33 protein-coding genes and 1 pseudogene (2 of these 34 running past the window's edge) are annotated in these 57,671 nt (G+C 45.8%); 13 read left to right on the top strand and 21 right to left on the bottom strand.

The annotated features are described in order from the left end of the window. From GXP69_RS10260 to GXP69_RS10180, 17 genes are all read right to left on the bottom strand, one after another. A protein-coding gene (locus GXP69_RS10260) for a sensor histidine kinase (RefSeq protein WP_235925660.1) crosses the window boundary here: on the bottom strand, positions 1–3,662 show its 5' portion. The gene continues 43 nt to the left of window position 1, outside the view; only the first 3,662 of its 3,705 coding nucleotides appear in the window; it begins with the start codon at positions 3,660–3,662; the stop codon falls past the left edge of the window. 254 nt (positions 3,663–3,916) lie between these two features. After that, positions 3,917–4,192 (bottom strand): hypothetical protein, encoded by a 276-nt coding sequence (locus GXP69_RS10255; protein ID WP_235925659.1) that lies wholly within the window; start codon positions 4,190–4,192, stop codon positions 3,917–3,919. Positions 4,193–4,224: 32 nt separating this feature from the next. After that, positions 4,225–4,782 carry a DUF420 domain-containing protein gene (locus tag GXP69_RS10250; protein ID WP_163914977.1) on the bottom strand — a complete coding sequence of 186 codons (558 nt, stop codon included), beginning with the start codon at positions 4,780–4,782 and terminating at the stop codon, positions 4,225–4,227. Further along, a complete protein-coding gene (locus tag GXP69_RS10245) occupies positions 4,760–5,428 on the bottom strand; it encodes an SCO family protein (protein WP_163914976.1) in 669 nt (222 codons plus the stop codon). The genes GXP69_RS10250 and GXP69_RS10245 overlap by 23 nt, the downstream gene beginning before the upstream one ends. 11 nt (positions 5,429–5,439) lie before the next feature. Next, positions 5,440–5,781: a cytochrome C oxidase subunit IV family protein gene (locus GXP69_RS10240; protein ID WP_163914975.1), complete on the bottom strand. Its 342-nt coding sequence runs from the start codon at positions 5,779–5,781 to the stop codon at positions 5,440–5,442. Positions 5,782–5,838: 57 nt separating this feature from the next. Then, the gene (locus tag GXP69_RS10235) at positions 5,839–6,585 is read right to left on the bottom strand and encodes a cytochrome c oxidase subunit 3 (RefSeq protein WP_163914974.1); all 747 of its coding nucleotides are present in this window, start codon (positions 6,583–6,585) and stop codon (positions 5,839–5,841) included. A 20-nt stretch (positions 6,586–6,605) separates the two neighbouring features. Next, a complete protein-coding gene (locus tag GXP69_RS10230; protein ID WP_163914973.1) occupies positions 6,606–7,184 on the bottom strand; it encodes a cytochrome c oxidase subunit 3 in 579 nt (192 codons plus the stop codon). Positions 7,185–7,191: 7 nt separating this feature from the next. Then, positions 7,192–8,094, bottom strand: coding sequence for a heme o synthase (gene cyoE / locus GXP69_RS10225; protein WP_163914972.1), 903 nt, complete (start codon positions 8,092–8,094; stop codon positions 7,192–7,194). A gap of 2 nt (positions 8,095–8,096) precedes the next feature. Next, positions 8,097–9,170 (bottom strand): COX15/CtaA family protein, encoded by a 1,074-nt coding sequence (locus GXP69_RS10220; protein WP_163914971.1) that lies wholly within the window; start codon positions 9,168–9,170, stop codon positions 8,097–8,099. A 7-nt stretch (positions 9,171–9,177) separates the two neighbouring features. After that, complete coding sequence (locus tag GXP69_RS10215; protein ID WP_163914970.1) at positions 9,178–11,007, bottom strand: cytochrome c oxidase subunit I; 1,830 nt, start codon at positions 11,005–11,007, stop codon at positions 9,178–9,180. Between the two features lie 35 nt (positions 11,008–11,042). Next, complete coding sequence (locus GXP69_RS10210; RefSeq protein WP_163914969.1) at positions 11,043–12,092, bottom strand: cytochrome c oxidase subunit II; 1,050 nt, start codon at positions 12,090–12,092, stop codon at positions 11,043–11,045. A gap of 24 nt (positions 12,093–12,116) precedes the next feature. Then, entirely contained in the window at positions 12,117–13,376 is a 1,260-nt protein-coding gene (locus GXP69_RS10205) for a quinol:cytochrome C oxidoreductase (protein WP_163914968.1), read from the bottom strand. A gap of 25 nt (positions 13,377–13,401) precedes the next feature. After that, positions 13,402–14,043 (bottom strand): c-type cytochrome, encoded by a 642-nt coding sequence (locus GXP69_RS10200; protein ID WP_163914967.1) that lies wholly within the window; start codon positions 14,041–14,043, stop codon positions 13,402–13,404. Beyond that, complete coding sequence (locus GXP69_RS10195) at positions 14,043–14,567, bottom strand: DUF3341 domain-containing protein (protein WP_163914966.1); 525 nt, start codon at positions 14,565–14,567, stop codon at positions 14,043–14,045. The genes GXP69_RS10200 and GXP69_RS10195 overlap by 1 nt, the downstream gene beginning before the upstream one ends. Continuing rightward, positions 14,560–15,996 carry an NrfD/PsrC family molybdoenzyme membrane anchor subunit gene (nrfD, locus tag GXP69_RS10190; protein WP_163914965.1) on the bottom strand — a complete coding sequence of 479 codons (1,437 nt, stop codon included), beginning with the start codon at positions 15,994–15,996 and terminating at the stop codon, positions 14,560–14,562. The genes GXP69_RS10195 and nrfD overlap by 8 nt, the downstream gene beginning before the upstream one ends. 19 nt (positions 15,997–16,015) lie before the next feature. Beyond that, complete coding sequence (locus GXP69_RS10185) at positions 16,016–19,021, bottom strand: TAT-variant-translocated molybdopterin oxidoreductase (RefSeq protein ID WP_163914964.1); 3,006 nt, start codon at positions 19,019–19,021, stop codon at positions 16,016–16,018. Positions 19,022–19,064: 43 nt separating this feature from the next. After that, a complete protein-coding gene (locus GXP69_RS10180; protein WP_163914963.1) occupies positions 19,065–20,369 on the bottom strand; it encodes a c-type cytochrome in 1,305 nt (434 codons plus the stop codon). A 543-nt stretch (positions 20,370–20,912) separates the two neighbouring features. Between GXP69_RS10180 and rpsF the strand changes: the two genes are divergently transcribed. The 5 genes from rpsF to GXP69_RS10155 all read left to right on the top strand — a co-directional run bounded on the left by rpsF (position 20,913) and on the right by GXP69_RS10155 (position 25,184). After that, positions 20,913–21,278, top strand: coding sequence for a 30S ribosomal protein S6 (rpsF, locus tag GXP69_RS10175; protein ID WP_163915235.1), 366 nt, complete (start codon positions 20,913–20,915; stop codon positions 21,276–21,278). Beyond that, positions 21,278–21,529, top strand: a complete 252-nt coding sequence (rpsR, locus tag GXP69_RS10170; RefSeq protein WP_007652662.1) for a 30S ribosomal protein S18 — start codon at positions 21,278–21,280, stop codon at positions 21,527–21,529. The genes rpsF and rpsR overlap by 1 nt, the downstream gene beginning before the upstream one ends. Before the next feature lie 12 nt (positions 21,530–21,541). After that, positions 21,542–21,985, top strand: coding sequence for a 50S ribosomal protein L9 (gene rplI / locus GXP69_RS10165; RefSeq protein WP_163914962.1), 444 nt, complete (start codon positions 21,542–21,544; stop codon positions 21,983–21,985). Between the two features lie 102 nt (positions 21,986–22,087). After that, positions 22,088–23,071: a GSCFA domain-containing protein gene (locus tag GXP69_RS10160; protein ID WP_163914961.1), complete on the top strand. Its 984-nt coding sequence runs from the start codon at positions 22,088–22,090 to the stop codon at positions 23,069–23,071. Between the two features lie 55 nt (positions 23,072–23,126). Next, positions 23,127–25,184, top strand: coding sequence for a thioredoxin domain-containing protein (locus tag GXP69_RS10155; RefSeq protein ID WP_163914960.1), 2,058 nt, complete (start codon positions 23,127–23,129; stop codon positions 25,182–25,184). A 12-nt stretch (positions 25,185–25,196) separates the two neighbouring features. Here GXP69_RS10155 and GXP69_RS10150 read toward each other — a convergent pair whose 3' ends face one another. Then, the gene (locus tag GXP69_RS10150) at positions 25,197–25,589 is read right to left on the bottom strand and encodes a hypothetical protein (protein WP_163914959.1); all 393 of its coding nucleotides are present in this window, start codon (positions 25,587–25,589) and stop codon (positions 25,197–25,199) included. Between the two features lie 198 nt (positions 25,590–25,787). On the opposite strand from GXP69_RS10150, the gene priA reads away from it, so the two are divergent. Next, positions 25,788–28,319 (top strand): replication restart helicase PriA, encoded by a 2,532-nt coding sequence (gene priA, locus GXP69_RS10145; protein WP_163914958.1) that lies wholly within the window; start codon positions 25,788–25,790, stop codon positions 28,317–28,319. 643 nt (positions 28,320–28,962) lie between these two features. Here the strand turns inward: priA and GXP69_RS10140 are convergent. Next, complete coding sequence (locus tag GXP69_RS10140; protein WP_163914957.1) at positions 28,963–31,518, bottom strand: M14 family metallopeptidase; 2,556 nt, start codon at positions 31,516–31,518, stop codon at positions 28,963–28,965. 139 nt (positions 31,519–31,657) lie between these two features. On the opposite strand from GXP69_RS10140, the gene GXP69_RS10135 reads away from it, so the two are divergent. Further along, positions 31,658–32,347 carry a TIGR02117 family protein gene (locus GXP69_RS10135; RefSeq protein WP_163914956.1) on the top strand — a complete coding sequence of 230 codons (690 nt, stop codon included), beginning with the start codon at positions 31,658–31,660 and terminating at the stop codon, positions 32,345–32,347. A gap of 183 nt (positions 32,348–32,530) precedes the next feature. On the opposite strand, the gene GXP69_RS10130 is transcribed toward GXP69_RS10135, so the two are convergent. Next, on the bottom strand, positions 32,531–39,940 hold the full coding sequence (locus GXP69_RS10130; RefSeq protein WP_163914955.1) for an Ig-like domain-containing protein: 7,410 nt from the start codon (positions 39,938–39,940) through the stop codon (positions 32,531–32,533). Between the two features lie 3 nt (positions 39,941–39,943). Then, positions 39,944–40,744: pseudogene (locus GXP69_RS19360) on the bottom strand (immunoglobulin domain-containing protein); the annotation flags it as partial. Between the two features lie 823 nt (positions 40,745–41,567). On the opposite strand from GXP69_RS19360, the gene GXP69_RS10125 reads away from it, so the two are divergent. The 6 genes from GXP69_RS10125 to GXP69_RS10100 form a co-directional block, all read left to right on the top strand. Next, positions 41,568–44,135: a M14 metallopeptidase family protein gene (locus GXP69_RS10125; protein WP_163914954.1), complete on the top strand. Its 2,568-nt coding sequence runs from the start codon at positions 41,568–41,570 to the stop codon at positions 44,133–44,135. Between the two features lie 435 nt (positions 44,136–44,570). Beyond that, a complete protein-coding gene (locus tag GXP69_RS10120; RefSeq protein WP_163914953.1) occupies positions 44,571–53,942 on the top strand; it encodes a gliding motility-associated C-terminal domain-containing protein in 9,372 nt (3,123 codons plus the stop codon). An 8-nt stretch (positions 53,943–53,950) separates the two neighbouring features. Next, entirely contained in the window at positions 53,951–54,955 is a 1,005-nt protein-coding gene (locus GXP69_RS10115) for a PorP/SprF family type IX secretion system membrane protein (protein ID WP_163914952.1), read from the top strand. An 886-nt stretch (positions 54,956–55,841) separates the two neighbouring features. Then, on the top strand, positions 55,842–56,378 hold the full coding sequence (locus GXP69_RS10110) for a hypothetical protein (RefSeq protein WP_163914951.1): 537 nt from the start codon (positions 55,842–55,844) through the stop codon (positions 56,376–56,378). Positions 56,379–56,398: 20 nt separating this feature from the next. Continuing rightward, positions 56,399–56,803: a DUF2721 domain-containing protein gene (locus GXP69_RS10105; protein ID WP_163914950.1), complete on the top strand. Its 405-nt coding sequence runs from the start codon at positions 56,399–56,401 to the stop codon at positions 56,801–56,803. Positions 56,804–56,892: 89 nt separating this feature from the next. Then, positions 56,893–57,671 carry the 5' portion of an S-adenosylmethionine:tRNA ribosyltransferase-isomerase gene (locus GXP69_RS10100; protein ID WP_163914949.1) on the top strand. Its footprint extends 439 nt past the window's final position, so only the first 779 of its 1,218 coding nucleotides appear in the window; it begins with the start codon at positions 56,893–56,895; its stop codon lies off the right edge, out of view.

Below are 57,671 nucleotides of genomic sequence, written 5' to 3'. Positions count from 1 at the left end.
CCTTTGCCTTCTTCAGTTTCAAACCAGATTCTTCCGCCAGCATTTTCAATTCCGCGCTTCGCCACCGCAAGCCCTATTCCAGAGCCTGTATACTTAGTACTGAAGTTGGGCACAAACACTTTATGGCGGATATCGGCTGGTATACCGCTTCCGTTATCTTTTATCTGAATATATACCTCTTTGGCGTTGTGTGTCAGCTCAACCTTTATCTGTGGTTTTCGGCTAGTAGGAACAGCCTGTATAGCATTCAGCAGCAGGTTATTAAATGTTCTTACTGTCAAACTTTCGTCGGCCATTACCATTACTTCTTCAGCAGGTATGTTTACCGTAATATTAGCCGATACCGGGTCATTATGCAGGTCCGCCGCTTTGCGTAGGGCAGCTGCCACATCCATTAACTCTGCTTTAGGCTCCGGCATGGAAGTAAAACTGGAGAACGAGGTGGCAATGTCGCTCAGGATGTTGATTTGTGTGATCAGTGTCTGCGAGATCTTACTAATAAGCTGCTCAACATTTGGTCGGTTCTCTTCTATCGCTTTCTGCAGATACTGCAAAGAGAGCTTCATCGGGGTAAGCGGGTTCTTGATCTCGTGTGCTACTTGTCGGGCCATTTCGCGCCAGGCCGCTTCCTTTTCCTGAATAGCCAGATCCTGCTTGTTCTGTTCCAGCGTCAGTAGCATGCGGTTGTATTCATTCACCAGCATCCCGATCTCGTCGGCTCCTTCGTAGGCCAGCATTTCGTTCTTTCCGGTCAGGGAGGTGCGCTTCAGTTTGTCGGCCAGCAGGCGCAATGGCACAGTTAGTACCCTCGACGCAAAGAATGTGAGCAGCATGAACAGGATAAACATCACCGTAAAAATGTTCATGGTTGTCGTGATCAGTTCGATCAGTTTCATATCCAGTTCCTTCTCCGAATCGAAGAACGGGATACCGATAAAGCCGGCTATAGAAAACGGATCGTTGTTTGCGCGCAGCGGCAAATACACCGCATTAAAGGTTAGGTTACCTGTTCGCTCCTCCAGCAGCACCCGCAGCGCCTGCCTTTCCGAAATGGCTGCAAAAGCTTCCGGGTTAACCAGCTTGGATAACAGGCCGGCTTCAAAGATCAGTGGCTGACTGGTTGTAAGTAACCTGCCGTCGCGGTTATACAGGTTAATATCTGCCTCAGAAATAGCTGCTATCTCAGTGATACGTTGCTGCAGTTCATTCCGGTCATATGTTGCAGGCGCGGTCAATAGTGCGCCTAGTCTTTCCTGCACTACACGTCCCCGCTGCTCATAGGTTGTCATCAGGTCGCGTTTGTACGACGCTGTTACCAGACTGGCAGTTGTAAGGCTTACAAGCAACAAAGGAAGCAGAATACCGAAATTCAGGAAGATCTGGATCTTGGTACTGAAATTCGGCCTGAACTCGCGTATATAATTTGGCCTGCTGGCAAATATAAGGAGCAGCAATACTATAAACCCTGCCGTATAAATCAGGTACATAAACGAGAAATTCGAAAGAACTTCCCAGGCACTGTACTTCTGTGTAGTAACCACCAGCACGCGGTGCTCGCCGTCCTTCACCCCAAAATGGTGAAAACCTCCCTGGTTATGACCGTCTTTGTAAAACTCTGAATGACCAATATGCGCAACATCCAGGTTGGTAGCATAATCGTACTGCCCCTCGCTGAAACTAAGTTTCTTGTCTTCATAAATGGCATAGCTTAACAGGTCTGTCCGGAATGGCTGTGTTACTTTCTGGTTACTCAGTAACTCAGGCACCAGACTATGGGGAAGCAATTTCTGCAGGCTTAGTTGCAACACAATAGTGCCATGCTGTTGCGCGCCCAGCGGCACATCTATCAGTTTTAAGTATTGCCTTGAGTTATACCTGTTAGGATCCTGTACCAGAAACAGGTTTTTGCGCTCTGTCCGGTTTTCAGGTGTATCAAATCTCTTTAGCAGTTGCTGCAGTGTAGTAGCGGTTGTATCGGCACTTTCCAGTGAGTTTCCCTGGCTATCGAACAGTAATACATTTGTTTCATACTTATCAAAGTCTTCGTGCAGGTATTGCCTTGTGATCTTGCGTTTGATGAAAGAAGCATCCACATAAGGCCCTATCATTTTAGAGCGGATCAGGGCATCGCTTGCTATCTTGGCTGCAACTTCATCCAAAAAGTATTCTCCTACCACATCGTTCCCCTGCAGAATACCAGAGGCGAATGCTTGCTTGTATTGCCGCACCTGGCTCTGATAATGCCTGTACAGGGCAAAAGCTCCTGTCAGTGCGCTCATCATAATTACCAGAAAAACAAAAAGGTAACTGCGGTAGGCTGAGCTTACAATGTTACGGTGTTGCGCCGACAGCAGTACGACAAACCAGAACAAGGTGCCATTCACAATCAGGGCCCAGAACTGAACCGGCCCGAACAGGGCAGCAGCCAGCAGTACTATAAAAATGAGCAGCAACAGTTTGTAAGACCAGCTTAAATTACCCTTTAACAACACAACTACTGTGGTTGAGAGGATATATGCAAAACCGCAGAAGGCCAGCGTGTGCAGAAACATCACGCCATAAAGAATGATCTTGTACCGCGAAAATTCCAGCGACTGGTTAATATCGAGCACCAGCGGTGAGTTATGGTAAATGCCGTAATAAAATCTGAAAAGCACCACCAAGAATGTATACAGCAGCACCATACAGGCAGCTATCAGCAAGCGGCTTTTTTGCTTTGGCAGGTGCCGCAGCTTATCAACTATTTTGTACTTAAAATACAGATACAAAGCCGCCACAGCCATCGTTAGCAGCAACAGCATATTCAAGGCAAGATCTCCAATAGAAGGCGACCAGTATGACGAAGCATAAAGCCTGGAGTCGAAAACAGGCAGATCGATAATGACGAAAGGCAGGTTCAGCAGCAGAAGGCTAACACGCAGGATAACCAGCAGCAGAAGTAATGTTATAGTGCCTTGTGCATAGTTGCCAAGTTTAATTTGCTGCCTGCAATACACGGCAGCTGCCACAATGTAAAAAATGATTGCGAGTACCAGCAACACCAGCAGCACAGTCTGGTTTCCGTTGTCGTTATCGATCGTTTTTAACTCTACAGAAAACAGATACTTACCTGTGGGCGACTTAATCTGGGGCAAAGACATTTTTGGATCCTGCACCACAATAACGCTCGCTTTATGAAAGATCTCCTGCGATAAACTTTTGCTCAGGTACTCATTCTTGATCCGGTAATCTGTTTCCAGCGGAATGTATACATAAATGCGGTAGTTGCCTTTGTTCTGTGGTACTATAATATAAGAGCCATATTCACCACCCGACATGGAAATAGCTTCTGTCTTAGACAACAGATCCAGTTCTGTCATAGCCGTGTGATCAGACCAGAAAACAATCTTGCCTTGCTTGTAAACCAGTGTTGGATATACTGCTTCTTTTAAAAGCTCAGAGAAGGAAAGGCTGTCAGTGGTTAGCTTTTCTGCTATGTGTCTGGCCTGTGCGGTCGCTTTAAGAATAGCCCTATCGGTACGTTCTTGAATCGCTTCGATTTGCCCCTGGTCGTTTGTAAGCGCAGCGGGCAGTTTAACTACATTAAAATGAATGGCCGCTGTAGCCGCAAAACACAGCAACGACACCAGGAAAAGCAAGTAAGGAATTAGCTTCCGATTCAAACCTCAGCAGTTTATTACACGAATTTAACCAAAACGATAGAGAAGCCCTATTGATTCAGAATTGAAATATACTTTAAAAACAGGTGATTCTGCAATTTACGAACGATAGTTGTTCCTATATTCCAAACTATAGTTCTGCCTTTGCTGTACAAAAATTGTGCTAAAATAAAACCCCATTCAGAAGCCTGTATTACCAGCCACTCCTGAACGGGGTATATAAACCTAAAATACTCCTGCTCTATAGTTTAAGGCAGTTATTCTATAGTTGCTTCTTTCTTTTTCTTATTGCTTCTGTACCACAAAAAGCCTACGGTACCAATCAGTACATAAGGTATTACCATCAGGTACAGAATGCCCATATTCAGGCCCGAACCAACACTATTGCTTCCCTCCGATCCGCCTGTTCCTACGTTAGATTCAACAGAAGCACGGCACATAGCGCACTGGCTGAAAGCAGGGTTAGTAAAACCTATAGTTAGCATTAAAAGCAGCACAACAGGTAATATATTTTTTAGCATCAACTTTTTCATGATTCTATAGTAAGCTTATAGTTTTACGAAAATTAAGTGTAATAAGGTGAGATGAGCAGGTAAACCAGCACACCAGATATGGCTACATATAACCAGATCGGGAATGTCCATCGAGAAATGCGACGATGCCGTACCAGTTGGTTGGTAATCCCAAAGTACACTGATAAAAGTACCAGCGGAACTATAACTACAGCCAATACAATATGTGTTAGCAGCACAAAATAGTAAATATACTTCAGTACGCCATCGCCACCATAAATTGTACGCTCACCCAGGAAATGGTAAGTAACATATGATACCAGAAAAACAGCCGATAAGCTGAAAGCGGTAAGCATAGCGGCACGGTGCGCTTTTACATTCCCCTTTTTCACATTGATATACCCAACTATAAGCGCAATGGCTGTAAGCGAGTTTAGAATAGCGTGAAGCGGTGGCTGGAAAGATACATCAACAGCTGTGTTTGCTGTAGCGCTGTCAAAATAAAATAATGCGGCAACAACAACCGGTATAGCGATAGAAAGTATTGCGATCAGAACAAGTGCTTTCCTATCTCCTGCTTCTGTTACCTTATTTTGCCTTACTGTATTCATCTAATAATACTCTGATTTCTAAAATTAACCTGTCCACGTCTTTCACATCTGTTCCATCATAGATTCCACGTACAACATGGTTTCTATCTACCAGCATAAGTTTCTCAGAATGTAATATCCCATCTGCTCCACCGGTTTCTATAGTTCCCAGATCAAAGCCCTGCTGTGCCAGACTATAGATTTTTTCTTTGTTGCCTGTCAGGAAGTGCCACTGCGATGTGTCGGCTTTATAGCTTTGTGCGTAGGCATTTAATACTTCCGGTGTGTCCTCCTCAGGCTTAACCGAAATAGAAAGCAACTCAACCGTCGGATTGTTTTGATAAACTTCGTGCACCCGAACTAACTGTGTGCTCATCTTCCTGCAAAGTCCCGGACAACTGGTAAAGAAGAAGTTTACAACATATAATTTATCCTTGAGCGCGTCCTGTCTGAAAACGGCACCTTGCTGATCTGTGAACTCAAAAGCAGGTACTTTCCTGAACAGCGTATCCCCGTTAGCCTCCGTTACAACTTGTCCACTTTCATCAACTACCGGGAAGTAAGACTTAAGCGTAAAGTGATGCTCGCCAAAAGTATAGATAAATATAAAAACGAAAAGAGGCACTAATATTAGGAAGCCTAGTATTAGTGCCTTTAGCTTACTCATTAACAGAAGTCTTATTTAAAGTAATTCGTAATTGACTCGTAGTAGTAGCTACCTTCCGCTATCAGTGCTACCATCAGCCAGATAACAAGGGCTAACGGCAATACAATAGACCATATAAGCGATTTTGTTTCGTGCTTTAAGTGCATGAACTCCGCTACAATGTAGAAGGCCTTGAAGATTGTAAGTATAATAAAGATCGCGTTACGCAGGGTACCGGCCTCCATAGTAAAGGCAAAAAGGAACTCTATCGCAGTTAATACTACCAGGATAAAGAAGGTTTTCCAGATCGCCTTTGTTTGTGGCTTTGGAATTTCGCCGGTTGTGTTAATATCGTGCTCGTGATGCGTTGCCATATTTTATAACGTTTATACCTGTTTTTGCTTCAGGTAATTAGTTTATACTTTGTTCTTTTAGATCAGGTAGAAGAATGTGAAAACGAATACCCATACAAGGTCTACAAAGTGCCAGTAAAGGCCAATTTTCTCCACCATCTCATAGTGACCGCGTTTGTGGTAAACACCATTTACCGTACTAATAAATGCAATCACCAGTAGCGTCCAGCCTATAAATACGTGGAAGCCGTGGAAACCTGTGATAAAGAAGAACAGGTTAGCAAACAACGGTGGACCATACTGGTTAAAGGTCATGTTTGCCCCATGGTAAGTTGTACCATCAGCAAGCAGCATTCCTTCGTCTGTACCCATAATAAAGTGGGTCCACTCCCAAGCCTGGCAGCCTAAGAAGGTTGCACCAAAGAATATTGTCCAAAGTAACCACTTCTGCACATCATTCTTATCCATTCTGTGTCCGGCTTCAACGGCAAGTACCATTGTTACAGAACTCAAGATAAGAATCATTGTCATTAATGCCACGAATGCCAGAGGCAGGTCCATGCCATGAAGGCCCGGGAAGGCATTAAATACTTTTTCAGGAATCGGCCACCACTCGGTTGAGAAAGTGAAATCTGCAGCTTTACCTGTAAAAGGCATGTGAGCGTGACGTGCAACACCATACGTAATCAGGAAAGCGCCAAATGTAAATGCATCCGACAGTAGGAAAAACCACATCATGAGTTTTCCATAGCTCGCTTTCAATGGTTCGTTGCCACCATCCCATGTACCTGTATTAGGTGCTTCCAGCGTAGTTGAAGTAGACATAGTTTATGTATAAAACGTGTTTAGTGATTTAGCAATAAAAAGAAGTACAAATATAGCCAAAGTCCACCTAAAAAGTGCCAGTACGTTGTACATAACTGAATTCGCACCATATTTTTAGAATGCACTTTATATTTAAAGCTCGCTATCAATACGATAGCTAAATAAATTAATCCGGTGATAAGGTGAAATCCATGCACCCCTGTTAATACATACAGGAATGAACCTGATGGGTTGCTATCCATGCCACCAAAGTATATATTATTCGATACCAGATTTCCCCAGGCATTCACTTGCCCATAAAGAAAAATAACACCAAATATAAAAGTAAAGGAAAGCATCAGTTTGATCATTCCCAGGTTATCTTTCTTGGCAGCGTTATAAGCCAGTTGCATTGTAATACTGCTAAGTACAATCATTACCGTTGTAAGAATAAAAATTGGGGGTAAGTCAAACTCCAGCCAGTTACCTTCTTCGCGTCTTACAATATAAGCACTGGTAAAAGCGCCGAACATCATCACAATACTGATAATGATCAGCCAAAGGGAAAATTTAAGTGGATGTACACCACCCGTAGTATTATTATCTAAATTAGTAACCATGGTTAAACTATAGGTTAACTTTGTCTAAAACAAAAGCGATCTGTACGATCGGCAAATATAAAAATGATCCGAACATGATGTTCATTGCTGCTTTTTTAGAGCATGTGCGCATCAGGTAAAAGGTCTGAGCTAAAAACAGTACACCGCAAACAACTGCAATCAGGGCAGATGTTTTACCAGTCATACCGAATTGAAGCGGCAGTAAACTCAGCGGTATTAGCAGTAATGTATAAATCATGATCTGGATAGCAGTTTTCAGATTCTTTCCACCTTCCATTGGCAGCATCTTAAATCCTGCTTTCTTATAATCATCGTCCAATACCCAGGCAATAGCCCAGAAGTGCGGAAACTGCCAGATAAATTGTATACCGAATAATATCCAGGCTTCTACCCCTAATGTACCAGTAGCGGCAACCCAGCCAATCAGTGGGGGCATTGCACCAGGTATAGCACCGACAAAAACACAGATCGGGCTGATGCGCTTTAAAGGTGTATACACAAACCCATAAAGGATAAGCGATACAATTGATAAAGCTGCCGCTAATACATTAAATGTATAACCGAGTAAAAGTGCCCCTGCAAGGCCAGTAATAACACAGAAAACAATAGCTTCAGATACACTTAAGCTGCCGGTAGGTAATGGGCGCTTCGCGGTACGCTTCATATGCTTGTCATGCTCTTTCTCTAATATCTGGTTGATGATATTAGCAGAACCTGTTACCAGCATGCCACCTAAAAACACCAGCGCAATCTCCCAATAAGATGCAACTGGTCTGCCCAGAATAAAACCTATCGCGCTCGAAAAAGAAACGGTAAAGCTTAACCTGAACTTCAGCAGCTTAAAATAAGCCGAAGCTTTTGTACCAATTCCTTCTTGTGGCAGTAGCGCTTTCTTCTCTTCTATCAACATCACTATACTATTGCTACCGTCTTTTTATACGCCTGTTTAGTGGCGTAATGATAAATAATTAAAATCATAAACTGCGCTCCAAACAACAACGTTGCAAACAACAGGTGCAACGGCTGCATTACCGGAGGCATTGCAAAATAGCTCAGAATTATTCCAAAAGCTATTTCAGCAACCAATATTGCCAGCATTATGTTCGTCCAGCGTCTGATTCTAACATCTTTCAGCTTATATAATAAATAAGCCATGTAAATATGCATCGCTGCAAGTGCTATCGAAAAAGAGCGATGTATATAAAAATCAGTTCCAAGATTCTCAATCCATTTATCTCTTTGCGCATCTCCAAGTGTGAATGCTATAAGATCAATTTCCTCTCTGATCTGTGTACCCAGAATAATCTGACCAAATGTTGCTACCAATACGATCCAGATGATCCATTTCAGTTTGTTGCTTACTGGCAAAGTCGCCGGGCTGTCGCGTTCTGCTACCCTGACTACTGTAAATTGCAACAATGCGACTAATATAAGCGCAAGCGCCATATGAATGGTAATAGTGATTGGCAACAGGTTTGTTGAAACAACAATGGAGCCTAACCAACCCTCTATACCAACAAGTATGAAGCTTATTAATGCTAAGTAAAAAACAGGTGGATCTGATTTAAGAAATGGAACAGCATACAAGACTGTCAAAAAGATCAGGATACCGATTGCAGCACCTACCAACCTGTTCAGATACTCGATCCAGGTCTTTGTGGCATTAAACTCAGTTTCGGTATACTGACTTGGATGCGAGAAAATATACGCAGCAACTTTGTCAAAGCCAGCTTTCTCAAGATACCCTGCCAATCGCTGGTTCTTGACAATACGCTGCTCTTTATAAACCTCCAGATAGTCTTCAGGTAATTGGTTAACGTTAGTTGGAGGAACCCAACTTCCGAAGCACTTAGGCCAGTCAGGACATCCCATTCCTGAACCCGTACTTCTTACGATTCCTCCAACTAAGATTAGAAAGTAAACAGCAAGAACTGTAATTACCCCTATTCTTCTAAATTTTAAAATTTTAGAAGATTTGTTAACCATGATAATACTATTCTAAAACACGCTCCTGTGGCAGGTTAGATGACTGCGTCTGGGAGAATGGAATATGCTGAGGGATAAAGTCTTCTTCAGCACCTGGTTTGCTATAATCGTAAGGCCATCTGTAAACCGCTGGAATCTCACCTGGCCAGTTACCATGACCTGGATTAATTGGTGTAGTCCACTCCAGTGTGTTTGAGTGCCATGGATTTTCTGTTGCTCTGCGACCTTTAAAGATGCTATAGATGAAGTTGAACAGGAATATGAACTGTGCAAGGAAACCAAGTATAGCAGCAATACTGATGAAAGTGTTAAGATCAGTGAAGATGTTGAAAGCTTCGAAACCGGTCCAGTTATAGTATCTTCTTGGGAAACCGGCGATACCAACATAGTGCATTGGCATAAACACCAGGTAAACCGCGATAAATGTTAACCAGAAATGAACGAAACCAAGTTTCTCATCCATCATACGGCCAAACATTTTAGGGAACCAGTGGTAAACACCGCAGAACATACCGAAGAAAGCTGCAGCACCCATTACAAGGTGAAAGTGTGCTACTACAAAGTATGTGTCGTGCAGCTGAATATCCAGTGCAGAGTTACCAAGGATGATACCAGTAAGACCACCAGAGATAAACAACGACACGAAACCAATGGCAAACAGCATAGCTACTGTGAATCGGATGTTACCTCTCCATAGTGTAGCGATCCAGTTAAACACTTTTACCGCTGATGGTACCGCAATAATAAGCGTCAGGAACATAAACACCGAACCTAGGAACGGGTTCATACCTGTTACGAACATGTGGTGAGCCCAAACTACGAAGGATAGTACTGCGATACCTAACATAGAGCCAATCATCGCTCTGTAACCGAATATAGGCTTACGTGCGTTCGTAGCGATAACTTCAGATACAAGACCGAAGGCTGGAAGAATAACGATGTAAACCTCAGGGTGACCCAGGAACCAGAATAAGTGCTGGAACAGGATAGCGCTACCCCCTGTGTTTGAAAGAGCTTCTCCAGCTATATAGATATCTGAAAGGAAGAAGCTTGTACCAAAGCTACGGTCGAATATTAATAGAAGCGCAGCTGATAACAGAACCGGGAAAGCAAGCAGCCCCAGTACAGCAGTTAATGTAAATGACCAGATTGTAAGAGGAAGTTTCGTCATAGACATACCTCTTGTTCTCAGGTTGATTACTGTCGTGATATAGTTAACACCACCAAGTAGCTGTGACACAATAAACAATGCCATACTGATCAGCCAAAGCGTCATACCTGCAGCAGAGCCCTGAATTGCTTGTGGTAAAGCACTCAAAGGGGGATAAACTGTCCAGCCACCAGCCGCAGGGCCTGTCTCAATGAACAGGGAAATAAACATGAGCACGCTGGCAATGAAGAAAATCCAGAATGAAAGCATGTTCATGAAACCAGATGCCATATCCCTGGCACCAATTTGTAAAGGAATTAGGAAGTTACTGAATGTACCAGATAGACCTGCAGTCAGTACGAAGAATACCATGATCGTACCGTGCATTGTAACTAACGCAAGGTAAAATTCCGGATCCAGTTTACCATTTAGCACCCACTTACCAAGAATTGGCTCCAGAAAAGTGAAGGTTGCCTCTGGCCATCCTAACTGTAGTCGGAACAGGATAGATAAGAAGCCGCCAATAAAAGCCCAGATAATACCTGCAAACAGATACTGTTTGGCAATTACTTTGTGATCCTGGCTAAAAATGTACTTCTCAATAAAATTTTGTTCGTGATGATGCTCATGCTCATCATGGCCATGATGCATATCCGTTTGATGAATAGCGATATCTGTACTAGACATTTTCTTAGTATTTAAAATGCTATAATTCTTTTACTCTACTCTGCTGCAACAGCTGCATTCTCAGTTACCGGCTGCTGAGCAGCTGCTTGGAACTTTGCTACATAATCAGGATTCTGAGTTGCAAAAGCCTGTTGCTTCTCCAACCACGCCTCATAATCTTCCGGCTCGTCAACCACTACTACATAACGCATAGCAAAGTGACCACGACCGCAGATTTCGGTACAAGCTAATTCATATTTAAATTCTGGATTGCCAGTCTCACTCTGCATTTCATACGTAGTTTTTGTAGGTACGAACCAGAATTTTGTTGGCATACCAGGCACAGCATCCATCTTCTGACGGAAATGTGGCAGGAACACGCTGTGGATCACATCACGGGAACGGATCTTAAATAAAACAGGGCGACCTTTTGGTACATGTATCTCCAGTGGGTTTACGATATCATCATGAGAGTTTGGATCTGAGAAATCAATACCAAACTCATTTGTCGCATCAATCAGAGAAGTTTTAGTTACTCCTAGTTTCCCATCCGGGCCAGGGTATCTAACCATCCAGTTAAATTGCTTACCCATTACTTCTACTACAACTGCATCAGCAGGAGCAGCACTAGTAATTTTAGTCCATGTCTGCCAGCCAGCAAATACAAGCAAGGCCATTACAACAGCAGGAATCATTGTCCAAACAATTTCAAGCTTGTTGTTGTGTGGGTAATAATAAGCGCGCTTATTATCTTCATGCTGGTATTTGTAAGAGTACCAGAACAATAGTATCTGTGTAATAACAAATACAATACCTATCACAATCATAGTTGTCCAGAACAGGTCATCTGTCCACTCACCGTGAACAGAAGCAAGCGGCTGGTTCATATCATCCCAGGCAGATACAAATGACCAGGCAAATGCGGCACCGCCTATCAGAAGGAACAACAGTAATAAGGTACTGTTTACTTTGTTACTTGTTTTAGTGGTACCTACTGCTTTCTGAGATGAACCTCTGAAGATAGATGCCAGCGTTCCTATCCTGAAAAGTTGGAAAAGAACTACTAAAAGCAGAAGTATGGATATACCAATAGCGATCGTAATCATTATATTTTGTCTTTAGTAATATCTTTAAACGTGATGGTGTATACTTTCTTCCAGGAATGGGTGGTTAACCGGTACAAGAGACGCTTTTGCAAGTCCTTTTGTAAATGTTAACAAGAACACTCCCAAGAATATAAGTGTTGTTCCAATCTCAATAAATCCGATCCCGGCATCTCCACGCATTGTACCTGGCATCATCATTAGATAGAAGTCTAGCCAGTGGCCAAGTAGAATAGCTATAGTTACTATCTTCAGCATGATCATCTGGCGTTTTGCATCTCTTGTCATCAGAACAAGGAATGGGAACACAAAGTTTACCAGTAGGTTTACAAAGAATACCCATTTGTAAGTGCTATCTAGGCGTGCCAGGAAGTATAGTGATTCTTCAGGAATGTTTGCGTACCAGATCAGTACGAACTGTGAGAACCAGATATAAGTCCAGAAAATAGAGAAAGCGAATACAAATTTGCCAAGGTCGTGCAGGTGGTTAGCATTTACCATTTTCAGGTATCCGTTCTGCTTCAGGAAAATAACTGTCAGCGTGATTGCAGCAAGCGCAGCTACGAACCAACTAGCAAATACGTACCAGCCAAACATAGTGGAGTACCAGTGCGTATCAATTGATAGTACCCAGTCCCAGGCAGCCATTGAAGAAGATACACCGAAGAAAACAAGGAACATAGCTGAAATTCTGATGCTCTTGTGATAGTAGCTTGTGCCACCATTTAAATCTTCGTTGATAGAGTTTCTTCTAAGCCAGTTAAAGAACAGTATCCATACCACAAAGAATATGATCATCCTGATCAGGAAGAACCCAAAGTTCAGGTAACTTGCCTTACCAGAGATAATTGGATCGTAACGTTCGTCGTTTATATCATAAAGATAATCGTGCGTCCAGTGGAAGATGTCGTGGCCACCAACAAGGAAAAGCACAAGCATCAGGGCGCCACCTATCGGCAGGAAATAACCCATAGCTTCAGGAATTCTTTTGATCAGTACTGACCAGCCAGCATAGGCTACATACTGCACTGCCACAAAGAATACACCCAGTAATGCAATACCGGTAAAATAAACATTATTCAACCATAGGTTTACTAACAGGCGCTTAAACCAGCTTGCCGGCTCGTGAGCCACTGCTGCCGCATCGCCATGTCCTGCTCCATGATCCGCTCCACCACCTGTAGCCATAAAAATGATGCCTGCAATAACCAGTACAACACCTATAGCTATCATCATGAAAAACTTATTATTAGTCTTTCGTGGTATAATGAGTCTTTCTTCTGTCATTATTCTTAATAATTAATGCTTCGTCTTAGTTATTAGGAGTTGCTGTTTGTGCTGTACCAGTTGTATCTCCCGCAGCTTCATCCTGAACAGTGGTGCTTGTCTCACCTTTCTGTAGCTGCTGCACATACATTACAATTTTCCAGCGCTCTGTAGGATCAACCTGTGAGCCATGTGGCATCATACGTCCACGTCCGTTTGTAATAACATGGTAAATATGACCAGCTGGAAGTTCTGCTACCCTACCAGCATTGTAAGCTGGAATACCTTTAAATTTCTGGCCAACCAATCCTTGTCCATCGCCTTGTTCGCCATGGCATGGTGAGCAATAGCGTGTATAAAGTACTTTACCCTCACCCAGATTGGCGCTTGTTCTTTCAAGTGGGTTTTTCAGTTCAACACCTGCAGCTTCAGCATTGTCTTCAGAAAGGTATAAGTTATACCCTTGCTTACCACGTGCAACCGTACCCGGAGCAGGCTGGCGCATGTTCAAACCACCTGGATTGTACTTATTATCTTTTATTTGAGAATAAGGGTCAAGCGGAACTGAGTGATACATGTCTGGTGCATACTCCAGACCTGGGTCTTGCTCGTTGCTGCAGGCAAAAAGCACCGCAGAAGAGAAAAGTACAGCAGAGGCTTTTAAGCCAATATTCATGAAATTTTTCATTACTTGATTACCTCCTTCTCGTTAACTTCAATGGCGCCATTTGAGCGAAGCAGGTTATTAAGAGCATTTACATCTGTAACACCCTCGTTAACTTCAATTGCCATTACAAACTTATCGTCTGTAGAGCGCTTATCAAATACATTAACTTTTAGTGATGGCTTCAGTCGCTGCACAATGAAGAAGGTAATTACCATACCAAAAGCAGCACATAATACTGTAAGCTCAAAAGTTACCGGAATAAATGATGGAATTGCAATATGTGGTTTACCACCTATGATCATAGGCCAGTCAAAACCCAGCATCCAGATCTGCATCCAAAGCGCAAAGCTTGTTCCGAACAATCCGCAGAAAAATGCAACGATTGGTAATCTGGAACGCTTAATGCCTAACACATCATCCATACCATGCACAGGGAATGGCGTAAATACGTCATATATCTTCGTGCCGGCAGCCCGTACATTTTCGATGGCTTCTAAAAGCACATCTTCATCATCGTAGATACCTAAAACAAACTTCTTATTCATTGCTATGATGTGTATTAGTGTTAGACTCAGATGAAGTACCATGCATTGATTTTGCATGCGAAGAGTGGTGGTGTTTCACTTCTGAAGAAGATTTCAGAATGTGCTTCACCTCTGCCATGTTCACTACCGGGAAGAATTTCGCGAATAACAGAAACAGGGTAAAGAACAAGCCAATTGTACCAACATAAACTCCGATGTCAATGATTGTTGGAGAGAACATGGCCCATGAAGATGGCAGGTAGTCTCTGTGAAGCGACGTAACGATAATTACGAAACGCTCGAACCACATACCAATGTTTACGAAGATAGAGATAATGAAAGTAGCGGTTAAGCTTCTTCTGATCTTTCTGATCCAGAATAACTGTGGAGTAATTACGTTACATGTCATCATTGACCAGTATGCCCACCAGTAAGGTCCGAAGGCACGGTTAATGAATGCATATTGTTCGTATTCTACACCTGAGTACCAGGCAATAAAGAATTCAGTTGTATAAGCTATACCAACTATAGATCCAGTCAGAATAATTACCTTATTCATTGACTCCACGTGCTCAAGTGTGATATAGTCTTCTAGTTTGAACACCTTACGCGTGATGATCATTAGCGTAAGTACCATTGCGAAACCTGAGAAGATCGCACCAGCCACGAAGTATGGAGGGAAGATAGTCGTGTGCCAGCCTGGAATAACTGAAGTTGCAAAGTCGAAAGATACGATCGTGTGTACAGAAAGTACCAGTGGAGTTGCAAGACCAGCAAGGATCAGGGAAACGGTTTCATAACGAGACCAAGCCTTTGCAGAACCTGTCCAGCCCATTGATAACAGTGCATAAGCTCTTTTTGCTATCGGACCAGTTGCTCTGTCACGTATTGTAGCGAAGTCTGGAATCAGACCGATGTACCAGAATACTAATGATACAGAGAAGTACGTTGAAATAGCGAATACGTCCCAAAGAAGCGGCGAGTTAAAGTTAACCCATAGCGAACCAAATGTGTTTGGCAATGGAAGTACCCAGTATGCTAACCACGGACGGCCCATGTGCAGAACCGGGAACATTGCCGCGCAAATTACAGCGAAGATAGTCATCGCTTCTGCTGCACGGTTAATTGAAGTTCTCCACTTCTGACGGAATAATAGTAGGATAGCTGAAATAAGTGTACCGGCGTGACCAATACCTACCCACCACACGAAGTTGGTGATATCCCAAGCCCAACCTACAGTTTTGTTAAGTCCCCACTCGCCTATACCGTACCATAAAGTGCGGTAAACTGAGTAGAAAAATATAGCGAGGCCTACCAGGGATACCGCAAAAGCGGCAGCCCAACGCACGTTAGGCTTCGCTTCTACTTGTCTGCAGACATCTTCAGTGATGTCGTGGTATGTTTTCCCCCCTGTTACAAGAGGCTCTCTTATCGGAGATACATGCTGCATAACTCTCTCGAATTTATTTTTAAGCTAAGTTTCTAATTTTAGTCAGGTAAGTAATGTTCGGCTGTACGTTTAGCTCTTCCAGTACGTGGAAAGCACGTTCACCCTGCTCGCGTGCCAGTGTTTTCGAGATACGGCTTTCCGGATCTTTCATGTCACCGAAGATAATCGCTTCAGTTGGGCAAGACTGCGCACAAGCTGTTACAATTTCACCATCTTTCGGTCTTCTGTTCTCACGCTTCGCTTCTAACTTACCAAGCTGTACTCGCTGTACGCAGAAGGAGCATTTCTCCATTACACCACGGCCACGAACTGTTACATCCGGGTTAAGCACAAACTTACCCAGGTCGTTGTTCATGTTGTAGTCAAACTTATCGTTGTTAGCGTAAGCGAACCAGTTGAAACGACGAACTTTATAAGGGCAGTTGTTAGCGCAGTAACGAGTACCTACGCAACGGTTATAAGCCATCTGGTTGATACCTTCTGAGCTGTGCATAGTAGCTGCAACCGGGCAAACTGTCTCGCATGGTGCGTGGTTACAGTGCTGGCATAGCATTGGTTGGAAAATAACAGAAGGGTTTTCTGCAGGATCTTCCATCGTTGCATAGTCTTTCGGCTCATGCTCCACTGCGCTATAGTATCTGTCGATACGCATCCAGTGCATCTCACGACGCATCAGAACCTCAGCTTTACCTACAACCGGAATATTGTTCTCTGCCTGGCAGCTAATGGTACAAGCACCACAACCAATACAAGAGTTAAGGTCGATAACCATACCCCAGTGGTGGTTCTTGTACTCGTAATCATCCCAAAGAGAGATAGTAGAAGGTTTTACAGGTCCGTCATGCGTAGCAATTCGGATATATTCTGTTACCTCTTTTGGATTTTTGATATAGTTAGCCAGTGTGTTCTCCTGAACAACCAGACGATCCATGATCGTGTGGTGTGTCTGCATCTGAGCAATTTCAGAAGTAGCACCAGTTTTTTCAATTTTTACAGGGCTGCTGTAGCTGATCGCATTATTAACTACTGTAGCAATAGGGTAAGCATTCGCGCCCACTCCTTTCGCAACCGGCATAGAATCCAGCTCGCGTCCGTAACCCATTGCAATACTTACTGTGCCCTGTGCCTGGCCTGGCTGGATCAGTACTGGTAACTCAATAGCTTTACCATTAGCGAAAGTTACTTTCACTACATCACCCTGAGTTATCTTGAATGCATCAGACTCAGCCATGCTTCTTGGCATCGCCACATAGTTACCCCAAGTTGCCTTAGAGATAGGATCTGCCATTTCCTGCAGCCATGGGTTGTTTGCCTCAGCACCGTTACCAATAGCTACTTTTTCATATAGTACCGCCTCAATGGCACCACTTGCAGCAGGTTTTGTAATACCAGCAGAACCTATAGTTGCTGCTGTAAATGTATTTGAAGTAGCAAGCATGCTGCTGCCATTCTGCAGTACACCATCATGTACAGCCTTCTCCCAGCCCTGATTAAAGTCGCCTGTAATAACTTTTCTCCAGTTATTGCGCAGGTACTCATAGTAGCTATTAGAATTGCCACTCCAGGTAAGCAGGCTGTCCTGCATCTGGCGGGTAGTGAAGATTGGAGAAAGAACCGGCTGTGCTAAGCTCAGATAGCCTTTCTTAGGCTCGAAGTCGTTCCATGACTCCAGGAAGTTATGATCCGGAGCAACAATGTCAGCAAGTGCTGCTGTTTCATCGAGACGCTCAGCAAATGTTACTTTCAGGCCTACTTTCTTCAGTCCTTCCGCTACTTTATCAGCAAGTGGATGATCGTAAGCTGGGTTAGCATTGTAGAAGAATACCGCTCCAACAGAACCGTTATTCATCTCGTTGATCAGGCGGATCATCTGAGCATCATTACCCTGCTTAACAAAGTATGGAGATGCTGTGTCTATAGTTGTACCATTTGCACCAAGTGCATTGTTAATAGCAGCAACCATTGCCTGAACAGAAGGATCGTTCGAACCCGATACAACAAGGGCCTTACCAGAGTTTGCTTTTAGATCTCTTACTGCATTAGCCAGTGATTTAGCGTCGATGCCAGCTACGTTTGCAGCAGAACCTCCACCAACTATAGCACTGTGCAGCGCTGAAACAACTGCAAATTCATCAGAAGGCTTGATCGGAACACGAATATCGGCGTTAGCACCAGTAAGCGACATGATAGTCTCGAACTGATAGTGGCGCGACATGTCTTTCTTCTCAGCAGAAAGCTTTCTGTTCTGGATGTATTGTTTTGCGAAGATAACCGGCGCTAACCAGGTACCTAAGAAATCTGCATTAACACTAACAATAATATTAGCCTGGCTGAAATCATATCCAGGAACTACACCATTGTTAGCTGAAAGCAGGGCTGAAGATGAGTTGGCATCGTAAACAACGTGTTCGAAATTACCGAAACGTGAACCAAACTCGTTGATCAGCTGCTTTGTAGAAGGGGAAATTACTGTAGATGAAACTATAGCAACTTTACCACTTACAGAACCTAAACGGGAAGCGATTTCTTTATCAACCTGCTCCCAGGTTGCTTCTTTACCTTTTAATAAAGGAGTACGAAGTCTGTTGTTGTCATACACGCTAAGCACTGACGCCTGTGCTCTTGAGCTTGTACCTAGCGGCGTAAGTGCCGAAGTAGGGTTTGGCTCAATTTTAATAGGACGTGCTTCACGGGTTTTAACAAGTATGCTGTTGTAGTCACCGTTCAGGTAATAAGTAGTGGCATACCAGTTAGCTACACCTGGTTCCACATCAACAGGCTTGTTAAGATAAGGGATAGCTTTACGTACCGGTGCCTCGCACGAAGCAAGCGATACAGCAGCAACACTAAAGCCAAGGAGCTTCAGAAAATCTCTGCGGCGTGTCTTACCACCTTCAGAAGGCTCCTCTCCACTGGCTTCACCAACCGGCAGGAATTCTGGAAACTCATTATGAGCATGCTTTGCGAACTCCGGAGTATTCTCTAACTCCTCAATTCCTTTCCAGTATTTTATTCTGTCTTGCATAATATATTTAGAAAACTCGAATATTCAGATAATAATTAACTGCTTAGTAGTGGCACTTAGAGCACTCTGTACCACCGTTAGAAGCAACTGTGAATGCACCTTTAGATGACTGCTCGTGCAGTTTCACCAGGTTGTCATAATATGCGTTGCCTTCTGTGTTAAGCGGAGTTTCGCGGTGACAGTCGATACACCAGCCCATTGTAAGCGGTGAGTACTGATACACTACATCCATCTCCTGGATTGGACCGTGGCAGGTCTGGCACTCTACGCCACCAACCTGGGTGTGCTGCGAGTGGTTGAAGTAAGACAGATCCGGCAGGTTGTGGATACGTACCCACTCAATTGGCTTATTGCGCTCAATAGCTCTGTAAATCTTCTGAATCTCAGGAGACTCTTTTTTGATCTGGCTATGGCAGTTCATACAGATGTTAGCGGAAGGAATGCTGGCACTCTTGCTTTCGTAAACAGTAGTGTGGCAATAGCTACAGTCAATCTGATGCTCACCGGCGTGCAGTTTGTGCGAGAAAGCAATTGGCTGCTTCGGCGCATAACCCTGCTGGATACCAATACCCATCATCTTATCAAGACCAAGGTCAACAAGTACCACTACAAAGATCAGCAGCACAAGAGTACGTACGGCTTTAGACTTATAGATCTTGGAGAAGTCGAAACGCTGGTTAACGATCTCGTTATCAGCTTCGTCAAGTTGACGGTTCTTGTTCAGGTAGTTCTTTAACAGTGACGTGATCAGCAACAGTGTTACCACCAGTACGATCAGCACAATGATCAGCACTACAAGCACAATATCAAGGTAACCACCAATTGCGCCTATTGCATCAGTTCCTACATTAGCTCCAGGAGCCGCACCTTCAGGGCCTGCTACTGTTGTTGGAGCTGCTGCTGCAACATTAGCCTGTGCATCAACATAAGCAAGAATAGCTTTCACATCATCATCAGAAAGAGATGCAAATGATGGCATGGCCTGCTTGTTATACTCATTATAAATAGCAATCGCATCTGCATCGCCAGACTGAATCAGGGCCTGAGAGTTTTTGATCCACTTGATCAACCAGCCTTCGCTTCTCTTGCCTGTTATACCTTTCAGACCTGGTCCAACAATAACGTCGCTGCCTGCAGAGTGGCAAACCGCACAGTTATTTTTAAATAGGGCAGCTCCTGCATCAATAACGGCAGGATCCGCAGAACCTGTTTCAGCACCTTCAGTAGAACCTGGCTCTACTCCTTTTGCAGCTACTTCCGCCTGCTCGCTCTCCTGAGCCTGCACCCCGAAGGTTACAGTCAGTACTAGCAAGAAGGCTAAGAAAATCTTGTGTGTAGTTTTAAGCATACAGCTAATCATAGCCATCATCACTTGTGAGTTTAGTATAATGGTGAATTTACTTTTCGGCCACAAATCTACTACTCGAATTCCATTATTCAAACACATACTTTTTATTTTTGGAACCATCGCTGCAGACCAATCGTTCTTAGCCGCTTATCGTGCAAAATCTTACTTAAAATTAATTTTTAAGGCTTTTTATTTAGAATCATTACAAATAACACCGTATATCCAGTACAATTTACCCTCTTAATTTTTACCAGAAATTCATAAATAAAGTACAATCAACCTTTTGTATACTATAGAAGTCCCGGTTAAGTTTATAATGCAACTTTTTTTGCCTTTTTATTCTATTTTCAGATTCTCTTTCAAACAACATCAGGCTTTATAATATAGTGTTGTTTTTAGATGTGTCCTATAGTTGCCGGTCAGTCGCTAACTATAGCCCACCTGACTGCACATTTTCTCAGCATTTTTATTAAGGTAATGCTTTGCTTTTCAAAATACTTACCCGTATATTTGCGGGCTAAAATCAAAAAATTCTACAACAGAATGGAATTAAAAAATTACGAAACGGTCTTCATCCTGACGCCTCTTTTAAATGAGACGCAGATGCAAGAAACGGTCGAGAAGTTCAGACAGGTGCTTAAGGAAAATAGCGCCGACATTATCCACGAAGAGAACTGGGGCCTGCGTAAGCTTGCTTACCCAATCCAGAAGAAATCAACTGGTTTCTATCATCTCATCGAGTTTAAAGCTCCAGGCACAATTGTAGACCAGTTAGAACTGGCTTACCGTCGTGATGAGAAAGTTGTTCGCTTCTTGACTACTGCACTGGATAAGCACGCAGTTGCTTATAACGAGCGAAGAAGAAATGGCGAGTTCAAACAAGCTAAAAAAGAGGAGGTTAAAGGATAATGAGCTTAGTTAACGAAAGAGTACACAAGCAAGAGAATCGTCAGAAATACTGCCGATTCAAGAAAAGCGGCATTAAGTACATCGACTATAAAGATGGCAACTTCCTGCTGAAGTTTGTAAACGAGCAAGGCAAAATCCTTCCAAGAAGATTGACAGGTACAAGCCTTAAGTTCCAGCGTAAAGTATCTCAGGCAGTTGCAAGAGCACGTCACCTGGCTATTTTACCTTATGTAACAGATTCTTTAAAATAAGGAGGGATAGAGATGGAAGTAATACTTAAAGATGACGTTAAGGGCTTAGGCTATAAGAACGATATCGTAACAGTAAGATCAGGTTACGGCCTGAACTACCTGATCCCTCAGGGTCTTGCTGTTCTTGCTGACAAGTCAAGCAAAAAAGTTGTTGCTGAGAACATTCGTCAGGCTGCGCACAAAGCTGAAAAAATTCAGGCTGATGCTCAGTCACTGGCAGACAACATTGGTGATCTGACATTGGAAATCCCTGCTAAAGTAGGTGAAACTGGTAAGATCTTCGGTTCAGTTACAACTAACCAGCTTTCTGAAGCACTGAAAGCAAAAGGCTTTGATGTCGATCGCAAGCGTATCTCATTCGATCAGGATGTGAAAACTGCCGGCGAGTACACAGCTTCGCTTAACCTGCACAAAGAAGTGAAGCACACTGTTAAATTTAACGTGGTAGCAGAGTAATCTGAAGGTAGATTATCAAAAAGGGCTTTGGAGCAATCCGAAGCCCTTTTTTTATGTTTATACTATAACTTAGTAGCTTTACGGGTATCTCAACTATAATTTATGTTCCGAACCGAAGTAACGATGCCGGAAACCAACCTGCGCCTGAATCTGCCGGAAAAGGTAGTAACTATAGGTTCCTGTTTTGCAGAAGTGATCGGCGCTAAACTACAGCAGTATAAGGCCGTTGTGCTGGTAAATCCCTTCGGCACTATTTTTAACCCTATATCCGTAAGTAAACTACTACAGGCAGTAGCAGGAGAAAACTTTAACATTACAGATAGCCTGGTACAGCGTGACGGCATTTGGTATAGTTATGACCTACACTCTTCTTTGTCGTCGGCAAACAAGGATGAACTGGTACAGCTGATTGAAGACCGGATCGGGCAAACACGTAATCATTTACAGAAAGCTAAACTTGTTATTATTACACTGGGTACTGCTGTATCGTATAAGCTGGCCGACTCCGGAACTATAGTTGCCAACTGCCACAAACTGCCAGCCCGCCAGTTTTTCCGGGAACTGCTAACTATAGCTGACATAACTGATAACATGGCCCTGGCTATAAAGTCTCTGCATAAAACAAACCCGGAACTACAGTTTATCATTACAGTGAGTCCGGTACGTCATGTAAAGGAAACGCTGCAGGTAAACAGCGTGAGTAAATCGCTTCTCAGGGTGGCTTCTCATTATTTAAGCGAGCAACTGCCAGGTGTGTTTTATTTTCCGGCTTATGAAATTATGCTGGATGATCTGCGCGACTACCGCTTCTATAGTTCAGATATGCTGCATCCTACCCAGGTTGCTGAAGATTACATCTGGCAAAAGTTTGTCGCTACTTACCTCCACCCTACTTACCAGCAGTTTATTCCGGAATGGGATAAAGTGCAGCGCGCCATAGCTCACAGGCCATTTCATCCGCAAGCCGAGGCACACCAAACCTTTCTCCAAAATACTATTAAACAACTGGAGCAACTCTCAGAAACCTATAAAGTAGCTGCTGAAACAGAAATTAAAATACTGAAGGCCCAACTGATAGGTAACTAAACTATACCTGCCTGCCCGTACAACGTAGAAATAAGTGTAACTATAGCACCTAACTATGGCAGACAGGAAACCCAACAAGCTTATAAATGAGAGCAGCCCGTATCTGCTGCAACACGCCTACAACCCTGTAAATTGGTATCCTTGGGGCGATGAAGCGCTTCAACTTGCTAAAAACCAGGAAAAACCTATTTTAGTCAGTATCGGTTATGCTGCCTGCCACTGGTGCCACGTAATGGAGCGCCAGAGTTTTGAGAACGTAAAGATAGCCGAGCTGATGAACCAGCACTTTGTGTGCATTAAAGTTGATCGCGAAGAACGCCCGGATGTGGATGCCATTTATATGGATGCCGTGCAGGCTATGGGTTTGCAGGGCGGGTGGCCGCTGAACGTGTTCCTGAATTTGGATGCGAAGCCTTTCTACGGTGGCACCTATTTTTCACCTAAACAGTGGGAGCAGCTGCTACAAAACATCTGCCTTGCTTACCAGAACAACAAGCAGGAGCTGGATAGCACGGCAGAGCAATTTGCCGAACATTTGAAGATAAGCGAGCTTGAAAAATATAGCATTCCTAAAGGGTCTGAATCGCTGAACGAAGAAGAGCTGAAACAGCTGTACAAACAACTCGGCAAGCGCTTCGACAGAGAACACGGAGGGTTGTCGCCGGCTCCAAAGTTTCTGATGCCCTCTATTTACCTGTTTCTACTGCGCTACTATAATCATGGCCAGGACGAAACGGCATTGGCACAGGTAAAACTCACGCTCCGGCAAATGGCTTATGGCGGGATTTATGACCAGGTTGGGGGCGGCTTTTCACGTTATTCAGTAGATGCAAAATGGCTGGTGCCCCATTTCGAAAAGATGCTATACGATAACGCGCAACTCATAACACTTTACTCCGAAGCATACCAGGTAACCAAAGATCCGCTTTACAAGGAGGTAGTATACGAAACTATAAAATTTGTGGAGCGCGAACTCATGAGTGAGGAATTTGGCTTCTATTCTTCTTTAGACGCCGATAGCGAAGGCGTAGAGGGCAAATTTTATACCTACACCAGGGATGAATTGCACCGTGTACTGAGAGATGAGGAACCGCTTTTTTCGAAGTACTATAGCATAACTGCTTCCGGCAACTTTGAGCATGGCCGAAATATTCTGCATCGCCAGATGAGCGACGAAATGTTTGCCCAGGAAAACGTGCTAGAGCCGGAGGTATTGCAAGCTATGGTAGCGGCCTGGAAGAAAACGCTAATGAAGATACGGGCAAAACGGGTGCGACCTGCACTGGACGATAAAATACTCTGCTCCTGGAATGCACTGATGCTAAAAGCTCTAGCCGATGCATTTTATGTGTTTAACGAACAGCACTTCCTGGATCTCGCCCTTAAAAATGCTGTGTTTATTTTTGAAGAACTGCGTGAAGGCGATAAACTATGCCACACTTACAAAAACGGAAAAGCAACTATAGACGGTTTTCTGGAAGATTATGCACTCCTGATCTCCGCACTGATCAGGCTTTACGAAGTTACCTTTAACGAAACCTGGCTGCTGCATGCAAGGCGTTTCACGAATTATGTGCTAACTCATTTCGATGACCCGAATGAGCCGCTGTTTTACTTTACCGACAAAAACGCAGAGAAACTGATCGCGCGCAAAAAAGTACTGCTGGACAACGTGATTCCGGCATCAAATTCTGTAATGGCGATTAACCTGCACCTGCTGGGTTTGTACTTTGATGATGAAAGGTACCAGCAGAAAGCTGCTGCCATGCTTCAGGCTGTAAAACCTTTGCTTGTAAAAGAGCCGTCTCACCTCAGCAACTGGGCAATTTTATACTATAACCTGCTCACGCCTACTGCAGAAGTATCTATAGTTGGCAAAAAAGTACCAGAATTTCGGGAAGAGCTCAGCACTTTCTATTTACCTAACATGATTTTGATGGGTAGCGATCATAAGAGCACCTTGCCGCTGCTTTCAGACAAAGTGCCCTTAGATGGCAAAACCACCATTTATGTATGTTATAACAAGACCTGTCAGTTGCCTGTAACAACCCCAGCTGAGGCGCTGAAACAACTACAGGGCTGGCAGCAGGAAAGCAAATTTCCTGCCTTGTAAGGCGTCTATAGTTCAGACTCTATAAACCAGAAGCTGCTGATAGCTTGCTCTGTAGTGGTACAACAGCACAGCCAGTAGCACCAGCACAACTATGCCGTTCAGCAACAGGCTTTGGTCATCAAATACATGAAACAGTAAGATATTGATGCTGATGGGTACCAGCATGAGCAACGCCAACGGAACAAACCTGTTCACCAGCAACAAAATACCTGCTGTAAGCTCAGCCGCCTTTAACGGAATAAAAACATAAAGTGTGGATACGAGCACCTGCATAAACGGCACGTCCAGTGATGTTGGGCCAATAGGCTCCACGCCTAACAACAGCAGAAAACCATTGAAACCGGCAAATGCGAAGATCGCTCCTAACAGCAACCGGGCCGCAGTAACTATAACAGGATATTTCATTAGCATACAGTTAGTTAATTACCAAACTATAGTTTTGCAGAAGTAAATGTGGCGCTTTATAGTTGTATCTCAAAATGCAGCTCACAAAACTATAGTTGCCGGTATCCTTCACAGCCATTCCAAATCTATAACAGGCCCTTAGCAATTCGCTCCTTTTTTTCCGACATTTGTATAGTACACAATGTATTGACTTCGCCCTTGTCTGAGCTACTGAACTTTAATTACCCCCCTGAGCCGGCCGTGGAGCGCGTTACGCTTTTTGCCGACGTGATACTTCCCTTGCCGCTGCCAAAGCTGTATACTTACCGCATTCCGTTTGAGATGAACGACGAGGTGTTGGTAGGTGCGCGGGTAATTGTGCAGTTTGGTTCGAAGCGGGTTTTAAGCTGTATTGTTGCCGACATACACGAACAGGCACCAGCAGATTACCAGGCAAAATACATTCTGGATGTGCTGGACGATACACCTATAGTTACAGCGCCTCAGCTGAAGCTATTTAAATGGATTGCGGATTACTACATGTGCACACTTGGTGAAGTGATTAATGCCGCTTTGCCATCAGCCTTAAAGCTGAGCAGCGAATCGCGCATACAATTGCACCCGCAGTTCAACCCCGAAGAAGACGATATTCCGCTCAGTACCCAGGAAATCAAGATAATTTATGCGCTACAGCAGAATCAGCAGCTGACTTTTACTGATGTCGGGAATGTGCTGCAGGTAAAAAGCTACCATAAGTACATTAAATCACTGATCCAGAAAGAGGCGATCATCATATTTGAGCAGGTAAGCGACAAGTTTTCGCCGAAAGTGGTGAAGAAAGTGCGACTGAGCGAGCATTTTGTGCAGGAAGAAGGCATGCTGGAGGAGCTTTTCGAGCAGCTTACGCCTAAACCGAAACAGCTCGACATTCTACTGAACTACCTGCAACAGGTACCAGTGCACCAGGATGTGCATTTAAACTATAAAGGCCTCGAGAAATCGGTACTCAGCAACAACCCGCACCTGTCAAAGTCGTCGCTGGATTCGCTGATAAAGAAAGGCGTGCTGGAGCAGTTCGACCAAATTGTTTCCCGTTTCCCGGTAGATGACTCACCGCGTTTGCTGCCGATGACGCTATCAGAACATCAGCTGCAGGCCAAAGACGAAATTCTGGGCTTATTTAAGGAGAAAGACACGGTGCTGCTGCATGGCGTTACGGGTAGTGGCAAAACCGAAGTTTACATCGACCTGATAAAACACGCGCTGGAAGGCGGTGGGCAGGTGCTATACTTACTACCCGAAATTGCCCTAACGGCTCAGATCGTAACGCGCCTGATGAAGGTGTTCGGCGAAAAACTGGGTGTATACCATTCCAAATTCTCGGATAACGAGCGTGCCGAAGTGTGGCAAGGCGTGCTTTCGGGCAGGTTCCAGGTGGTGGTGGGCGTACGTTCAGCGGTTTTCTTACCGTTCCATAACTTGTCGCTGATTATAGTGGACGAGGAACATGAAGCGAGTTACAAGCAATACGACCCGGCTCCGCGCTACAATGCCCGCGAAACAGCCCTGATGATGGCGCACCTGCAAGGAGCCAAAACACTGTTGGGCTCTGCCACGCCCGCCATCGAAACATACTATAACTGCCAGACCGGCCGCTGGGGACTGGTTAGCATGACCAAACGTTTTGGCGAAGCGCAGTTGCCGGATGTAGAACTCATCAACACCCGCGAAGAGCAGCACCGCAAAAACATGCACAGCCACTTTTCGGGTAAACTGCTGACAGCTATTGAAGAACGACTGCACCGCCACGAGCAGGTGATCCTGTTCCAGAACCGCCGCGGCTATGCGCCTTTTATTGCCTGCGACGAATGCTCCTGGATTCCAAAGTGCCGTAATTGCGCTGTAAGTTTGTCTTACCATAAATTCAGCAGTGAGCTGCGTTGCCATTATTGCGGCTACCATGAGCGCATGCCTTCTGATTGTCCTGCCTGCGGCGCTACTACCCTCAAAAGTATGGGCTTTGGTACCGAAAAGATCGAGGACGAGCTAAAGCTGATGCTGCCAAAAGCGGAAGTACAGCGCATGGACCTGGACACCACCAAGAAAAAGAACAGTTACCAGCAGATCATCGCTGATTTTGAGAACGGCAAAACCAACATCCTGGTAGGCACCCAGATGGTTACCAAAGGCCTGGACTTCGAGAACGTGAGCTTGGTAGGCATCCTGAACGCCGACAGCATAATCCATTTCCCTGACTTCCGGGCACATGAGCGGGCATTTCAGTTGTTTGTGCAGGTAAGCGGGCGCGCCGGGCGTAAAGGCAAGCCGGGTACCGTTTTTATCCAGACCCGCGACCCGATGCAGGCAATTTTCCGGAAGGTGAAAAGCGTGGATTATGAAGCGTTGTATGCGCATGAGATAGAAGAACGGATGCGCTTTGCGTACCCGCCGTTCGTGCGTATGATCCGTGTTACGGTGAAGCATGCCGATGAACGGACTTCGGAAAATGCAGCTATAGTTCTGGCAAAGGATTTAACTGACAGGTTGGGCAAGCAACAGGTGTTAGGGCCGGAGATTCCGTATATCTTCCGTATTCGCAACCTGTTCCTGAACGAGATACACATCAAGCTTCCACGTGAAAACGTGAACCTGCGCCAGGCAAAAGGGCAGATAGCCCAGGCTATTCAGCAACTATACCTGCTGCCGGATTTTAAAGGAATAAAAGTTGTGGCTGATGTAGACCCAATGTAGTTTTCGAAAATATTTTTGCGATGCAAACTGCCAAATTGGGCTAGCAAGAGGCTTTTCAGAAAATTCTGGAAAATTTTTGAAGATTTTTTATGGCAGGCTGTAACTCTTGAAATACAGCCCCGTATACATGGATACCTTTGGCTAAAAGTTGAAAACCTGAAAATCGTAATTTCTACCAAGAACTTATAGATTTTCAGGTTTTTCCTTTTATATCCCTTTCCGGATGCGGTAGATGTACATAATACCGGCTAAGAAAAACAAAGCCCCAAATATTATATCTATCGTATCGCTCTCGCCTTTGTAAACACGGTACATATTAAGTCCGGCTGCCAAAAAACAGGCTACTGCTAGTATTATTTTAAACGTTTTACTCTTCCCCATTATAATTATTATAGTTGCTATTGTTTGTTTTAGGGCTTTAAGATAGGGAATTTTAGCCACAAGCCTGCAAACAGAATTCTGGCATCACTTCACAACTATAGCTCACATCAATCATTACTACCAATCAGCTGAACTATAGTTCTAATCAAAAATGCTGCGAACTACATCAGGCAAAACAAGATCAACACCTGAAACCTATAGTTACAATAGTAAAAAAACTCCCCGGTTTGCACCAGAGAGCTTATTATAGTTAAGGAGATCTTTACTGCCCCACCACAAATACAGCGTTTCCGAACATCAGTTTGCCGCTATGCCAGAACCCGCGGAACAAGGGGTTATCCAGCATATACACTACCTGCCCTCTGCCCATTGGTTGCGTGCCCAGTATAAGTACATCCTGTAGTTTTGTTCTGGCAGCCGCCCCCACGAAGCCGGTGGTATAGTTGTCTTTCTTCAGCACACCCACGTTCCAGCCATTCTCGAGGTACTTAAAGGCATTTGCAGAGCGGATGAGCGCAAAATATGTATCACCGTAGCCAAAGGCCAGAGGGTGTGTATTGTCCAGGTTTACCCGGAAAACACTGCCTTGTACTTCTTCGGCTAGTGCTTCACGTTCACGGTCGCCGTAAGTTCTCAGCAGGTCGTATGGGTTCTTGTCTTTCTTAGCTTTCTCTTTGGCATCTTCTTTTTCGTCGTCTTTCTTTTCCAGGTTAAACTCTTTTTTGCCTGCCAGAAAAGTTGCTGCGCCTTCCATGGCTATCAGTTTGCCACCCGACTTTACCCAATTCTTAACCTGTTCCAGTGTTGCCTCATCCAGTACCCGGCTATAGTTGCCCGACGGTAAAATAAGCACATCAAACTCCTGCAGCGGCACATTCTTAAAATAAGATGTATTGATAACGGTAACCGGGTAGTTGATCTGCTGCTCGAAATAATGCCACACTTCCCCAAAAGCATAAGCAGATACGCCTTCGCCAGTCATAACGGCTACCTTTGGCATCTTCAGATTCCGCACATAACCGGAACCGAAGTCGGCACCTGTGGTTACAAAACCTGTTCCGGTAGCGCCTAATTCTATCTGGTATTGCTTAGCAAGCTCGCGAACTATCGTATCAAACTTATCACCTAACCGCTCGTTGCCGGTGCGGGTAATAATAAGCGAACCTGGTGTGTACTGCTGTTTGTCTGTTTCAAATGCTTTTTCGGCCATGCGTACTTTTATGCCCTGCTGCATAAGCCCGGACATAAATCTCAGGTCGTCCAAGCTGTTCCAGCGGGCCAGATAAGCGTACGGTTTTTCTATAGTTGGCTGAGCTATAGTTTGTTCTGTTAGTGTTTTACTCTGAGGGTCCAGGCGCTTATTCATGGCATAGGCCTGCACCCCAAAAGCATACGGCAAAGCCCAGGAGGTAATATCATAGGTCAGGGAGTCTTCCAGCATTGAACTTGGCTCGAAAAGCACTTTTACCAGTGTAGACTTTGGCTGGTGCATGCTGATCACGATGTCCCGCTCTCCTACTTTTACATTCTCTTCTTTGCCCGTCGCATAGCTAAAGCCACGCCCGGATGTGCTTTTGCCGGCATAACCATATTGAATTTGCTGGCGCTCCAGGTAATCTGTCAGCGTTTTTAGGTTGCCTCTGCTTTGCGCATCATTTCGTATCACAAAAGCTTTATGGACGCCGGCTGGTTTATTCAGGTTGTTCTCATAGTATTTCCGGAATTCCTGTTTCAGCTGGTCGGCTTTTTCGGATGTGGCCTGCATGGTAGCCATACTTGCGGCAACGTGGTGCGCAATGCGGTCGGTAAGGGTAAGCGTATCGCCATTCTGCGTTCTGATGGCCAGCCCTGCCCTGCCAGAGCCACCTTGTTCATAGGTCATGCCGATGGCCCCGTTAAAGGTTGGCCAGGTATCGCCATAGCTTGGGTAAAACAGGTCGAAGCTCTCGCGAGTGAAGTACAGCCAGTTGTTTTTATCGAAGTAAGCGCGGTTATAGTCTCCTATAGTGTGCTGAAACTGCCGCTGCCACGGCGTGATGCTTTCGTGCAGTGGCTTGGCGGCCGGCGAAAAGTAATATGGCGACTCCACTCCCATCTCATGAAAATCGGCGTGCACCTGCGGCAACCAGTTGTTGTATACCTCCAGTCGCTTTTTCGATTCTATCTGCGTTTGCCAGGCCCAGTCGCGGTTCAGGTCGAAGTAATAATGGTTTGGTCTGCCGCCCGGCCAGGGTTCGTAATGTTCCCAGGCATACGGCGATGCATTTCCGCCCTGTGCAGCTGCCTGCTGGTACCATTGCACGTAACGCTCGCGCCCATCTGGGTTCACGCAAGGGTCAAGTATAACGATCGTATTCTTCAGCCAGTTCTGGGTTTGCGTATTTGCCGGATTTGCCAGTTCATACAACACCTGCAATACTGCCTCTGAACTTACAGCTTCGTTGCCGTGCACGTTGTAGCTCATCCAAACTATAGCCGGCTGGTTTCCCTGCACCTGCCCTTGCTGTACTCCTGCCTGCTTCAGGTTATTTTGCTGTATCTGGTCCAGTCGCGCCAGGTTTTCTTCTGTTGCCACATAGGCCAGCACCAATGGTCTGCCTTCGTACGTTTTGCCGTACTCCTGCACTTTTATGCGCTTAGGAGCCTGTGTAGCCAGGTAATTTACATAGTCCAGGATGCGGCTGTGCGTGGTGAAATGCTGCCCAAGCTCATAACCCAGAAACTGTGCCGGTGTCTGGATGCGCTGCTGTGCCGAGACGAACTGCGCACAAAGAAACAGCAACAGGAAAGCAGCAAATACTCTCAGAGAATTTCTCATGTATAACACGTGTAGGTGAAAATAAGGGAAGTAAAAACTATAGCTGTAAAGTTACAGTTTTCGGTTATTAAACAAGGTTTATACTATATTTGGCTGAACTGGTTTAAGTGAGGCGCTGTTGCTTTCGTAAATAAGAGGTATGCCGGCCAAACCAACTATAAAACAGCTGTTCAAAGGTATGCTTCGCGCCTTCGGAATTACTATGTTGTTATCTGTTGCTATCGCTTTTATTCTTAGTTTCATCCCTGTGGGCGCTGGCACAACTCCAACGACCCAGCAGGATTCAGTCCAGATTTACCTCACCTCCAATGGCATCCACACCGACCTTGTACTGCCTGTTAAAACAGACTATATAGACTGGCGCAACAAAGTACCACTACACCATTTTGCCGGAGCCGACAGCAGTTTTACACATATTGGTTTTGGCTGGGGCGATCGTGCCTTTTATATGCAAACCCCGGAATGGAGCGATCTAACTTTAAAAGTTGCCCTGGATGCCATCTTCTGGCCGTCGCCATCTGCCATGCACGTAGAATATATCCGACGGCCGCTCACACCCAACAAGCACCAACGCCCGATCTGGGTAACGCCGGAGCAATACACACAACTTGTAAACTATATCTCCGGCTCATTTCAAACTCAAAATAACCAGGTTATGCTTATAGAAGGCAAAGGCTATAGTTCCACAGACAATTTTTACGAAGCCCGAGAGAAGTTTTACTTCCCCAAAACCTGTAATTACTGGGTGAATAACGGATTAAAAGCTGCCAACCTGAGAGCAGCCTTCTTCGCTCCCCTGCCCTTCGCTGTGATGCGACATTACCGGTAACTATAGTTTGGTAGCCGGGCTATAGTTGCTACCCATGCTCAAAGCAACTATAGTTAAGAGCAAAACTATAGCTATGGCACACTATGGGTTTACAAATCCATCTTGCTTTCATTTCTTACTAAGTATTAAAATAAAAAAGACGGGTAAAATACCCGTCCCTTTCTGCTTTAAACCCTAATAAGTTTACTGTTTCAATAGTTTAAAATTGTTGAATGTACCGTTAAAGCGCGTGGTAATTATGTACATACCAGCCGGCAGATCAGGTCCCAGATCCAATGTAATCGTATTCTTACCCTGCTCCACCTTCACGTTTTTAATCATGAGTTGTCGGCCCTGCAGGTTTGTAACTGCCAGCTCCATTACGGTGGCTTTCTCAGCGTCAATTTCCAGCTTCACTTCCCGCTCAAATGGGTTCGGGTACACCATAGCTTTATTACTTGCCTCACCAAAGGCCACCGCCACCGGACCATAGTAAGAGAACTGACCATCCAAGTCTAGCTGTTTCAGGCGATAGTAGCGCGTGCCAAACTTGCCATTTTCTCTGTCTACAAACTCATAGAGCTGCTTTAACGAGCTGGTGCCATTCTTGCTTGGGACAAACTCCAGCTGCCTGTAGTTCTTGTTATCCTGCGACACCTGTAACTCGAAGCCCGCATTTTCTTTCTCTGATGCTGTAGCCCAGGTCAACACGACTGTATTGTCTTTGCGCACACCTTTAAAGTAGATGAGCTCTACTGGAAGTGGAATGATACCTCTATTATCCATTATAACATCTGGCAGGCATATTCCGCTAGGTGTTCTGATGATACACCTCACAAACAAGCCCTCCGCCGGATTATTAATCATAATGCTGTTGTCTGGATATCTTGTAGTGGTATAGAGTGTTGCGGAACTTTCGCTGGCTCCGACATACCACTCATACACAAAGTTGTCATTCATGGCAACACCCTTTGTAATGTGGTCAGATTTCGCAACAACTTCCCAGTTCGTCGTGTTATCTCTCCAGAACACTTCAAGCTCCCCTGCTACTATCGGATAAGTGACAGCTGTAACCGTAACCTCACCTACTTTAGGAGTAGAACATGAACTCGAATTAGTACCTGAAACCGAATAAGTACCTGGGGTAAATGTTCCGAAACTTAATGGCTCTGTACTGCTGCCTGTTCCTGTTCTTGTTACTGGCGTAAAGCTTGGGTCGCCTACTTTGGTTAAAGTATATGTAACCCCAGACTCTGAATTTGCCAAAGTTATCAAGGTTCCGTCTGGCTGTGTTACAGGGCAGAATGGAGGTCCGCTGACAGTTCTGAGCTGAGGCAATGGGTTTATAGTTACCGGTACTTCCCCAAGCATTGGAAGCGGGCAGGCTGGGGTAGAAATTGTAGTCGCAATAACGCTATAAATACCTGCAACAGTCTGATTACCAAAACTGATTGAACTACCAGTTGTACCACCTACAGGGCTACCTACATCTGTTACAGTACCATCAACTGCTCTTCTTCGAAGCTGGTATAAAACTCCGGTTTGAGAGTTACCTAACCCAACTATAACACCGGCGCCGCCTGCGCAGGCACTACCTCCTCCTGTAACTGCATATTCAGTCGGCAGAGCTGTCTCTAATATTTGTATACTGCCGCTTATAGTTATGGAGCAATTAGTTGCGCCGTTTAATGCCTGCACAGTGTAAGTATCAGCTTTAAAGTTTCCGAACGATATGGCGCTGCCAGTACCTTCAACTGTACCAACAATTTCTCCTTTGCTGTTACGAAGGTTATAGGTCACACCAGACTGTGAACTTTGCAAGCCTACAGGTGCACCGGCCCCTCCCGCACAATAACTACCACCACCTGTAAAGGTCTGAGTAAGTGGTAGTGGATTAACCTGCACGGTCACACTACCCATAGTGGTAGTACATGCGGCTACCGTACTTCCAGCTATAGTTGTTGCTACAACTGAGTAAACGCCTTCATCAGTATGGGCACCGAATGAAATTGACTGGCCGTCAGAACCATTTATTGGTAACCCAACATTAGTTGTTGTGCCGTCGAAAGTTCTTCTTAGCTGATAACTTACTCCCGTCTGTGAACTACTTAATGTAATCGGAACGCCCGCTCCGCCGGCACAAAACTCTCCATTGTTACCAACTGTTAGTGTTTGTGTAGTCGGTGGCTGTGTAACATCTACCCTAACTGCATTTGTAGTGAAGCATAATCCTACACCTGTGCTAATCTCTACAGTATAAACCCCTGTTGTAGTTTGTCTACTAAAGGTTATAGCGCTTCCATTACCTGTACGCGTTTCAACAGTTTCAGTGCCATTTCGCTTCAACGTGTATGTAATTCCTGATTGAGAACCTGAGAGAGTTATTGGTACGCCTGTTGCCCCCTGACAAATTGCGCCACCTCCAGCTAAAGTTTGCTCTAAAGCCACAACCATAGTTATGGAATTGTTAGAGGCTACAGGACTACACTTATTTTCCTGAGACGTAAAGGTCAGATCTACTTTATCACCATTCTTAAGATTATTGGCAGTAAACTGATTAGATGTTGAATAAAGAACTGAGCTTACTATACGTTCATTTACTCTCCAGTTAAGCATCAATGTTGATGACACAATAGCGTTTACTGCCGGAGTAGCAGTAAAGGTTACTGGTGTACCAGGGCAAATTGGCCCTGTAGGGTTTGCTGTTATACTAACTTCATAATTCTCAGGCATCCCCAAGTAAATGCGGTTTGAGAACAGAACATTTCCTTTATTGTCATTGACTACCATCTCTGGTTTGTTATCATACACATAACAAGGAATGGTTATTGGATTTTTTGGTTTGGCCCTCACTGTAAAGAAGTCTTTCGATGATAACCCCGCCTGACTTACGGTTGGCCCGGTTTGCCCTTCCTGGTTGTCAACAGTATTATTCTTCCACCAGTCGAACAGGAACAGATCAGTAACATCTGTTCCACCTACCCAGGTAACCTGCTCAAAGCGCGGATTATCCGGGTAGTTAACTTTGGTAGGGTTCTGTATCACACGGGCCGTATAGGTCGTGTTCTGGCCAGGACAGACTGGGAATGGGCTGGCTGTTAGTATAAGAACTAACCGGGCAGTTGGTGTAACAGTGATTGTTACAGGGGTACTTATATTTTCTGTTGTACTGGCACAGGCTGCAGATCGTACTATTCTTCTGAATGATGTTGTTGCAGTTAATGGGCCAGGACTATAGTTTTGAGCGGTAGCACCTTGTATATTAGCGTAAGCTGAGCCACCCGTGCTGCTTTGCCATTGATAACTGTACGAACCGGCTCCGCCCCCACCACTAGGTATACTACCTGTGAGTGTCTGAGGAGTTGCATTCTCGCATATAGTATGTGCTGAACTTATGGTATTATTTGTTAGCGTTGGTCTTACTGTAATAGTTGCAGAGCTGGTACTTGAACAACCATTCTGCAAAACAGTTAAAGTATAAGTTGTGGTAATGTTGTTACTACCTGTATTTGAAATCGTAAGTGTTGGCTGTGCCACATTATTTGCACTCAACCCTGTTGATGGAGCCCAGCTATACGTATAGCCGGCAACTGGAGCAACACCTAAAATAACTGATTCACCGGAGCACATTGTTTTATCTCCACCAGCATTTGCAACCGGAATAGGATTAACTGTGACAGGTATACTACCTGATGGTGCGCCGGCGCAACCACCTGCGGTATTGGTAATAACAACATAGTAAGATCCACTTGTGGTTGCAGTATAAGTTCGAGCACTACCTACAGGCGTATTTGGCGTTGGGCTAGTGCTATTAAACCATTGATAAGTATAACTACCTGTACCTACCGGTGTTGCAGGTTCAGCTGTAGCTGTAAGAACAACAGAACCACCATTGCAGAATGTAGTTGCAGAAGCTGCCGCTATAGTTGCTTTTGGCCGGGTGTTAACTGTTACTGTAACAGCTGCAGATGTTGTACTTTCACAGCTGCCACTACTTTCAGGGTTTATGATTGTTACAGTATAACTACCTGCTGTTTCTGCTTTATAAGTTAGTCCGGTAGCTTCAGGTATAACTGTTCCACCCCTTCTCCAAACATAAGAATAGTTTCCACTAGCAGGCATTGTAGGATCAGCTACAGCAGTAAGTACTACAGAACCACCCTCACAGAAGGTTGTCGGAGATGTTGTAGCTATAGTTGCTTTGGGTACTGTATTTACAGTTACATTTATTGTATTAGACTGCGCACTACTACAAGCACCAGCTGAGTTTGTAATGATAACGTAGTAAGCACCGCTCTCAGTTGTTGCATATGTTCGATTAATAGCACCGTCAATAATACCGCTAGCATTATACCACTGGTATGTATAAGTACCTGGCGAAGCTGGAGCTGATGGTGTAGCTGTGGCAGTGAGTGTTACTGAGCCACCTTGGCAGAATGTTGTAGGAGCCCCGTTGGCAGATATACTGGCAGTTGGTCTGGTATTAACAGTGACTATAGTTGGTTCAGAAGTTGTGACACTGCAACTTGTAGGTTTGCTGGTATCAGTTACTCTTACTCTATAGTTACCGCTTACGGTCGCCGTAAAGGTTCTACCGTTGCCATTTGCGGTAATTTCTGTAGTTCCATTCAACCACTGGTAAGCATATGTACTTCCTGCTGGTGCCTCTGGTGCGCTTAGAATAACCGACCCGCCCTGGCAAAAGGTAAGATCTCCATCAACCATTATAGTTGCTTCCGGCATCGGATTGACTGTTACTGCAACAGGTGCTGATGTAGTTTCGCAACCTCGGCTACTGAAAACAGTCACACTATAGTTTCCGGAAGCATTTACAATAATAGATTGTGTAGTAGCACCGTTGCTCCACAGGTAACTAGAGCCGTTGCTGGCTGTAAGTGTTACACTGCCACCCGCGCAGAAAGTTGTTGTTCCGGATGTTGAGATAGTTGCGACTGGCAAGGGCCACACTGTTAGATTTACAGTTGCAGATGCCGGATTACAAGAAGCTATATTTTCAGTTACGTTTAATCGTATAGTTGTACTCAGTTCGCTTGTAACACTGGCAGGCGCTGTAACAGTTATAGTTGATGTCGTAACCCCCTCAGCATTGGTAGACTCATTTATGTCTGAAATAGTAAATCTGCTGTCAGAAGATGACCAAACACCTGTACCGTTGGAGTAAGTACCGACAACAGTATAAGTTGTAGCCCCGTTCCGCTGCTCGCATTGCTGTACTATAGTTGGTGGGGCTATACTTGCTGTTGGTTGAGGCAGTACTGTTACAGTTACTTCATCTGACTCTTTATCGCAGGACACACCGTTTGTGGTTTTAGTAACTACTACTCTGTATGTTCCACTTTTATCAGCAACAAATACCCTTGTATTGTTATTTGCTCCATCTTTGCCTACTGCAGGTAAATAAGTGGTTCCATCTTTTATCTGCCATGCATAAGAATAACCAGTTCCTGCAGGAGCTTCAAGCCGCACACTTCCAGTATTACAAAAAGTAGTAGCTCCAACTATAGATATAGCAGCACTGTTTGGTCTCTCACTTACTGTAACAGCAATTACATTGGATGCCACCGAGCAACCGTCTCTGGTTATTACTGCATAGAAATTATTTGTACCAACCTCTTCTACTTCATAGGTACTTCCTGTTGCCCCTGTAATAGGTGAATTTACTCCATTAGGGATACCCTTATACCATTGATAACTATAAGCTTCGTTATCTACTGCAACCAACAGTACCGAATTGCCTATACAGAAGCTTGTTGGGCCAGTTGGTGTAATGGTAACATCAGGCAGAGGCTTCACAATTACATTCACAAGTATCCGATCACTCTCACACCGGGTTGTAGTATTATAGGTAGATACATAATATTCTGTATCAGCATTAAGTACTGGAGTTGTAAATGTTAGCCCTTCTCTTAATATACTACCCCCGCTTTCCGCACTGTACCAACGCAGCGTATTGCCATTCGCTCCTGCAGTTCCAGATAGGGTAACGGTACCGTTACCACATCGCTCAAAAGGGCCATTTACAACAGGGGTAGCCGGTATTGGGTTAACTGTAACGGTAATAAAGTTAGAGTTAACACTCTGGCAAGTGCCACTAGAGTTAGTTACAACTAAAAAATACCTCCCTGAAGCATTTGCTGTAAAAGTGCTCTGGTTTGCACCGGCAATCTCACCTCCAGTCTGCTCATACCATTGATATGAATAACTTCCTCCATTTGCTGGTGTGGCTGGTGCTACGCTGGAGCTTAATACTACAGAAGAACCATTACAAAATGAGGTTGCTGTTGCAGCAGAGATACTTACCAGCGGAATAGTGTTGATTGTTGCCGTAACCGGAGTTCTGGTTGCACTCTCACAGCCTTCAGCACTTACAGTACTCACATAAAAAGTAGTATTAGCACTTAGTGATGGGGAATATGTACCATCTGTTTGTCCTGAAATCGCGCTGCCACCTGATGAAGCAGTATACCAGCGATAACTACCACCAGAAGGCGCACCACTCGCAGTTAATGTTATAGTACCGCTACCACAACGTGCTTCGGATGTAGTAGAGGGGGCATCTGGCAACGCATTTATCCGAACTGTAACAGGTGTAGAAAGATTACTTGGGCAGTTCTCAGCTGGGTCTGTGATAACTAATTGATAAGAACCCGCTTCAGTTGTACTGTAAGATATACTTGTAGCATTACTTATAGCTTCGCCATTTCTGTACCACTGGTAAGAATAAGTTTTTCCGGTTGGTGGTGATGGTGCAGTTAGAGTAGCTGGGGTTCCGGCACAAACACTTACAGGGCCTGCCGGTGTTATAGTTGCTACCGGCCTTGGCACTACCCTTGCAATCACTTCTGTTCTGGTAGCGCTTTCGCAGCCCTGCGGGCTTACTGTCGCAACATAGTATCTAGTAGTTGTACTAATATTCGGGGTAGTATAGCTTGAACCAGTTGCGCCTGTAATGGCGTTATTTCCTGTTGGACCTGTATACCACTGATAACCGCCGCCTGCAGGTGCACCTGTAACAGTTAGTACCGTTGATCCTGATTCACATATCAATGTAGCTGTACCGCTAACTGAAGGTACTGATGGCCGTGGGTTTACGTTTACTGTTACCTGAGATGTTACTGTACAACCACCTGATACAGCAGTTACTGTATAGGTAGTTGTTGTAGTTGGGTTTGCTGTTACTGTTGCACCTGTTGTATTACTCAACCCAGTAGCTGGAGACCAGGTATAGCTTGTAGCTCCGCTTGCTGTTAATGTAGTTGATTGCCCAGCACAAATATTAGGCTGCGATGCTACGACCGACACTGTTGGAGGTGTAGTAACAGTAACTGGTACAGCTGCAGATGGGGCACTTGGACAGTTTGCCCCGCCTGTAGTATTAGTAATTATAACTGAATAGCTTCCGGTTACATTAGCTGTGTAAGTCCTGCCAGTAGCATTAAGTATATCAGTGCCATTATTTCGCCATTGGTAAGCATACGTTTGCCCAGCTGGAGCATCCGTTGCAGTCAGTACTACTGATTGTCCTTGACAGACTGGTGCAGGAGTTGTGGGAATAACAGTTGCTGTTGGTGTTTGAATTGCTCTAGCTGTCACAGCTACTCTTACTGAGCTCTCACAGCCCGTTAATGTATTATAACTTCCCACATAAACTGTAATAGGGTTATTATCAGTTAAATTTCTTGTATAGTTTGCACCAGTTGCAAGCACAATTCCACCAGTTGCAGCTGAGTACCATCTATTGGTTGCCCCTGCAGATGGATTATTTTCTCCAACTACAGTGCTAGATAAAGTTATAGGACCTGTGTCGCATCTAGTAACAGTTGTGTTTGTTACAGTTGGAGGAGCGAGATTGATGCAAGCGGCAGTAATGACAAAATTATCTAAGACTAATTGGCTCGCATTTTGTCCACTAAATAAGTGCAAACCTATAAAAAGGCTTTGCTGCGCCGTTACCTCAAAAGTTGAAGTGAAAGTATTATTTGCAGTTTGAGAAATTAAAGCACTCCCAATTACTACTGCTGAACCACTTCTAGCAATCGCTGAAGTTGTGCCATAAGTAAATTCTAAGTTACCGTTTAATTCAAATGTATTGACCTTCCTTGCATCAATCGAAATTGTGTAAGTAATTCCGGGATAAAAGGTATAAGAATTTGCTGTACCTGCATAAACATCAAAACCTCTACTGGTCTGAGGACCACTCCCACTACCAGATACTCTTAACTCTCCGGCAGTAATGGTTATGCTTCCTCTACCTATGGGGCCTGTTGTTGTCTTTGAGGTATTACTAAAATCATCTCTAAACGGCTCGGTGGTCTGTGCAGAAACCTGTTGCCCTATAAGCAATAATGCCAGCAGCAAATGAAAAGTAAGAAGCGAAATTAACTTTTGCCGGCTCATGCCCGGCCAGCTGATCAGGTTTGTAAAATTCTTTCTCATGAGGTTAAAAACTTTTGGGGATTAAAGCGATTTGGGTCTGTGTTGGGTGTTGCTCCCGGGTTAGGGCTGAGGCGGTGTGGTAGCAATAAGGCAATACAAGGCCAGCCACCTTAAAAAAGGTGGCTTTCCACTGAACTATAGCTGGTAACTATAGTCCGAAAAATTTATATTTAAGACTTATCTGGTGGACGCAAGATGTTATCCCTGCAATGGCAGCACACATACCTGCATATTTGCACAAAAACAATAAAGTATAAATTCACCATATATCTTTGTTATATTTTGTTCAATATTTTATCCATATAGTACAGGTAAAATTGATATATGTTGCATTTATCTATAACTTTTTCAATACACATCTAACAAAACATACGTTTAAATTAAATTATATTGAACTATATATACATATATGACTTTTCATATATGTATAATTTGAGTACAATTATACATTTTGCTAAAACAGAACTATAGATGTACAATTAGAAAGAGAGCAAGAAGCTTGATAATAAGAAAACTACAACAGGAAGCAAACACGAGGCTAATGAGGCGCTAACTATAGCTTCAATCTAAAATAGTAAGGGCTTATAACTGAAAGGTGTAGTTACTTTACGGGCTACTGGCAGCATAAAACCATACAATCTGTAAAGCCGAAAAACAGCATATCGGCAACTCTATAAATTCATTGTATTCACCACCATTTCTAGGGCTTAACTATTTGCAAAAGGCACTATAAAACAGCAAATTGCATTTACAACTTACTATAACTAAATACTTTAATTAATCTATGAAGAAACTGTACGCTATAGTTGTTACAGCACTATTCTTATGCACGCAGTGGGCACAGGCACAGACCACCCTCACTTACTATCTGCCAAAGGACGTAAGCTATAACAAGAACATTCCGACACCGCAGCAGGTGCTGGGCTACGAAGTGGGCGAATGGCACGTAAGCCACGACCAGCTTGTAATGTACATGCGCCACATGGCTCAGGCATCAGACAGAATCACCTTGGCAGAGTATGGCCGCACACACGAAAACCGTCCACTTTACCTACTCACCATCACATCGCCGGAAAATCACAAGAACATTAACCAGCTGAAGGCACAGCATAAGCAGCTTACCGACCCAGCTGCATCTGCGAAGCTGGACATCAGCAAAATGCCGGTAGTGGTTTGGATGGGCTATAGTGTGCATGGCAATGAGCCAAGTGGCAGCAATGCCGCTTTACTGGCAGTTTACCATTTAGCTGCCGCCGAAGGGCCTGAAATCGACAAGTTGCTGCAGGAATCTATCATACTTGTTGATCCGTCTATAAACCCTGACGGTCTGAACCGTTTTGCAAGCTGGGTAAATACCAACCGTGGCAAAAACCTGGTTACCGACCCTAACAGCTCCGAGTTTAACGAAGTATGGCCGCGTGGCCGCACCAACCACTACTGGTTCGACCTTAACCGCGACTGGCTCCCGCTACAACATCCTGAATCGAAGGGCAGACTTGCCAGCTTCCATGAGTGGAAACCAAACCTGCTTACCGACCACCACGAGATGGGCACCAATTCCACTTTCTTTTTCCAGCCGGGCATACCAAGCCGCAACCACCCACTCACTCCGGAAACCAACTATAAATTAACCCGCGAAATAGGCAACTACCACGCAAAGGCGCTGGACAAGATCGGCTCGCTGTACTATACAGAAGAAAGCTTCGACGACTTTTACTATGGCAAAGGTTCTACGTATCCGGACATTCATGGTGCAGTAGGTATTCTGTTCGAGCAGGCTAGCTCGCGTGGTCATGCGCAGGAAAGCGTAAATGGCGTACTTACCTTCCCGTTCACCATCCGTAACCAATTTGTTACCACACTTTCGACTCTGGAAGCAGCCCATAGCATGCGTGAGAAGTTACTGGCACACCAGCGCGACTTCTATAAGCAGGCACTGAACGAATCTAAAAAGGCAACTAACAAGGCTTACATTTTCGGCTCAGAAACAGATCCTGCGCGTGCTTACCATCTGGCAGATATTATTCGTCAGCACCAGATTTCTATTTACAGACCGAAAGAAACTATAAAAACAGGCAACCGCACTTATTCGCCACAAAATGCATTTATAGTTCCACTGGAGCAGCCGCAATATAAACTGATAGAGGCCATGTTTGAGAAGCGCACCACGTTTCAGGACAGCCTGTTCTACGACATCTCTGCCTGGACCTTCCCGCTGGCTTTTGATCTGGAATATGATGCCCTGACAAGCAAGAACTATAAACCTGCACAACTCGGCGAGCTGGTAACAAACCCACAATTACCAACCGGCAAAGTAACAGGCGGGCAAAGCACCTATGCTTACGCTTTTGAGTGGAAAGATTACTACGCTCCGCGCGCCCTCAACATCTTATTCAACAAAGGCATACAGGCAAAAGTGGCGACCAACACCTTTGCAGGAAACGGCAGAACCTTTAACTATGGCACTATACTGATACCTGTAGCAGGGCAGCCTGTTTCATCAGCAGATCTTTATACCTTATTACAGGATGTAGCTACTACCAACGGCATTGAGATAGTGGCCATGGAAACCGGCCTTACCACGGAAGGGATTAAACTGGGCAGCCCGATGATGCAGAACCTGCGTAAACCTAGCATTATGTTACTTACCGGCAATGGCGTAAACAGCAACGATGCCGGCGAAGCTTGGCACCTGCTCGATAACCGCTTCGATATTCAGACTACCCTGATTACAACTGACCAGTTTAACCGCGCCAACCTGGATCGCTACAATGTGCTGGTAATGGCAGATGGCTCTTACAACAGCATATCAAAAGATAAACTGCGTACCTGGGTACATCAGGGCGGCACGGTGATTGGCATGGGCGAAGCTATTAAATGGCTGGCCTCAAATGGCATTAGTACTATAACGTTCAAAGAGAACAAAGACAACCAGGCCCGCACCAGAAGACCTTACACCGAACTGAGCAGCGAAACAGGTGCCCAGGTAATAGGCGGTGCCATTTTCGAAACCACACTTGATCTCACGCACCCACTGGCGTATGGCTACACTGACAACCAGCTACCAATCTTCCGCAGCAATACGCTGTTTGTGGAGCCATCTAAAAACCCGTATGCAAACCCGGTAATATACACCAGCAAGCCGCTGATGGCAGGCTATATCTCGAAACAGAACCTGGAACAGGCCAAAAATTCAGCAGCTGTAGCGGTAACAGCTATAGGTGCTGGTCGTGTCATCGCTATGCCAGATAACCCTAACTTCAGAGCATTCTGGTACGGCACTAACAAACTGTTCCTGAACGGCATATTCTTTGGCAATATCATCAGCAGCGGATCTGCCCGCGCAGAATAAAAATATAACTATAACCTGTTAAAAAAGCCCGGACTTTGGTCCGGGCTTTTTTTATTTCACATTATCTAAGTTCTATTCCTATACTACTCCAGCCGAATAACGATACAATTACCGCACTCTGCCACTCATTAAACTAATTATAAATATAGTTATAATTACAAAACCACATTTTTATTCCTTTTAATTTACCAATAACTCTATTACAATTATGTTATTTATTAATTATCAATAGCATACAAAAATCTTACTGCTTTGCCAAAGAACATATTTTAGTAATATTGCCTTCTGTTTTACCTTTACTACTATCAGTAATACACAAATTAGTTTATAAGAATATATAGCATAACATTTAACAGTACATCCTATACTTTAAGTTTATATAGTGCAATTTCAAAACTACCGTGATATAAGATCTTCCGTTTTTACTTTTTGCTTATGAGAATACTTTTACCGCTGCTGTTTATTTTCTTTTTTTATAGTTACGGACCAACAGCTGCAATTGCACAAGGGCAGAGTTGTCAGGCACCTGCTGTTACGCTGCCTGGCAACCATTTTTATTGCGGGCCTACCACTATTTCGTTCAGTGCTACTAACCCAAGGCATCAGCCGGTATATACGGCCAACGGAGGAGCCGTAGCCGACCTGAAATATAGCTGGCGCCTGAACGGAACCGAAGTTGCTACCGCTGCATACCCTAACATCAACTTCCCGACGCCAGGAGAGCAAACCATTACCGTTACTGTTACCAAACCCTGTGGAGAATCGGCGACGGCATCGCAGATAATTACGATAGAGAAAGTACCGGAGGCCCCGAATGTAGAGAGCATGGCTGTTTGTACAGGCAGCAACGCCACCCTGTGGGTAAATAACCCGGACCCGAATCTGCTTTACAAATGGTACGATACCAATGGCAACCTGTTGGTTTGGGGTACTTCCTATACTAAAACTAATGCATCTTACACCGTAGTTTATGTAGAAGCATTAACGGCTTCAGGTTGTACTTCACCGCGCACGACAGCAACTATAACTTCGTCATTAACCAATGGTAATGCCACCGTACTCAACGGGGATCAGCAGATATGCGCCGGCACCAGGCCAAGAACCATTACAGGTAATGCGCCACAAAACATGACCTTCCAGTGGCTGATAAGTACTACAGGCCCTAACAGCGGCTACAGCCCTATTGCATCTGCTACCGACAAAGACTACACGCCACCACCCCTATATGTCACTACCTGGTTTAAAAGAATTGCTTACAACGGAGGTTGCGGCGAAGAGACCAACACGGTAAAAGTAACAGTTACCCCAATGCCAGCCATGCCTATAGTTACCGATGCGCTGGTGTGTTATGGCAGCCGGGCTACGTTTACTGTGTCCAACAACGACGGTAACACCATCTATAACTGGTATGCCACTTCAACCAGCACTACCCTGCTGGGCACCGGGCCAACCTTTGTTACACCTAACCCGGTAACAGGGCCTGTATCGTATTTTGTTGAAGCTACTACTACCGCTCAAACCAACTGCTTCAGCTCTGTTCGGGTAGAAGTAAAAGCCAACTCTACTCCTCCAATCACTAATAACACTATTGGTAACAACCAGGCACTTTGCACAGGCGGCAAACCAGATCCGCTAATCGGGTCGACGCCTGCAGGCGGTGGCGGCGCTTACATATACCAATGGCAGCGCAGCACCGACGGTACTACCTTTACAGATATTCCGGGTGCCAATGCTATAGATTACGCGCCAACTTCTATGACAACCACTACCTGGTTCAGAAGAATGGTAAAAGGAGCCAGCACCTGCCCTGCCACTTACAGCAATACCGTCCTGATCTCAGTAACACCAATGCCGGCCTCTATTGATATTGCAGAGCCGATGATATGCTATGGTTCTCCGGCAACCATGACGGTTACTAATCCGGATGCAGGTTTTACCTATAGTTGGTACGATGTGGAAGTTGGAGGCACAGTACTGGCAACCGGTACTTCTTATACAACAGTTGCCCTCACTACCAGCAAAACCTATTATGTAGAGGCTACTGCTACTTCGGGCTGCTACTCTACACGCCGCTCAGTTCAGGTAACCGTAACACCACTTCCACCTGCGCCTACTGCAGCTAATGTTACCGTATGCGAAGGCAACAGCGCAACGCTTGCCGTTAACCCGACCGACGCTACAATTTTCTACAGATGGTACGACAGCAACCATACCTTACTGGCAACCGGCATCAACTATAACACAGGGTTGCTCACTGCCAATGCTACTTATTATGTAGAAGCAGTCACCAAAGCATCGCCTGGTTGTGCCAGTCCTAAAGTTGCGGTAGAAGTAACTGTAACACCAGCTATCACCAACAACACCTTAACTGCCGACCAGGCTATCTGCAGTGGTACTGTACCTGCCGCGCTGCAGGGTTCCTTACCAGCCGGCGGTGGTGGTGGCTTTACTTACCAGTGGGCAGCTTCGGAAGATGGCAGCCTTTTTCAGAACATAGCAGGGGCAACCGGTAAAGATTATGCTCCTGGTGCCCTGACTAAAACTACGTGGTTCCGAAGAACGGTAATTGCCTCAGGCAACTGCACTCCTTCGGTTAGCAATGCGGTCAAAATAACAGTTAACCCGCTGCCAGCTACCCCTACGGCTCAGAGCCAGAACATTTGTACCGGCACGGCAACTATACTGCAGGTTAATTCTCCGGATGCCAACTATAGTTATAAGTGGTACGCTACGCCAACCGGTGGTAGCGCACTGGCAACCGGCGCTACTTATAACACAGGCATTCTTACATCCAACAAAACCTATTACATCGAGGCCATTTCAGAATCGGGTTGCGTGAGCACGGCTCGTGGCGCAGTAACAGTGACTGTAACGCCACTACCTGCTATACCAGAGGCTGATAACGTTGCTATTTGTGCTGGCAGCTCTGCATCCCTGGCAGTGCTTTCGCCGGATGCCAACCTGGTTTATCGTTGGTATGATGCAGAAACAGAAGGCACCTTACTTGCGACCGGCACCAACTATACAACCGGAATTCTATCAGCAAACACAACCTATTACCTGGAAGCTGCAACTATAGGCGGCTGCACCAGTCCGGACAGAAAAGAGGTTTATGTAACCGTAACGCCGCTACCAGCTACGCCAGAAGTTGATAACACGACCATTTGTGCCGGAGATGCAGCTGTTCTGTTTGTAAAGAACCCAGACCCTACAGTTACTTATAACTGGTATTCCGGCGGTACGCTACTTTCTTCCGGAGTTACTTTTACGACTGCTATACTCGGTAACAGTACTACGTTCTTCGTGGAAGCTGTGGCTAACACCAGTACAGCCTGCACCAGCCCATCCCGCAGAACAGTTATAGTTACTGTTACGCCAAACATCGGCAACAATACCATTTCTGCCAACCAGACCATCTGCAGTGGCGGAACCGCGACCAGCCTTACGGGCACCTCGCCAACAGGTGGCAGCGGCACTTACACTTACCAGTGGGAGCGCAGCGAAGACGGTGTTAACTTCTCCAGTATAGCAGGCGCGAACAATGCATCTTATGCACCGGGCTCTTTAACTATAAGCACCTGGTTCCGCAGAAAAGTAAAATCAGCAACAGGGGCGTGCCCGGAGCATGTGAGTAATGCAGTAAAAGTTACGGTTTCTCCGTTACCAATTACGCCTGCTGTTGCCAACAGCACGATCTGTGCCGGCGAAACTGTAAGATTAAGTGTAACATCTCCGGATGCCACACTCACTTATAAGTGGTATAGTTCGGCAACAGCAGTTAACCCGATTGGAGTTGGACCAACCTTAACTACGGAAGCACTTACGGCCACCACTACTTATTATGTGGATGCGACAAGCAGTGCAGGTTGTGTAAGCAGCAGAAGGGCAATAACTGTAACTGTGAAGCCTCAGCCAGCTATGCCGCAGGCGCAGGACAGAACCATTTGTGCCGGACAGAGAACAACGCTTTCAGTAACTTCCCCGGACCCGACAATGGTTTACCGCTGGTTTAATGTTAACGGCGATCTTCTGACAACGGGAACAACCTACACAACAGAATTATTAACAAACAGCACTACATACTTTGTAGAAGCGAGCACAGTAACAGGCCCTGTCTGCACCAGTCCGCGTAAGGCTGTTATAGTTACGGTAAGCCCGATCCCGACAACGCCGGTTGCTTCTGATGTAACTATTTGTACCGGAACAGCAGCCAGCTTAACTGTACAGTCGCCAGATGTAAACCTGGTTTACAACTGGTATACTTCTGCTACGGGAGGCTCACCAATTGCAACAGGCACATCCTTCAGTACCGGTACCCTTACTTCAGACAGAATCTATTACCTGGAAGCAGCAACAACCGCAGGATGCGTAAGCCCACGATCGCAGGTTGCAGTTACCGTTACACCATTACCGCCAACACCAATTGCTGAAAGCATCACCATCTGCACCGGTTCAGCTGCTACCCTAGCGGTAAAAGATCCGGCTGCTACTTTAACTTACCGTTGGTACACAGCAGCGTCTGGTGGTACACTACTGGCAACAGGCAATACCTATGCTATTAATGCTGTTAACGCGACCACCACGTTTTATGTAGAAGCCGTATCGGTAGGCGGCTGCGCCAGCACATCGCGCGGTGCGGTAACCGTGCAGGTAACGCCATTGCCTGCTACACCAGATGCAGATAATGCTGTGATATGTGCCGGCGACAATGCCACGCTTTGGGTAAAAAACCCACAGCCGGGGTTAATTTATCGTTGGTATGAGGGCGGAACAGTGGTTGCAACCGGTATCTCCTTTACAACAGATATCCTGGGTTACAGCCAGACTTACCAACTGGAAGCAGTTACCAGTACATCAACAGCCTGTGTGAGCCCATCCCGCAGAACAGTAACTGTAACCGTAACTCCTCCGATCACCAACAACAGCATTACCGCTAACCAAACCATTTGCAGTGGCAGCATTCCAGCCCAGCTTACGGGAACATTACCGGCAGCCAACGGCAGCGACTTTGCTTACCAGTGGGAACGCAGCGAGAATGGCACCAATTTTACAACTATAGCAAACGCCACCGGTCAGCACTATGCTCCTGGGGCGTTAACCGCCACTACCTGGTACCGACGCATCGTAAAAACAGCTAACGGAACCTGCCCGGCACACTATAGCAACGTAGTAAAAGTTACGGTTGCACCGATTCCTGCGACGCCACTTGCCGACAACCGAACAATCTGCGAGAATGCAACAGCAACGCTGCAGGTAAATAACCCGGATGCAAACCTAACCTACCGCTGGTATAATGTAGCAACAGGCGGTAGCAGCATAGCCACCGGCGACTCTTACACAACAGCCATCCTTACAGCATCTGCTACATATTACGTTGAAGCAGTGAGCTCAAATGGTTGTTCCAGCGCGCGTAAGCCGGTAACTGTAACCGTACAGCCAATGCCAGCTCTGCCACAAGCCGACGACAGAACCATCTGTGCCGGCCAGAGCGCAATTTTAACCGTAACAGCACCAACATTGAGCTACACTTACAGGTGGTACGATGCAGGCGGTAATTTACTGGCAACCGGAACTTCGTTTACCACGCCGGCGCTTACTACAAACGCTGTTTATTATGTAGAGGCAACAACAGGTGGTACTCCTGCCTGTACCGGTGGCCGCAAAGCAGTAGCCGTTAACGTTACACCACTTCCGGCTTTACCTGTTGCAGATAACGTAACAGTTTGCTCCGGCACAGCAGCCACCTTAACTATAAACTCTGTAGCTCCCGATGTTACTTACAACTGGTATAGCACCGCAACAGGTGGCACGCCGGTAGCTTCCGGAACATCCTACACAACCAATGCGCTTACTTCTAACAGAACCTATTATGTAGAAGCCGTTTCGGCTTACGGATGTATCAGCCCGTCACGCCGTGCAGTTACGGTTACTGTTACACCACAGCCTGCCATGCCGGTAGCAGCAGATCTTACCATTTGCGCAGGCGAGCGGGTAACGTTAACCGTTTCTAACCCGGATGCCACGCTTATTTACAGATGGTTTGATAAGAACGGGGCACCGCTGGCAGCCGGCACAAGCTATAAACCAGCTGAGGCCATTTTCACCAGTACCACTTACTATGTAGAGGCAGCGCCACAGGCATCTCCAAGCTGCACAAGTCCGCGTGAGGCCGTGAATGTGACAGTGACGCCATTGCCTGCAGCACCTGTAGCAAGCGATGTTCGTATCTGCGCAGGCAGTACAGCGACCCTTTATGTTGAGAACGCCGCCCCAACTATAGTTTACAACTGGTACGACGACAACGAAATACTGGTAGCCACAGGCTCAACGTACACAACACCTGCCCTCGCTTCCGATGCCATTTATTACATAGAAGCTGTTACGGCATCAGGTTGTGCAAACACCGCCCGAACTATAGTTACGGCTTATGTTACGCAGCCAATCTCCAACAACAGCATTGTCAGCGGCAACCAGATGATCTGTAGCGGAGCTACGCCGGCACTTATAGTTGGTTCTTCGGCGATGAGTGGAGCAGGTTCGGTAACCTACCAGTGGGAAAGCAGTGAAGACGGTACAAACTATAGCCCGATAGCGGGTGCAACCGGCAGAGATTACCAGCCGGGCGCGCTGCACGTAGCTACCTGGTTCCGCAGAGTGGCTTCCGTACCAAACGGCATCTGCCCTGCCCAGCGAACCAACATCGTAAAAGTAACCACGCTTTCTGCCCCAACAACACCACAAGCCAATAACATTACGATCTGTGCCGGAGCACGTGCTACGCTTTCAGTGTCTGCGCCGGAGCCAGGCTATACTTACCGCTGGTTCAATGTAGCTACCGGTGGTAACAGCTTATCGGTTTCCACTACATCGTTCTTCAGTGTAGATGGCTTAACAGCAGAAACCACTTATTATGTTGAGGCAGTAAATGCAGGTGGCTGCGTTAGCCCTCGCAAAGCGGTAACAGTGTTTGTTACACCGCTGCCGGCAACACCTCAGGCCGAAAACAGTGTGATCTGTTCAGGCGAGCGTACCACTTTATCGGTTACAAACCCGGATGTGAACCTGAACTACAGATGGTTTGACAAGGATGGTAATCTGGTTGGCAATAACTCCTCTTACCAGACACCAAACCTCACGCAAAATACGGTTTACTATGTTGAAGCTTATACCACATCAGCCCAGGCATGCGCCAGCCCACGCAAAGCGGTAACGGTTAGTGTACAGGCCTTGCCGACAGCACCTGACTTAAGCAATGCGATTATCTGTGCAGGAAGCGAGACAACTCTAATAGTAAACCAGGCAAATGCAGCATTTAAGTACAAGTGGTATACCGTTGCAACAGGTGGTGTAGCCATCCATACCGGTACTTCTTACGAAACAGGAGCCCTTACCTCTAACAAAACCTACTATGTAGAGGCAATTAACAGCTCCGACTGTGTAAGTAGCAGAACACCTGTTAATGTAACGGTGGCCCTATTGCCAGCCACGCCTGTAGCCGCAAACAAGGCTATCTGTGCTGGCCAAACGGTAACTCTTAGCGTAACACAAACCGACCTGACAATCAGCCACAGATGGTATAATAAGGCAGGCGATTTACTGGCCACAGGCAATAACTTTGTCATAGCAGGCTTAACAGAAAGCACTACTTATTACGTGGAAGCAGTTACAGCTGCAGGCTGTGTAAGCCCTGCCCGTAAAGCTGTTGTGGTTAGTGTTGCACCACTGCCGGCTACGCCTACAGTTGCTGGGGCTTCTATCTGCTCCGGCGAAAAGGTTACCCTGTTCGTAGCAAACCCTGACCCTGCCCTGACCTATAAGTGGTACAACGATGTAGCCGGTACAGAGGTGATCGGAACAGGAATCTCGTTCACTTCGGAAACAGCACTCTACTCCAGCAGATCTTACTATGTAGAAGCTGTGAACACGGCAGGCTGCACGAGTGCCGCCAGGGTTCAGGCCAATGTACAGGTGGTAGGCAAACCAAGCACTCCTGTGGCGAATGATGCCACGATCTGTACTGGCAGCCCGGCTACACTTTCTGTTGTCGCCCCTGACCCGGAACTGGAATACCGCTGGACCGACGCAAATGGCACTATGGTAGGTGTAGGCACAAACTATACAACAGTACCGCTATCATCTAACGCGACTTTCTATGTAACGGCTTACAGAGCGATTCCTGGCACTACCGCTTATTGCGCCGGACCGGCAGAAGCAGTTACGGTAACAGTAACATCTGCCATTACAAATAACACGGTAAGCGGAACACAGACGATCTGCAGCGGAAGTGCGCCATCGTTACTGCAGGGCTCACAGCCGGCCGGCACCGGACTTGCCACCCCTTATTACCAGTGGGAGCAGTCTACCGACGGAGTTAACTTTGTGAGTATAGTTGGTGCCTATGCCCAGAACTATACCCCGGGAACGCTTACGCAGGATACCTGGTACAGAAGACGCGTGAACGTGGCCGGCCCGTGCGGCGAAAGCATAAGCAACGCAGTCAGAATTACGGTGTCTCAGTTGCCGGCCATGCCGCAGGCAGATAATGTTACAGTCTGCGCGGGCTCAGCCGTTACCCTGCGTATCAACAACCCGACAAGTGCCTTGAGCTACCGCTGGTATTACACCGCATCAGGCGGAACTGCCATTGCCTCGGGCGTTACCTTTGCCACGCAGCCACTGCACACAACTACAACTTATTATGTTGAGGCAGTTAACACGGTAGATGCAGACAAAGGCATTGCCTGTGCCAGCAGCAACCGTCGTGCAGTAACGATCACTGTAAACCAACTGATCACCGACAACACCATCAGCAACCCGCAGGTGATCTGTAGCGGCAATGTGCCGGCAGCCCTAACCGGTTCGGTAGCTTTTGAGTCGGGCCAGCCTTACACTTACCAGTGGCAGCAGAGCTTTGACGGTGGTAACTTCATAAACATAACCGGTGCAACCGGCCAGCATTATGCACCTACTGAAGCTGCAACCAGAACAGTTTGGTACAGACGCGTGGTACGCTCATCAGGCCCTTGCGCCGATCACATCAGCAATGCTGTGAAGATGGATGTAGTACCGCGGCCAACTCTGCCAACTATAGCTTCTGTTTCAATCTGCCCTGGTGCAACCGCCATATTACAGGCAAACGGCATACTGCCAGGCACTAAACTGGAATGGTACGATGCTCCGAAAGGCGGTACTTACTTAGGCGAAGGAACCATGTACAGAGCCACGCCTTACAGCACTACTTCTTACTGGGTACAGGCTGTAAACAGCAACGGCTGCGAAAGTGCCACCCGCCAGGAGGTAAGAGTAACGGTTGTGGAGCCGCAGGCTTATGTTAGTGCCGATGTAACGATACGGGAAGGACGCTCAACCAAACTGACAGCATCGGGAGGAGCAACCTATAGTTGGTCGCCGGCTACTGGATTAACTGCCCCAACCAGCCCGACACCGCTGGCCAATCCTGAAAAGACCACGACCTACACGGTAACGATCACAACTGCAGAAGGCTGTACAGCTACCGCCTCAGTAACAGTAACCGTTGTTCCGGCTATCATCCCGATGAATGCCATGACGCCAAACGGCGACGGCATTAACGATGTGTTCCATGTGGAGAACCTGGATAAGTACCCTGATTGCAGAGTGGAGATCTATACCCGCTGGGGAGAAAAGATTTTCGAAAGCAAAGGCTACAGTGAGCCATGGAACGGGACACACAATGGCAAGCAAATGCCGCTCGGCGCCTACTATTACATCATTTATCTGTCGAAAGACGAAGCACCAATTTCAGGAAGTATAACTATTATTAAGTAATGCCGGCTATGAAACGTATTTTAACTATAGTAGTGGCACTGGTTGCCGCAGCAGGCACCACACTGGCACAGCAGCGTCCGCAATACACGCAGTACGCGCTGAACAATTTTCTTACAAACCCTGCAGTGGGCGGCATCGAAAGTTATGCAGACCTGCGCACAAGCTACCGGGGCCAGTGGGCCGGCATAGAGGGTGCACCTGAAACCTATTATTTTACCATCCATGGTTCGATCGGAAACCCTGCCAGTGGCAGAACATCTCCGAAGGCCCGGAAAACTACCCGGTCAGGATTCTCGAGTGCAAACAGTTATAAAAAGTCGGTGCCGCACCATGGTGTTGGCGCCGTTGTGCAGGTAGATAAGGCCGGATTGCTTCGTACATCCACTATAAACGGGACGTATTCCTACCACCAACCTATTACGCGCTACCTTACACTGGCAAGCGGCCTTTCAGGCGGTTTTACCCAGTATAACGTGGACGTAGACCGTGCCCAGGTGCTGGACCCCAGCGATCCGTACCTGGTGGGTGGTAACCTTACGGCGAGCAAGATTGATGTTGGTGTAGGATTATGGTTATACAGCCCTGATTTTTATGTTGGCTTATCCGGGATGCAACTCCTTAAAAGCAAACAGGAGATCGTATCTACCGACGAGCCATCTATGATGCTGCAGCCACACTTCTACGCCACGGCTGGCTTCCGTTTCCAGACAACAAACGACCTTGCCGTAATTCCTTCGGTTATGGTGAAGATGACAGACTCAGCCACACCAGCCGTTGACCTGAACGTGCGGGCGCTGTATGCCCAATATGTGTGGGGTGGTATGTCGTACCGGCACAACGATGCCTGGGCGGTTATGGCCGGTGTTAACCTGAGCTATCTGTTTGATGTGGGTTATTCTTATGAGATTGCCACATCCAGCATGAGCCGCGTAACAGCTGGTAGCCACGAAGTAGTAGTAGGCATCAAACTCAACAACGCTGCCAGAGTACTTTGCCCGCAATGGGTTTGGTAGACATAGTTATAGATCAGTTTAGCTCAAAATCCCGGCAGTTTCTTTCTGCCGGGATTTTATTTTTCAGGTGTTGCTGGATGGCCCGGTGATTGAGGAGAATGTTTGAATCAGGTTTTGTGGGATTAGGATATTGGTGTACTTGTGGCTATAGTTCTATAGTTGGCGTTATTCCAACCACCCCTAACCCCTCCTTCTCTAAGGCGGGGAATTTTTACCTCACCCCAGCCCTCTCCTAAAAACAGCAGAGGGCGTTTATGTGCTACTGCTATAGTTATAGTTTCATAGTTTCTCTTTTAACCCACCCCTACCCCTCCCAAGAGGGGAAATTTCTGCCGTTACTACTTCACTAGCCAAGTTCTATAGTTACAGACCACGGTAGGCAGGCGCAGCCTGACACAAGGAACTACCACCACGGAAAGGCGACAGAACTATAGCCATTCCAACCATAAGAACTATAGCTATCGAAGGATTTCAGTCTTTGGGTTGAGCGCCTCGAGAGTTTCCGTGAGCGCACCAAAGCAAACTATAGCACAGTCGGTGAGTAAAGCTCCCAGGATAAGAGGAAACTATAGAACGAACTGCTTGTGTCGAGTTGTCAACTATAGTTAGCTATAGAACGACGGCTGTTTAGCAACTATAAGTTGAGATAGATTTCTCGCTTTACTCGAAATGACAATAGGCAGGACAAATAAGATATCTCGACTAACGCTCGACATGACAAAACAGGAACTACAGAACGGTAGCCTATAGAGTCTAAACTCTTACTTTATAACCTCCCCCTACTTGTAACCAAATCATCTGAACATCAGAAAGAAAAGAACAGACATTGCTGCAACAGCGAATTAAGGGGAAACCATTACCTTTGCAAACTATAAACTCTACAACCATGAGCGCCAGAAACCTACAGTTACTTCTAGAGACGGCTTACGATGCTGAAAACCCGCAGGTGTTTGAAGAAGGAGCTGCCACCGTTTATAAACAGTTTGAAGAAGCATACCGCAGCTACATTAAAACAAACAAAACGACCGAAGAACTGAACTTCAGGTTTGAGCGTGTGCGCCTGGGCATGGCCATTGCTTTTGTAAAAGCCTATACCCGCCTGTCGGATAACGAGACGAGCGTGGAGGCACTGCAGATTTTACAGGAAGCAATAAATGCAAAAAGCTCAAAGGAGATTGACAAAATTGTGCAGAAAAAGATCGCGGTGTTTGACAACCTGTACCACGAGATATTCGTGAACGAAGACCGCCAACAGGTATTGGCCTTGTTCGAAGCCACCCTGGATGCCGGTTCGAGAGAAGAACTTGACGAACTGATGATTGAGGGACTACAGTTACTGACAATGATCGACTTTGAGCACCACGCCCAACAGGACGATGACGATGAACCGCTGGACGAAGACTTCCTGAAAAGTATACAGTAGCGCCAACTATAGTTACCCGAATGCAGATTACTTTAACCACTCCTGCGCTCTTGTTTCCGGCAATTTCGTTGCTATTGCTGGCTTATACCAACCGTTTTATGGCACTTGCCAACCTGATCCGAAGCCTTAAAGCCAGGTATGCCACAACCCAGAACCGCCTGATTTACGGCCAGATAGAAAACCTTCGTATCCGGCTTATCCTGATCCGGAACATGCAGGCATTAGGCATTTCCAGTATGTTTGGCTGCGTGCTTTGTATGTTTATTTTATTTGCAGGCTATGAAGTGGCAGGTAAGTATGTTTTCGGGCTTAGCCTGTTGCTACTAATGGGCTCACTTGCACTGGCACTCCGCGAAATACAGATCTCGGTAAATGCGCTTACTCTTGAACTGAACGACCTGGAAGAAGAAACCGAGCAAAAGTGAAAAGTTGAAAGTTATTTGAGCATCATCGCATACAACTCTTAACTCATAACTCTAAACTCTTAACTATAAAATAACTCTCAACTAACTACATGTCTGATCCTAAAAAGCTGGCCATAAAAGATTTTGTGTATGAGCTGCCAGACGAACGAATCGCTAAATTTCCGCTGCCCGAACGCGATCAGTCCAAGCTGCTGTATTATAAAAACGGAACTATAGCCGACCATACTTTTACGGACCTACCACAACTCTTACCTGCCAACTCGCTGCTGGTGTTTAATGATACCAAAGTAGTGCAGGCACGCTTGCTTTTCCAGAAAGAGACTGGCGGGGTGATCGAGATTTTTTGCCTGGAGCCTGTAAAACCGCATACCGAAGTGCAGCTGGCCATGCAGCAAACCGGCCACTGCACCTGGAAATGCCTGGTTGGCAACAACAAACGCTGGAAAGGTGGCAAACTATACCTGCACTTTGAGGGCGGCACTATAACTGCAGAGCGCGAAGCACAGCAGGAAGGGCACTTTCTTATAAACTTTACCTGGGAGCCTGCCAGTTTAACATTTGCCGAAGTACTGGAGCGCTGTGGTAGATTGCCGCTTCCGCCTTACCTCAACCGCGACCTTAGCCCCGACGACCGCATCCGTTACCAGACCATCTATGCCAACCAGGAAGGCGCTGTAGCTGCCCCAACTGCCGGCCTGCACTTTACTGACAGGGTAATAGAGCAACTGAAGGCGAATGACATCTCTACCGCCTATCTTACGCTTCACGTGGGCGCTGGCACATTTAAGCCGGTAAAAGCCGAGGTAATGGAAGCGCACGAAATGCATGCCGAGCAACTTTACCTGACCAGAGATTTTATAGCTCAACT

It is taken from the genome of Pontibacter burrus, from assembly GCF_010686685.1.
Taxonomy (GTDB): domain Bacteria; phylum Bacteroidota; class Bacteroidia; order Cytophagales; family Hymenobacteraceae; genus Pontibacter; species Pontibacter burrus.
This window is presented reverse-complemented; position numbering and strand designations above follow the sequence as displayed.

Excerpts from the sequence above, each read along its gene's own strand:
- GXP69_RS10255 (WP_235925659.1), bottom strand. The coding sequence starts at position 4,192 with ATGAAAAAGTTGATGCTAAAAAATATATTACCTGTTGTGCTGCTTTTA.
- GXP69_RS10250 (WP_163914977.1), bottom strand. The coding sequence starts at position 4,782 with ATGAATACAGTAAGGCAAAATAAGGTAACAGAAGCAGGAGATAGGAAA.
- GXP69_RS10245 (WP_163914976.1), bottom strand. The coding sequence starts at position 5,428 with ATGAGTAAGCTAAAGGCACTAATACTAGGCTTCCTAATATTAGTGCCT.
- GXP69_RS10240 (WP_163914975.1), bottom strand. The coding sequence starts at position 5,781 with ATGGCAACGCATCACGAGCACGATATTAACACAACCGGCGAAATTCCA.
- GXP69_RS10235 (WP_163914974.1), bottom strand. The coding sequence starts at position 6,585 with ATGTCTACTTCAACTACGCTGGAAGCACCTAATACAGGTACATGGGAT.
- GXP69_RS10230 (WP_163914973.1), bottom strand. The coding sequence starts at position 7,184 with ATGGTTACTAATTTAGATAATAATACTACGGGTGGTGTACATCCACTT.
- cyoE (WP_163914972.1), bottom strand. The coding sequence starts at position 8,094 with ATGTTGATAGAAGAGAAGAAAGCGCTACTGCCACAAGAAGGAATTGGT.
- GXP69_RS10220 (WP_163914971.1), bottom strand. The coding sequence starts at position 9,170 with ATGGTTAACAAATCTTCTAAAATTTTAAAATTTAGAAGAATAGGGGTA.
- GXP69_RS10215 (WP_163914970.1), bottom strand. The coding sequence starts at position 11,007 with ATGTCTAGTACAGATATCGCTATTCATCAAACGGATATGCATCATGGC.
- GXP69_RS10210 (WP_163914969.1), bottom strand. The coding sequence starts at position 12,092 with ATGATTACGATCGCTATTGGTATATCCATACTTCTGCTTTTAGTAGTT.
- GXP69_RS10205 (WP_163914968.1), bottom strand. The coding sequence starts at position 13,376 with ATGACAGAAGAAAGACTCATTATACCACGAAAGACTAATAATAAGTTT.
- GXP69_RS10200 (WP_163914967.1), bottom strand. The coding sequence starts at position 14,043 with ATGAAAAATTTCATGAATATTGGCTTAAAAGCCTCTGCTGTACTTTTC.
- GXP69_RS10195 (WP_163914966.1), bottom strand. The coding sequence starts at position 14,567 with ATGAATAAGAAGTTTGTTTTAGGTATCTACGATGATGAAGATGTGCTT.
- nrfD (WP_163914965.1), bottom strand. The coding sequence starts at position 15,996 with ATGCAGCATGTATCTCCGATAAGAGAGCCTCTTGTAACAGGGGGGAAA.
- GXP69_RS10185 (WP_163914964.1), bottom strand. The coding sequence starts at position 19,021 with ATGCAAGACAGAATAAAATACTGGAAAGGAATTGAGGAGTTAGAGAAT.
- GXP69_RS10180 (WP_163914963.1), bottom strand. The coding sequence starts at position 20,369 with ATGCTTAAAACTACACACAAGATTTTCTTAGCCTTCTTGCTAGTACTG.
- rpsF (WP_163915235.1), top strand. The coding sequence starts at position 20,913 with ATGGAATTAAAAAATTACGAAACGGTCTTCATCCTGACGCCTCTTTTA.
- rpsR (WP_007652662.1), top strand. The coding sequence starts at position 21,278 with ATGAGCTTAGTTAACGAAAGAGTACACAAGCAAGAGAATCGTCAGAAA.
- rplI (WP_163914962.1), top strand. The coding sequence starts at position 21,542 with ATGGAAGTAATACTTAAAGATGACGTTAAGGGCTTAGGCTATAAGAAC.
- GXP69_RS10160 (WP_163914961.1), top strand. The coding sequence starts at position 22,088 with ATGTTCCGAACCGAAGTAACGATGCCGGAAACCAACCTGCGCCTGAAT.
- GXP69_RS10155 (WP_163914960.1), top strand. The coding sequence starts at position 23,127 with ATGGCAGACAGGAAACCCAACAAGCTTATAAATGAGAGCAGCCCGTAT.
- GXP69_RS10150 (WP_163914959.1), bottom strand. The coding sequence starts at position 25,589 with ATGAAATATCCTGTTATAGTTACTGCGGCCCGGTTGCTGTTAGGAGCG.
- GXP69_RS10140 (WP_163914957.1), bottom strand. The coding sequence starts at position 31,518 with ATGAGAAATTCTCTGAGAGTATTTGCTGCTTTCCTGTTGCTGTTTCTT.
- GXP69_RS10135 (WP_163914956.1), top strand. The coding sequence starts at position 31,658 with ATGCCGGCCAAACCAACTATAAAACAGCTGTTCAAAGGTATGCTTCGC.
- GXP69_RS10125 (WP_163914954.1), top strand. The coding sequence starts at position 41,568 with ATGAAGAAACTGTACGCTATAGTTGTTACAGCACTATTCTTATGCACG.
- GXP69_RS10120 (WP_163914953.1), top strand. The coding sequence starts at position 44,571 with ATGAGAATACTTTTACCGCTGCTGTTTATTTTCTTTTTTTATAGTTAC.
- GXP69_RS10115 (WP_163914952.1), top strand. The coding sequence starts at position 53,951 with ATGAAACGTATTTTAACTATAGTAGTGGCACTGGTTGCCGCAGCAGGC.
- GXP69_RS10110 (WP_163914951.1), top strand. The coding sequence starts at position 55,842 with ATGAGCGCCAGAAACCTACAGTTACTTCTAGAGACGGCTTACGATGCT.
- GXP69_RS10105 (WP_163914950.1), top strand. The coding sequence starts at position 56,399 with ATGCAGATTACTTTAACCACTCCTGCGCTCTTGTTTCCGGCAATTTCG.